Source organism: Gillisia sp. JM1, assembly GCF_000424645.1.
Taxonomy (GTDB): Bacteria; Bacteroidota; Bacteroidia; order Flavobacteriales; family Flavobacteriaceae; genus Gillisia.
This window is the reverse complement of record NZ_KE384218.1, coordinates 424,279-481,949: the sequence shown is the minus strand read 5'-3', so window position 1 is coordinate 481,949 and position 57,671 is coordinate 424,279. Positions and strand designations below refer to the sequence as shown.

Annotated in this window: 48 protein-coding genes and 4 pseudogenes (1 of these 52 running past the window's edge); 9 read left to right on the top strand and 43 right to left on the bottom strand. The window is 35.0% G+C overall.

The window, feature by feature from the left end; translation table 11 throughout:
* Positions 1–94, top strand: partial view of a BfmA/BtgA family mobilization protein gene (locus tag H033_RS0105440; protein WP_026837383.1) — the 3' portion only. The gene continues 269 nt to the left of window position 1, outside the view; only the last 94 of its 363 coding nucleotides appear in the window; the start codon falls outside the window, past its left edge; the stop codon is at positions 92–94.
* Positions 95–277: 183 nt separating this feature from the next.
* On the opposite strand, the gene H033_RS0105435 is transcribed toward H033_RS0105440, so the two are convergent.
* Genes H033_RS0105435 through H033_RS0105420 form a run of 4 tightly spaced genes read right to left on the bottom strand, consistent with a single transcriptional unit; the run spans position 278 to position 2,197 of the window.
* Positions 278–652, bottom strand: coding sequence for a hypothetical protein (locus H033_RS0105435; protein ID WP_026837382.1), 375 nt, complete (start codon positions 650–652; stop codon positions 278–280).
* Between the two features lie 3 nt (positions 653–655).
* Positions 656–1,642, bottom strand: coding sequence for a type II toxin-antitoxin system HipA family toxin (locus H033_RS0105430; RefSeq protein ID WP_026837381.1), 987 nt, complete (start codon positions 1,640–1,642; stop codon positions 656–658).
* Positions 1,642–1,968, bottom strand: coding sequence for a HipA N-terminal domain-containing protein (locus tag H033_RS0105425; protein ID WP_026837380.1), 327 nt, complete (start codon positions 1,966–1,968; stop codon positions 1,642–1,644). Before H033_RS0105425 ends, H033_RS0105430 begins: the two co-directional genes overlap by 1 nt.
* A 4-nt stretch (positions 1,969–1,972) precedes the next feature.
* Positions 1,973–2,197 (bottom strand): helix-turn-helix domain-containing protein, encoded by a 225-nt coding sequence (locus tag H033_RS0105420; protein WP_026837379.1) that lies wholly within the window; start codon positions 2,195–2,197, stop codon positions 1,973–1,975.
* A 275-nt stretch (positions 2,198–2,472) separates the two neighbouring features.
* Here H033_RS0105420 and H033_RS0105415 point away from each other — a divergent pair, with 275 nt between their 5' ends.
* From H033_RS0105415 to H033_RS0105400, 4 genes are all read left to right on the top strand, one after another.
* Positions 2,473–2,700: a hypothetical protein gene (locus H033_RS0105415; RefSeq protein WP_026837378.1), complete on the top strand. Its 228-nt coding sequence runs from the start codon at positions 2,473–2,475 to the stop codon at positions 2,698–2,700.
* 2 nt (positions 2,701–2,702) lie between these two features.
* Positions 2,703–3,194 (top strand): YqiA/YcfP family alpha/beta fold hydrolase, encoded by a 492-nt coding sequence (locus tag H033_RS0105410; protein WP_026837377.1) that lies wholly within the window; start codon positions 2,703–2,705, stop codon positions 3,192–3,194.
* 10 nt (positions 3,195–3,204) lie between these two features.
* Entirely contained in the window at positions 3,205–4,098 is an 894-nt protein-coding gene (locus H033_RS19650; protein ID WP_034886121.1) for a helix-turn-helix transcriptional regulator, read from the top strand.
* A gap of 144 nt (positions 4,099–4,242) precedes the next feature.
* Positions 4,243–6,207, top strand: a complete 1,965-nt coding sequence (locus tag H033_RS0105400; protein ID WP_026837376.1) for a DUF2779 domain-containing protein — start codon at positions 4,243–4,245, stop codon at positions 6,205–6,207.
* A 122-nt stretch (positions 6,208–6,329) separates the two neighbouring features.
* Here H033_RS0105400 and H033_RS0105395 read toward each other — a convergent pair whose 3' ends face one another.
* The 14 genes and pseudogenes from H033_RS0105395 to H033_RS0105330 all read right to left on the bottom strand — a co-directional run.
* The gene (locus tag H033_RS0105395; RefSeq protein ID WP_026837375.1) at positions 6,330–7,430 is read right to left on the bottom strand and encodes a DNA/RNA non-specific endonuclease; all 1,101 of its coding nucleotides are present in this window, start codon (positions 7,428–7,430) and stop codon (positions 6,330–6,332) included.
* Positions 7,417–8,874 carry a hypothetical protein gene (locus H033_RS0105390; RefSeq protein WP_026837374.1) on the bottom strand — a complete coding sequence of 486 codons (1,458 nt, stop codon included), beginning with the start codon at positions 8,872–8,874 and terminating at the stop codon, positions 7,417–7,419. The genes H033_RS0105395 and H033_RS0105390 overlap by 14 nt, the downstream gene beginning before the upstream one ends.
* Positions 8,875–8,987: 113 nt before the next feature.
* Positions 8,988–9,938, bottom strand: a complete 951-nt coding sequence (locus H033_RS0105385; RefSeq protein WP_026837373.1) for a phospholipase D family protein — start codon at positions 9,936–9,938, stop codon at positions 8,988–8,990.
* A gap of 29 nt (positions 9,939–9,967) precedes the next feature.
* Entirely contained in the window at positions 9,968–12,841 is a 2,874-nt protein-coding gene (locus tag H033_RS0105380) for a type I restriction endonuclease subunit R (protein WP_026837372.1), read from the bottom strand.
* A gap of 201 nt (positions 12,842–13,042) precedes the next feature.
* Complete coding sequence (locus H033_RS0105375; RefSeq protein ID WP_026837371.1) at positions 13,043–13,945, bottom strand: Abi family protein; 903 nt, start codon at positions 13,943–13,945, stop codon at positions 13,043–13,045.
* 345 nt (positions 13,946–14,290) lie between these two features.
* Entirely contained in the window at positions 14,291–14,905 is a 615-nt protein-coding gene (locus H033_RS0105370; protein WP_026837370.1) for a hypothetical protein, read from the bottom strand.
* Positions 14,889–15,566 (bottom strand): hypothetical protein, encoded by a 678-nt coding sequence (locus tag H033_RS0105365; RefSeq protein ID WP_026837369.1) that lies wholly within the window; start codon positions 15,564–15,566, stop codon positions 14,889–14,891. Before H033_RS0105365 ends, H033_RS0105370 begins: the two co-directional genes overlap by 17 nt.
* A gap of 3 nt (positions 15,567–15,569) precedes the next feature.
* Positions 15,570–16,793 carry a restriction endonuclease subunit S gene (locus H033_RS0105360; protein WP_196809423.1) on the bottom strand — a complete coding sequence of 408 codons (1,224 nt, stop codon included), beginning with the start codon at positions 16,791–16,793 and terminating at the stop codon, positions 15,570–15,572.
* 235 nt (positions 16,794–17,028) lie between these two features.
* Complete coding sequence (locus tag H033_RS0105355; protein ID WP_026837367.1) at positions 17,029–18,591, bottom strand: type I restriction-modification system subunit M; 1,563 nt, start codon at positions 18,589–18,591, stop codon at positions 17,029–17,031.
* On the bottom strand, positions 18,591–19,259 hold the full coding sequence (locus tag H033_RS0105350; protein ID WP_026837366.1) for a hypothetical protein: 669 nt from the start codon (positions 19,257–19,259) through the stop codon (positions 18,591–18,593). The genes H033_RS0105355 and H033_RS0105350 overlap by 1 nt, the downstream gene beginning before the upstream one ends.
* A 178-nt stretch (positions 19,260–19,437) precedes the next feature.
* Positions 19,438–19,863 (bottom strand): hypothetical protein, encoded by a 426-nt coding sequence (locus H033_RS0105345; RefSeq protein WP_026837365.1) that lies wholly within the window; start codon positions 19,861–19,863, stop codon positions 19,438–19,440.
* A gap of 8 nt (positions 19,864–19,871) precedes the next feature.
* A complete protein-coding gene (locus H033_RS0105340; RefSeq protein ID WP_155827731.1) occupies positions 19,872–20,174 on the bottom strand; it encodes a hypothetical protein in 303 nt (100 codons plus the stop codon).
* Entirely contained in the window at positions 20,171–20,383 is a 213-nt protein-coding gene (locus tag H033_RS0105335; RefSeq protein WP_026837363.1) for a hypothetical protein, read from the bottom strand. Before H033_RS0105335 ends, H033_RS0105340 begins: the two co-directional genes overlap by 4 nt.
* An 835-nt stretch (positions 20,384–21,218) precedes the next feature.
* Positions 21,219–21,605 (bottom strand): annotated as a pseudogene (locus tag H033_RS0105330) (IS4 family transposase); the annotation flags it as partial.
* Between the two features lie 443 nt (positions 21,606–22,048).
* Here H033_RS0105330 and H033_RS0105325 point away from each other — a divergent pair.
* A complete protein-coding gene (locus H033_RS0105325) occupies positions 22,049–23,083 on the top strand; it encodes a LacI family DNA-binding transcriptional regulator (protein WP_026837361.1) in 1,035 nt (344 codons plus the stop codon).
* Here H033_RS0105325 and H033_RS19645 read toward each other — a convergent pair.
* Positions 23,078–24,690, bottom strand: a pseudogene (locus H033_RS19645) (UxaA family hydrolase). The gene H033_RS0105325 and the pseudogene H033_RS19645 overlap by 6 nt on opposite strands.
* A 416-nt stretch (positions 24,691–25,106) precedes the next feature.
* Positions 25,107–25,619, bottom strand: coding sequence for a hypothetical protein (locus H033_RS22010; protein WP_231367557.1), 513 nt, complete (start codon positions 25,617–25,619; stop codon positions 25,107–25,109).
* A gap of 128 nt (positions 25,620–25,747) precedes the next feature.
* On the opposite strand from H033_RS22010, the gene H033_RS0105290 reads away from it, so the two are divergent.
* Positions 25,748–26,659: an IS982 family transposase gene (locus H033_RS0105290; RefSeq protein WP_026837355.1), complete on the top strand. Its 912-nt coding sequence runs from the start codon at positions 25,748–25,750 to the stop codon at positions 26,657–26,659.
* Positions 26,660–26,922: 263 nt separating this feature from the next.
* Here the strand turns inward: H033_RS0105290 and H033_RS22365 are convergent, their stop codons facing one another.
* From H033_RS22365 to H033_RS0105190, 20 genes and pseudogenes are all read right to left on the bottom strand, one after another.
* The gene (locus H033_RS22365) at positions 26,923–27,225 is read right to left on the bottom strand and encodes a hypothetical protein (RefSeq protein WP_026837354.1); all 303 of its coding nucleotides are present in this window, start codon (positions 27,223–27,225) and stop codon (positions 26,923–26,925) included.
* A gap of 40 nt (positions 27,226–27,265) precedes the next feature.
* Positions 27,266–28,555, bottom strand: coding sequence for a TRAP transporter large permease (locus H033_RS0105280; protein WP_410503517.1), 1,290 nt, complete (start codon positions 28,553–28,555; stop codon positions 27,266–27,268).
* Entirely contained in the window at positions 28,552–29,019 is a 468-nt protein-coding gene (locus tag H033_RS0105275) for a TRAP transporter small permease (RefSeq protein ID WP_034886289.1), read from the bottom strand. The genes H033_RS0105280 and H033_RS0105275 overlap by 4 nt, the downstream gene beginning before the upstream one ends.
* A 93-nt stretch (positions 29,020–29,112) precedes the next feature.
* Positions 29,113–30,060, bottom strand: a complete 948-nt coding sequence (locus H033_RS0105270) for a TRAP transporter substrate-binding protein (protein ID WP_231367556.1) — start codon at positions 30,058–30,060, stop codon at positions 29,113–29,115.
* Between the two features lie 41 nt (positions 30,061–30,101).
* A complete protein-coding gene (locus H033_RS0105265) occupies positions 30,102–30,773 on the bottom strand; it encodes a bifunctional 4-hydroxy-2-oxoglutarate aldolase/2-dehydro-3-deoxy-phosphogluconate aldolase (protein WP_026837350.1) in 672 nt (223 codons plus the stop codon).
* Between the two features lie 62 nt (positions 30,774–30,835).
* Positions 30,836–31,861: a sugar kinase gene (locus tag H033_RS0105260; protein WP_026837349.1), complete on the bottom strand. Its 1,026-nt coding sequence runs from the start codon at positions 31,859–31,861 to the stop codon at positions 30,836–30,838.
* Positions 31,861–33,264 carry a glucuronate isomerase gene (uxaC, locus tag H033_RS0105255; protein WP_026837348.1) on the bottom strand — a complete coding sequence of 468 codons (1,404 nt, stop codon included), beginning with the start codon at positions 33,262–33,264 and terminating at the stop codon, positions 31,861–31,863. Before uxaC ends, H033_RS0105260 begins: the two co-directional genes overlap by 1 nt.
* A 292-nt stretch (positions 33,265–33,556) precedes the next feature.
* Positions 33,557–34,012, bottom strand: coding sequence for a VOC family protein (locus H033_RS0105250; protein ID WP_081661809.1), 456 nt, complete (start codon positions 34,010–34,012; stop codon positions 33,557–33,559).
* Between the two features lie 96 nt (positions 34,013–34,108).
* Complete coding sequence (locus H033_RS0105245; RefSeq protein WP_026837346.1) at positions 34,109–35,311, bottom strand: Gfo/Idh/MocA family protein; 1,203 nt, start codon at positions 35,309–35,311, stop codon at positions 34,109–34,111.
* Positions 35,312–35,402: 91 nt separating this feature from the next.
* Positions 35,403–36,761, bottom strand: a complete 1,359-nt coding sequence (locus H033_RS0105240) for a Gfo/Idh/MocA family protein (protein WP_026837345.1) — start codon at positions 36,759–36,761, stop codon at positions 35,403–35,405.
* 12 nt (positions 36,762–36,773) lie between these two features.
* Positions 36,774–38,156: a DUF1080 domain-containing protein gene (locus H033_RS0105235; protein ID WP_026837344.1), complete on the bottom strand. Its 1,383-nt coding sequence runs from the start codon at positions 38,154–38,156 to the stop codon at positions 36,774–36,776.
* Between the two features lie 343 nt (positions 38,157–38,499).
* A complete protein-coding gene (locus H033_RS0105230) occupies positions 38,500–38,790 on the bottom strand; it encodes a hypothetical protein (RefSeq protein WP_155827728.1) in 291 nt (96 codons plus the stop codon).
* Positions 38,791–38,917: 127 nt separating this feature from the next.
* Positions 38,918–39,694: an NIPSNAP family protein gene (locus H033_RS0105225; protein WP_026837342.1), complete on the bottom strand. Its 777-nt coding sequence runs from the start codon at positions 39,692–39,694 to the stop codon at positions 38,918–38,920.
* A gap of 415 nt (positions 39,695–40,109) precedes the next feature.
* Positions 40,110–41,714, bottom strand: a complete 1,605-nt coding sequence (locus tag H033_RS0105220) for a RagB/SusD family nutrient uptake outer membrane protein (RefSeq protein ID WP_026837341.1) — start codon at positions 41,712–41,714, stop codon at positions 40,110–40,112.
* A gap of 25 nt (positions 41,715–41,739) precedes the next feature.
* A complete protein-coding gene (locus tag H033_RS0105215; RefSeq protein WP_051227802.1) occupies positions 41,740–44,817 on the bottom strand; it encodes a SusC/RagA family TonB-linked outer membrane protein in 3,078 nt (1,025 codons plus the stop codon).
* Between the two features lie 635 nt (positions 44,818–45,452).
* Positions 45,453–46,769 carry a hypothetical protein gene (locus H033_RS20865; RefSeq protein WP_051227800.1) on the bottom strand — a complete coding sequence of 439 codons (1,317 nt, stop codon included), beginning with the start codon at positions 46,767–46,769 and terminating at the stop codon, positions 45,453–45,455.
* A gap of 101 nt (positions 46,770–46,870) precedes the next feature.
* A pseudogene (locus H033_RS22460) lies at positions 46,871–47,014 on the bottom strand (IS1595 family transposase); the annotation flags it as partial.
* Between the two features lie 132 nt (positions 47,015–47,146).
* Complete coding sequence (locus tag H033_RS0105205; RefSeq protein WP_196809422.1) at positions 47,147–47,953, bottom strand: NIPSNAP family protein; 807 nt, start codon at positions 47,951–47,953, stop codon at positions 47,147–47,149.
* Positions 47,954–48,346: 393 nt separating this feature from the next.
* Positions 48,347–49,537, bottom strand: a complete 1,191-nt coding sequence (gene uxuA / locus H033_RS0105195; protein ID WP_196809421.1) for a mannonate dehydratase — start codon at positions 49,535–49,537, stop codon at positions 48,347–48,349.
* 12 nt (positions 49,538–49,549) lie between these two features.
* Positions 49,550–50,377, bottom strand: coding sequence for an SDR family oxidoreductase (locus tag H033_RS0105190; protein WP_026837336.1), 828 nt, complete (start codon positions 50,375–50,377; stop codon positions 49,550–49,552).
* A gap of 1,114 nt (positions 50,378–51,491) precedes the next feature.
* On the opposite strand from H033_RS0105190, the gene H033_RS19625 reads away from it, so the two are divergent.
* Together H033_RS19625 and H033_RS0105180 are read left to right on the top strand one after the other, a co-directional pair.
* Positions 51,492–53,447 (top strand): tetratricopeptide repeat-containing sensor histidine kinase, encoded by a 1,956-nt coding sequence (locus H033_RS19625; RefSeq protein ID WP_051227798.1) that lies wholly within the window; start codon positions 51,492–51,494, stop codon positions 53,445–53,447.
* 7 nt (positions 53,448–53,454) lie between these two features.
* Positions 53,455–54,120 carry a response regulator transcription factor gene (locus tag H033_RS0105180; RefSeq protein ID WP_026837335.1) on the top strand — a complete coding sequence of 222 codons (666 nt, stop codon included), beginning with the start codon at positions 53,455–53,457 and terminating at the stop codon, positions 54,118–54,120.
* A 216-nt stretch (positions 54,121–54,336) separates the two neighbouring features.
* Here H033_RS0105180 and H033_RS19620 read toward each other — a convergent pair.
* From H033_RS19620 to H033_RS19615, 3 genes and pseudogenes are all read right to left on the bottom strand, one after another.
* Positions 54,337–54,603, bottom strand: a pseudogene (locus tag H033_RS19620) (tyrosine-type recombinase/integrase); the annotation flags it as partial.
* A gap of 280 nt (positions 54,604–54,883) precedes the next feature.
* On the bottom strand, positions 54,884–55,999 hold the full coding sequence (locus H033_RS0105170) for a DUF2914 domain-containing protein (RefSeq protein ID WP_026837334.1): 1,116 nt from the start codon (positions 55,997–55,999) through the stop codon (positions 54,884–54,886).
* A 551-nt stretch (positions 56,000–56,550) separates the two neighbouring features.
* Positions 56,551–57,444: a site-specific integrase gene (locus tag H033_RS19615; RefSeq protein ID WP_262489311.1), complete on the bottom strand. Its 894-nt coding sequence runs from the start codon at positions 57,442–57,444 to the stop codon at positions 56,551–56,553.
* Positions 57,445–57,671 lie beyond the last annotated feature (227 nt).

Genomic DNA, 57,671 nt, shown 5'->3' with positions numbered 1-57,671 from the left:
TCTTATAAATGGCGCAAATTCCAGAAACAAACCTCTGTATCGTGAGAAAAAAGCCTATGAAGAGGATGATACCCATCCCGATTTTTATAAATAAATCAAACAATTTCTTCTGTAGTTTAATTTTGAGTAGAAAAAAAAGAAATTCAGTTTCAAATCATAGCACAATTGCGCCCTCTACTGTTTTTACTTAACGCTTATCTTCCCGAACGCTATAAAAACAGCACAGGAACCACGCGCAGGTTAGTTCTGGTAGATTTGGGGGCATTGTAGTAGAAAATTATGTTTTAGATTCTTGATTAGGAATTTGTGATCTTTGCATAACAATCATTCTTCCTACAACTCTTTTGAAATATGAATATTCATAAAGAATATCGGTTTCATAGTATCTATATAATCTGTTTTGATAAAAATTACTTATGAATCGCCAAGTTTCATATCGGGTCAGTACATTTAATTGGCGGAATTTATCTGAGGAAGGATCAGGATGAAAATCAATAATAGCGTGCTTTTTTCCTAAATATTTATCTAATCGTGTGTTTTTCATAACTTTCCTGTGTTTTTCAGGAAAACTACCTGGTAAAGTAGATGGAACCAGGAACAACTGGATGCCACTGTATTTGAAATGGAATACATTCATCTTCTGAATATTCATAGCTCATGGTCTCATTAGTTTTTTTAAGCGTGTTTGATAGGCCTGAGTATAATTCTCTTTTGACTTTGCATTAAGAAATGAAGCTTTAATCAGTGCTAAAATTTGGTCTTGCTTAGAGGTTAACTCATAAAACACCTTTTCCACTTGCTTTCTTGCAATATCGGCTTGTTTTCCTAAATTAAAAAACTGCGCTGTAATTTTACCTTGCGCCAATTGCGCTGGCAATAAACCATCTATTAACGCAAAATCGTTATCGTCTATATGTAATCTACTGTTTAGCAAATCGTATGCAGGACTTAACCTGAAATCACCATAGGGTGTTTCTAATAAGGAGAAATTTTTAAAATGTGCATCTCCATTGGAAAACAAATAATTAAAAAGCACCAACTTAAATAATTTTATAGATTCTATGGTATACGCTGGCGTGTATTTTTTGAGTAGCTGAAACACCTCTAAATAGTTGCCCAGATATTTAAAGTCCTCTCCATGGGTTTGTGGGGTTCGGCCTGCTAAAGTTGCAAAATCTTCTTGCGCCCTTTTACCGCCGTCATCTTTGACATCGAAGCGTTTGGTGATGTATGCAGGCGCAGCATTTTTAAAGAAAATTAGAGCATTTTCTGCGGTTTCAATATCGAATACCTGCCGGGCAATTTGCATAGTGAGATGCTCATTCGCCGGCATCTGGTCGGCATTTTTACCAACATTAGGTATTGGTTTTAAAATGTATTGCCCTTGTTCTCCTTCTTGTATGAGCCGCAGTTTATTTTTTTCCATTAAAACCGAAAATTTTTCCTGTACCCCAGAAATTGAGATGCGCTTTCTGTTTTCCGTAAACAAGGCATCTGCGATGTCGTTGCTTGCTGGCGAATCGTAGGGTAAAATGGCACTTACTTTTTTACCATTAAACACATGTTTTAATGCGGAATTACTATAATCTGAATAGCCTTCTTTAAGCGTTCCCGGACAATATGTTATTTTAGACAAATCCATTAAGTCTCTATTTTCTTCACTTGAACCGCCCCAATAGTGTCATATTTTGCTGTTGTCAGCAGAATACCAAAATGGTCGTTGGTATCTATTCGATTCTCAAAACAAACGGTTTGTTTATTGGAACCTTCTGGCAGCATATTATAAAAAAAAGGAAACAGATGTTTGGCGTTAAATTCCTGCTGTGTTTTAGGCAGGGTTAAACTAATGGCCGGTTTAGTAGTATCATTAAACCAAAACTTGTGATACTTAAACACAAAGCTGCCATCGTCTAACTGTGTTAATAGTCCCGCAGGTTCTTTTTTATATAGTATTTCTGCTTGTCTCAATTAGTTAGTGTGTTTCTGTTACTGTGATATCCTTAACCTGAAATATAAGCTCCAAACCTAAAGCATCCCCCAGTTTATTTAAGGTTTCTAAGGTTGGATTGCCTTTCCCGCTTTCAAATTGTTTTAGGGTTCGCAAGCCGACCCCAGAGAGTTCTGCCAGCACTTCTTGAGTTACCTGAAGCATTTCTCTGCGGTTTTTTATGGTTTCTATAAGTGAATCAGAGTGCATTATATTGCTCTTTTTAGGTAAATATAAAAAACTTTATTGAATAAACCTCTTATAAGTGCTTTTTAATGCACTATTTGGATGGTTTTACTGTTTATTGAAGTTTTAATACCCAAAAAGTGCTTTACGCTGCACTATTCATATTAATAATCTGTAGTAGGTTATGCGACATCGAAGCTGTACCCTAGTATTGAAAAGAAAAGAATTTAAATTAATTCTAATGCCGACATATTTTGTCGCTTTAATTAACTTTATTTGTTTTATAGAATTAGATACCGATGAGTAGATCGAGAAGAAAACTACCAATTTTAGGAAACTGCCTGGCATCTTCTGAAAAGGAAGAAAAGCTAAAAGCAAATAGAAAACTAAGACGCCTGGTCAGGGAAAAGTTATCAAAATCTTTAATCGAACTGCCTCAACTAAAAGAGATTTCCAACAATTGGAATTGGGTTAAAGACGGGAAATCCTATCGAAGCGATCTTACTAATAAACAACTAAGCAAATAACTATGAACATACTTTATTTACACGGTCTTAAAAGCAAACTCAATGATCAAAAACGGGAAGTACTTGAAAAATATGGCCATGTTTACGCCCCCGACATTGATTACAGTATTAAACATATTCAACCGGAATTAATATTAGACAAGCTTAAAGATATTGAGATCAATGTGATTATTGGAAGTAGCATGGGAGCTCTAAATTCTTATATTATTTCAGACAGTATTGGCAGACCATCATTATTGTTTAATCCACCATTAGCTAAATATGATGGGATCTCATCAATTAAACCTCACTACACCAAGATAAATTCTTATAAGCAAATTGTTCTTGGTGGTATAGATGATATTGTAGATCCTAAGGAGACTTTAGCATTTTTAGGGAACTACATTGATAAAGAAGAAATAGACCTTCATATAGATCCTCGATTAGGGCATCGAATACCTTTAGACCTATTCGAAACTCAAACTGAAATCTTCTTTTCTAAACTTTGTTATTAAAACTAATACTATGTCTGTCCGCCAAACCATCAAACGTCATTACAAAATTATTTCTCTTCTAAGGTTAAGACCTATGGGATATGATGAAGTTCAAGATGAAATGAATATGGATCCTGACTCCAGAGGAGAAAGTTTAATGACTTCTCAAAGAACTTTCCAAAGAGATATCCTTGATATAGCATCTATTTATGGAATTGAAATTGAATCTGATCGAAGTAATAAAAAATACTTTATAAAGGATGATATGGAAGAAACACATTCCCAAAGACTGCGTGAAAATTTTGAGATCTTAAATGCAATTCGACTTTCTAAAAGCTTGGGAAATAGCTTAGTATTTGAAGAGCGAAGGTCTCTAGGTACTCAGAACATGGCAGGGCTGCTTCATGCTATTCAGAATAGTTCAAAAGTGAAATTTGAGTATCATAAATTTTATGATGATACAGACAGCAATAGAGATGTCAAACCCATTGCTTTAAAGGAAGCAAGAAACAGGTGGTATCTTATCGCAAAGGACGGAGATAATATAATTAAGAATTTTGCCCTGGACAGAATTGTGTCGCTGTTAATAACTGAATTAAAATTCAAACCAATACAGTACAACGTTCATCAAGAGTTTAAGGATAGTTTCGGGATAATAAATGGAACAGATGAAAAACCGATTGATGTCGTTTTTTCATTCACGGCTAGAGAAGGGAGATATATAGAATCCCTTCCGCTACATCGAAGCCAGAAGCTCATTTCCAAAACTGAAAAAGAATATCAGTTTAGTTATTTCATAAGACCTACCTATGATTTTAAAATGGAAATCCTTTCCTATGGAGATCAGGTTAAAGTTCTGGAACCAAATAGTCTTAAGGAAACTATTTTAGATACTTTAAAATCTGCTATTAAACCATATTCATAGTGTACCTGAATAAAAGTTCTAAAGTGTTTAGTATTGTGGTCCTACCTTATTAGATTTTCCCAATAAAAAGGATGTTTAGCAGTAAACTTAATTACCTATATTAGTCCACTCCGAAGCCCTATCTTCAAATCAATAATCTCATCTATGAAAGATCTGAAAAGAAGATATCTTACCAAATCCCGCTTCAAACTTGCTTTAGATTGCCCAACAAAACTCTACTATACCAGGAAAAAGGAATATGAAAACAGCAGTGAAAGCGATTCCTTTCTGGAAGGTTTGGCGCAAGGAGGTTTTCAAGTGGAAGAATTGGCAAGGATGGATCACCCAAATGGAATTGCTATTCTTGGTGAAGATTATAATTATCAGTTACTGGCAGATAAAACCAAAGAATTATTGAAGGAGGAGAATGTAACCATCTTCGAACCTGCTTTTCTAATAGACGGTCTGTTCATTCGTGTGGATATCTTAGAGAAAAAAGGAAATAAGATCAGGTTAATAGAGATCAAAGCCAAATCGATCAATAGCAACTCCCATGATTCCTTTATAAATAATAAAGGCAATTTGAGTGGTGGCTGGGATATCTACTTATATGATATTGCTTTTCAAAAATATGTAATGCAATTATGCTATCCCGAATGGCAAATTTCATCCTATCTTAAATTAGTAGATAAGCATTCAATTACTACCGTGGATGGTTTACATCAATGTTTTAAAGTGGTTGCCGATTCTCAATTACGTACTGGTATAGAAAAACAGGAAGGTCTAAGCAAAGATGATATTGGAGAATCTATTCTATGCTTAATAAATGTGAGCCCAGAAGTAGATCTCATTCTAAATAATAACCCAATAGATACCGATAGCTCTTTTGAAGAAACAGTTGCTCATTTCAAAAAGCATTATCAGGAGGATATAAAGATATTTACTGAAATAGGTGCTCATTGTAAAGGCTGTGAATTCCAAATCAAAGATGCATCTGAAGGTTTAAAAAGTGGATTTCACGAATGTTGGAGGGAACAACTTCAACTTCCAGATCATAAAATAGATCGCCCTAAAGTATATAATGTTTGGTACAATCCTGTAAAAAATGCCATAGAGGAAGGCCGCTTTTTTATGGATGAATTAACAGAGAATGACCTCAACATTCGCCCCGAAGCCGGCAAGATAAACCGTTCGGAACGCCAATGGCTTCAGATAAGTAAACATCAAGAAGACGATGCTACACCCTATTTTGATATAGAAAACTTAAGGATGGAACTGGATTCTTGGAAATTCCCATTGAATTTTATCGATTTTGAAACCACTGCGGTTGCCATTCCTTTTATGGCTGGCATGCACCCCTATGAACAGATAGCCTTTCAATTTAGTCATCATATAGTCTATGAAGATGGCAGCGTGGAACATCATAATGAATATTTAAATACAGAAATTGGAATAATCCCCAACCTCGATTTTATTCGTGCCTTAAGAGATTCTCTTTCTGAAAATAAAGGCAGTATTTTTAGATACCACAATCATGAGAACACCATTGTGAATGTTATCTATAATCAGTTACTGAAATCTGAGGAGCTAGATAAACAGGAACTTCTGGATTTTATAGAAACCATAAGTCATAATACAGAAAAGAATGCCAAGTCATGGCGCGGAGAACGAGATATGATAGATCTTCAGAAAACCGTGGTGAATTACTATTATGACCCTTCTACAGGAGGTTCCAATTCCATCAAAGCCATCTTACCAGCTGTTTTAACTTCTAGCGAGTATCTGCAAGAAAAATATCAGCAACCACTTTCTAATCTAGGTGTAACGAGCAATAACTTTGATAATTCTCATGTATTTCTAAAAATGGAAAATGGAACTCCTATTAGTCCATACAAAGCCTTACCTCCGATTTTTGAAGGTTGGGATAATGAACAACTGGAACAAGTTGCCGACAGCCTTTCGGAAATTAAAGATGGAGGAGCCGCATTGTTTGCCTATGGAAAACTTCAGTTTCCTGAGGTTATGCAAGAGGAGCGGGAAGCTATAAGAAATGGATTATTGCGCTATTGCGAACTGGACACCTTGGCAATGGTGATGATCTATGAATTTTTTAGAGAAGTGTGTAAATAAAAAACTGATAGTCCTTTTATCATCAGTTTGAACAAGTGCCCTGAGCTGCTGCATCTATATGTCTTATTTTCAGTGTTTTAACTATTTTTAAAAACCATATTAATATCACAAACTTATTTAAATTAGTTTATGTGTTTTATCTGACAATTATAAAATTTTAAACCATTTACATCAACGCTTTTTACATAACTAAATCCAGGATGCTTGCTCTTTGTTGTTATCAACTTATTTACATCACCTCTAAATTCAAATCTCTGAATTATTTCCTTAGGACGATATGATTTACCTGAATATGTGGATGTAACTTCATAATTTTTAATAAAACCTTTATTTTTGTTCAATAACCCCTCGATTGAGCTATAACTTCCATTATTTAATTTTCCAGATTGAGCGAAAAAATTAACTTTTCCAGAATTTCCACCTAATGAATGTGCAATTTTGTGCCCCCTAACATCTCCAGAAACTAATCCAAGTAAATCATTTTTAGAATTTCTATTAACAACGCCCTTAATTTGTGGTCTATTAATTATATTTTTGGGAAAAGAACTAATTCTCGCCGAAACGGTTCGACTATAATAGTCAGTTTTATAAATTGTATTACCTATTTTGTATGAAGTATTTGGTCTTGGACTATTTAAAATTGGATTTACATAAAATCTTTCTTTACCTCCATATTTTTTTGTAATTATTTCATGAGCTTCTATTACAGTATGTTTCCCTGTTTTAAATATTTTACCTAAAAAAATATTTTCTTTACTAAAAACTGTAATTGACCTTTCATTTTGAATAAGTTTGAATACGTTTTTAGAAGCAAAATCCGATAACTCTTTATCTATTGGTGCTTTAAAGCTCTTTTTTATTAATTTTTCATTTGATTCATTAATAAGCTTTAATGGAATTAGTCCACTTGTAACTTTAATCGATTTTTCTGAAAGTTTTGAAAAAATACTAGAAGATGACCTTTTAGCAATTTTTTCAACATATTCTTTTGAACCATTCTTTAACGTGTATTCCGCTAAATTTATAACTCCTTTTTTTCCACTGTATTCAATAGTTTCGGAAAGCATTTCTTTACCTCCTTTTTTTGCACTGTATTCAATGGATTCTGAAAGTATCTCTTTTTCTCCCTCTTTAAGAAAAGGCTTTAATAAACCTGATTGACATTTCATTTCATTTGAAAACAACAATAATATGGTAAGTAATATTATGTTAAAGCTTTTCATCTATTTCCTTTTTGATTTTCATATTAAATTTTTTCTGTTTACCATAAAATATAGAATCGTATTTGTGAAAAATAGATTGTAAGGATTGCTCATACATATTTCTATATTTTTTTTCAGCATTTCCTTCATTTGAAATGCTTATTGATGCGGAACCTACCATGCTGGCACCTCTAGTAAAAAACAGTGAAAAACCTCCAGTAAAAATACCAGCAGCAACATCAATTGTTATATTTCCAGCTTCGGTAAGAGTGTTCTTGGAAGCCAAACTTTGGGATATTTCTTTTCCTTTCTGGAAATTAACCCTTTCTTTTTTCGTAATGGAATAATCTTCTACAATTTCTTCATTTTGGCATTGATTCACAAATAAAGTTGAAACTTCATTTCTAGTTCCTAACCTATCCGAATTAAGATAATCATTAAAATTACCCCCATATTCATTAATAATATCATCAATTTTGGAATTATCAATAAATTTATTCCAATCTTCAACGTAGTCTTCCTCAACCCGATTCCCACTTGTCAAAAAATCTGCAACAGTGGCATAAGTTCTATATAAATCACTTCCAAAATCAAAATATTCTTCACAAAATTTTTCATACCCAGGGTAGAAGTATTCATCAACTTCGTTTTTTAAACTTACTTTATAATTTAAATAAACCTTATTTTCATCATTAATACGGGACTGTAATGCCATATTTATATCAGATAATATTATTCTTCTTTTCTCACTCTTTATTACTTCTATTTCGTTCACAATGCAAGAAAATTTAATTAAAGGTATTATTTGTTTAAGTTCAAAATAATCATAATCCTGAATTGTAGGTAAAACATAAGACTCTAGAAAATAATTAATAACGATTTCATTTCCAGGATTATCTTTGTAATAATTATTTAATTCAACAAAAGAAAAATTAACTATAGTATTTAATATTTTTTCCTCCCTAATTGCTAATTCAAATTCTAATATCTTTTTTGAATCATCATAAATCTTTGTGCATGATTCTAAATCTAATAATTCATTATAGGTGTAATTTTCCAAATTTGGAAGAATAAACTCTGAAATAAAGTAATTAAACACTTCTTCTAAATGTGGATTTTTAACAATGAATTTTCTCAAATTTGATATATCGGTTCTTTTGAGTTTTTGAAATATTTCAGAGGTTAAATACAGTTTTCTTTTTTCAATTTTCTCATTTAAAATAACAAGATTATTTTTTAACCTCAATTGTTCTAATTGAATAAAATCTGCGTTTCTAATTCTCCCCCCCCAATATTTAACAACTAACTTATCGATATAAAGTTTACGATTAGGGTTATTATTATAAATTTTATTTATTTCTGTAATATTAAAATTTAGCGAACTTTCCTTTACAAGATCATCTATGCTAGAGGTACAACTGATAAAAAACCAGAAAGAAACAATTAATGTAATTTTGTATTTCATTAATTGTTTCTTTCTGGTTTTAAAATCTCTAATTCTTTCATAATCTATTTTTTAATTTAACTTAATCCTTTAGAAAAGTGATATTTTTAGCGTTTTTTTGCATAGGTCTCCTATTAATTGGACATTGCCTTTTTCCAATTCTTTCTAAGGATTGGCCTAGCAAGTGTTGTGTCTCCATTGGAAGGCTCACCTGAATAATGACAATAGGCCTCACCATATTCTACGTCTTGAAATTGGTTCCATTTCTTAAAGGCATTTAGTGACATAGGTCTTTCTGGATTGAATTCTATTTCCTCACCAGTTCTTATACAGTAGCCTACATTCGATTTATTTTCAGGTTGTGTTTTGAAAGTAAATTTCTTTTTTGGAGCTGGATTTACTGTTTCCTTTTTATCGTCTCTCCAAACCCGCTCTGGCCTTACGTTATGAGCCTGGTCTAAATCTATTTCATCCGCAAAATCGTCTAATCTTTTATCTGAATTAAGATTCGATTTCCCTGAACCGTAAAACTTTTCAGTAGAATCAAATAAAACTTCCGATTTCACATATTCATTCCCAAAACTCATTAACCCTTTCTTACTTCTATAAGCAGGTCTCTTAACATAGACAACTTCATTATTATGAGCCAATTCCATACATTCGTGCCATGCCTCAACGTCTGCGGAAGTGGTGAATTTACTGAGGATCTTTTGTTCAGAAAACACTCCGAACTCGATATTATTTTTAAAGGAATAGTCATATAGGTTTATGGAAGTAATTACTCCTTTCTTTTCATTTCCGTAATATTTAGCATGAAGATGTGGGACATAAACAATACTAACATTAGGAAACTTTTTAAAGAAATCGAAATCTTCATTACTTAGACTCCTATTTACTTTCTTTTCATTTTTTCCAAACACTAGGATGATTCGAAGCTTGTGATTATCCATATGCTTTTTGAAAAGATCTTTGAAGTAATCATCTAATTTTATATATGGTGAAACAATTAGCAGAGTTTTCTCCGCATCCCATATAATATCATAGACAACATTTTCTAGGTCTTCCCCAGTCAAAAATTTACTCATTTAATCAAAAATTTATTTATAATAATAATTTAAGTTCCAAATCCACGTTCAAATACCTCAACAAAATCTTTCATTTTACTCATGATACGCTCTCCAATTTCCCTCGCTTTTAGTACACTTGGTCTATTGTCTAAGCATTTAAAGATCTCGTCACGTAATGGCTCATGTTCGTTATACACATAAGCATCTATTAATGATTTAAATTGATCCTTGTCTAAGTGCTCTTCTTCGCACAGTTCAGCCAGCGCTAACACCCTTTGATCGCTCCAATATTTATCAAATTCATCAGAAATACTGTCTACATCACTTATTTTAGGCAGATGCTCATCTATAAATTTCTCTATTAGCTCTCGCTTACTTCGCAGCTCTATATCACCCGCAAGCATATCCATGATCTTCTTTTTCTGAAGATCTGCCTCTCTTCCTTTTACTTGCTTTAATCCAACTAACAGTTTTAGTATGTATGCAACATTTACCTCATCTCTATGTATCAGTTCTAATTCAAAATCTACATCATCCAGAATAGAGGTTTTTTGTTTTTGATGATCTCCTCTTGCCTTTTCATATAAGTCTAAATACTTGCTCTTATAATCTTCAAAGGTTTGCTCATCCATGGGAATATCATCCCAGCTAAAATCTGTAAAAGAGGTCAACACATTCTTTGCTCTAATTAAGGCTCTAAAGGCCTGTACAAATGCTAACTCTTCATCTTCACTCGGTAGTTCATCTACGCTTTTAACTGTAGGGGCAATTTTTAATAGGTCTATAAAGGCTTCAGAGAATTTTTCGGCGATAAATTCATAATCTGGAAGCAATATATCTTCTTTAGGATTTTTATTAGAGAAGAGTGCTATGGCATCATCTGTAGCTTTTTTTAAATTCCGAAAGGAAACGATCTCTCCATGCGATTTTTTCTCATCTAAGATCCTGTTGGTTCTTGAAAAAGCTTGAATTAAACCATGATGCTTTAGATTCTTATCTACATAAAGGGTATTTACTTTTTTAGCATCGAATCCCGTTAAAAGCATATTTACAACAAGAATGATATCTAATCTATCCTCCTCCTTAAACCCAACCTTCTCACGTTCCTTTAATCGCTTACTTATATCTTTAAAATAATTTTCAAACTGCTGTGAATCTTTAGTAGAAAATGCGGTGTTGTATATCGTATTATAATCTACTATAAATTCGTCCAGTTTTTCTCTTGTATGGCTGGTTTTATAAAGAACTTGTGGCTCTGCTGCAAGAGCAGTAGTTGCCGGAAGTAATCCTTGAGCTTCTTCATCTTCCTCGTTAGCTCCATAGGTAAAAATGGTAGCTATCCTCAAATCATGCTCTCCAGCTTCTTTCTTGCGTTTAAAATGCTCGTAATAAGAAATTAGATTAGCGATACTACTAACAGCAAAAATGGAAGAGTATTCCCGATTTTTGGTCTTAGTATTGTGATATTTAATGATATAATCGGTAATCTTTTCTAATCGATTGGGGTCATTTAAAACCTCGCTAGTATCTATATCTTCAACATCTATGTCTATAAATGTGTTGCTCTTATTTTTATATCTACCAACATACTCTATACTAAATCTAAGCACGTTTTGATCTCTAATTGCATCGGTGATCACATACTTGTGCAAGCAGTTACCAAATAGATCTTTGGTAGTTCTTTTCCCGAGATCATTTTTATTAGCATTATCTGCAAAAATTGGAGTTCCGGTAAATCCGAAAAGTTGCGAATTTTGGAAAAACTTAGTGATGCTTTTATGAGTTTCTCCAAATTGAGATCTATGACACTCATCAAAAATAAAGACGATCCTTTTATCCTGTAGATGTTCTATTTGAGATTGATACCTTCCCGGTTTAATAGCATTATTCAGTTTCTGAATAGTGGTAAGAATTAACTTAGTATCGTCTGCAAATTGTTTTACAAGAGAACTGGTGCTATCGGTTACATCTACACTATCCTTTTTAAAGCTATTAAATTCTTTCATGGTCTGGTAATCCAGATCTTTCCTGTCTACCACAAAAACCACTTTATGTACCCCTGGCAGATCCATAATAATCTGACTTGCTTTAAAAGATGTGAGGGTTTTACCTGAACCTGTAGTATGCCAGATATATCCATTTTCCTTCGAGTTTTCAACCTGATCTATTATCGCTTCTGAAGCGTAATATTGATACGGCCTCATCGCCATAAGGATCTTATGTGTTTCATTATGCACAATATACTTCGCTATCATTTTCCCTAGATGTGCTCTGTCTAAAAAAGCAGTAGTGAAATCTGAAAGTTTCTTGATGTTCTTATTATTTGTATCTGCCCAGAAAAAGGTCTGTTTAAAGGTAAGCGCGGATAAAGGATTGTTTGAAAAGTATTTAGTATCTACTCCATTGCTAATAACAAAAAGCTGTACGAAATTAAACAAACCATAGTTGTTCCAGTAAGAATGTCGCTTATAACGATTGATCTGTTTAAAAGCTTCCTTTAATTCCAGACCTCTGCGTTTTAACTCAATTTGAACTAGCGGTAAACCATTGACAAGCAAGGTAACATCATACCTATTCTTATAAGTTCCTTCCTGAGTGATCTGATTGGTGACCTGAAATAAATTTCTGGAAGTATCTTCTGAATTATAGAACCTTACATAAAATGGCTCACCAGAATCCAAAGTTAGCTGAAAGCGACCTCGCAAGCTTTTGGCCTTTTCAAAAACGTTACCCTTAGCAAGATGATTTAGGATGTTATCAAATTCAGTAGTAGAAAATAGCGTTTTATTAAACACCTCGAGTTGGCTTTTTAAATTTGCCAACACGCTGGCCTCGCTATTTAAAGTAACTCTAGTATAGTTTAAGCTCTCTAATTGCTTAACAAGTTGATTTTCTAATGCAGCTTCAGATTGGTAACCCATTTATTGGTTATAAGTTAACGTATAGATCATATCGCATTAAATAGGGTTAAAAAACGATATTGGTTTTGGCAATTTAGTTAATATTTATGACGAAAAATACCCGACAAATTAAATGTTATAGATGTTTCTTATTTAACACGGGTGTTTTATCCGAATTAATATGAAAATCAGGCGATTATCTTATTTTGATTTTAATGAAATCTATTTCCACAACGGCTCATTAAACCAATTCTCCTTCATTCCTAAAGCATTTGGATCTACATTCTCATGATTATCAAATAATTCCTGTAGTCTTTGGGTGAATTTGTTTGAAGGCTGTATAATGTTCAATAAATATTTCATTAAACATAAATGAATATATAATCGTTGAAACTCATGATGTTTTGGAACGTTCTCAATCCACGGAAATGGTGGCTTAGAAAGCAATTTTGGCGCTCCTGGTAAATTACGATTCCATAATCTAGAATGGTGAGCACAATAATTTCTTATTTGTGCTATTGATTGTAACCAACTTGGCAAGAAGGTGTGGTTTACCGCTCCATACTCTTGGGCAATAACATCTTTAGAATTTACGGTGTGTTTAAGGTTGCCATATAATTTTGATAAGGCTCCAAAACTAGTTTGTTCTAAAGATTTCCACGCGGGAGGAAAACGCAGATCGTCTTTATGTTTTTTAAAATGATTTTTTATAGTAATGTCTTTGCTCCTTGCTAATTCATCATCTAAATTGGATAGGGTTTTCACTAAGGCTTTGCTATCAATAAAAAGATTGAAATTTTGAAACCACCACGGATCGATCTCATGGGATAGATGATAAATAATTTTTGTACGTAAGCTTATCTCAATTTTTTCGATAACATCAAATAGCAATAAACGCAATTCCCTATCGAACATATAAAGAGAAATAACATCTTTAAAACGGCTATGGGGTTTAAAAATATGATCTTGTTTATCTTCTTGCATAGAATGCCAATACTCCCCTAACCTGTAATAACTAATATGCGACAAATAATGCGCAGCATTATCTTCGGGATAAATTTCAAGACCTCGATTCTTCAATTTTTCAATCTGGTCTTCTATGGTAAGAGCTGTTTTATCGAACATTTTTGAATATATAAAAATCTTGAATTAGCATAAAACAGTGCAACTTTCAAGATAGTTATTAATTTAACAAAAGGTATAAAAGCAAAAGACACACCCTGGGACGCTGTTCTAATGGGTAGCGTGGTGTGTACTGTTACTGCAAAAATACAACAATTGCTGTAAATATGATTGGCATTTTCTTTGAAATTAATTTTAACCTGTAAACATTCACTCCTTTTTAGTTTAGACTTTCAACAGGTTTAGTTGATTTATCTTCAAAAATTTTAGGAGGTAATTTAACTAATATTTATAAAATAATGTATTACTTGTTTTCAAGATAGCTAGTGAAAGGATTAGTTATCAGAATCACTTAATTTTACGTTCCTGATATTTAAAATCAATATTAAATTTCTTACAATATTCTTCAAAATCGCGAAGTTGCTCAATAGCCGAATCCTGATCTCCAAATTTGCTTAATGCGTACCCCTTATAGACCATCATATTTCCGACTTCTCCTTTTCGTCCTTCCGCTCCTAATATAAAACTTGGCGAACTCCAATTTGTTCCGAATGGATCCCATAAGTTTTCTCCTACCACGAAGATCAACCTACTTTTTGATTTCTCAGGAGTTTCAAATGCACTAATCTTAGTTTTCGCGATATCAACTTCTTTCTTAATTTCATAATAACCAGTATCTGTAACTAAAAAAACAGCGAAATATTGAGTATTCGTTTTTACTTTCTTTTTTGAGAAATGAAATTCATAATAATACATATTCAACCAATCCCAGGACCATTGCTCAAGTTTTCCTCTTCCATTATTAGGCGAAGGATTACTAAACTTCGGATAGCCTCCTTCATATTCTCTGTTGAAAGAACCTCCTATAAAACCCATAAGATCAAGCATTCTTCTTTGGTAATCATATAAAAGTCTATATGCCTTACGCACTTCTATTAAACGATCTTCAAGGTCTTTCTGCATATTTGAAATATTGTTTTAGTGGATTTATTTTTAATTGTTTACTTTTAAGTAAATCATCTAGCCATAACTTTTCATAAAATTGGTGTAATGCAAAACCTTTAATGCAATCATCTAAAATTCTAGTGTAAGCATTCAAGGTAGAAACATTTATCTCCTTCAACTTGTTATTGGTAAGTGCAATATGATGCAACATTATAGACCAGTCAGTCTTACATATAATTACCTTATTTTCATTGGAAGTGAAATTTTCTACATCTTCTTTGGAATGTAATCCACCTAATTGAATAAAGTATAAATTCTTATCATCAGGACCATATTCATTAAAGTAAGAAGTTATCTCTTTTTCCATTTGATGAGTTAACTGTTGAAATTTGTCATTGCGCTTTGCTTCAATAATAATATCGAATTCCTTAAATCTTAGAAATACATCAGGTTCGATATATCTTATATTGGTGGTTCCGTTAGAATTCCATTTATCCCAAAATGAAATAGAGATCAATTCTCCACTGCAATAAGGTAGTTTATCATGATAAAGCGAATCTTTTAAGATATTCCAGAAAATATCTGAAGGTAAATATTTAAGAGTATCAAAAATAACAGCCGTAAGACTGTCTTCACAACTCTTTAATTTCCCTTTATTATGGTGAAAGTATGAAATCATATTTTACACAAACATTTGTTGTAACAAGCCTTTTTTAAAGCTTTGCGTTTGGGCGATCTGCTGAGAAACAGCTTCTATTTTGGTATCGATTCCAGAGAGAAAATTGGCGATTTTTTGTTGTTCAGGAATTGAAGGAAGTGATATTTTAAACTTTCTAATATTAGTCATTGACAGAGCAGGTTGAGAACTGGATGAAATATATTTACCAACTTCTCTTTCTTTGAAAACAGGGTTAATAAAATATTGTATAGAAAATTTTGCGAGACATTCATCCTCATTAAACCTAATCCTAGAAACATTTGGAGCGAGGTAAAACCTATCATTTTCTTCGATTATTGCAACCTCTCCAATTGTACCAACATAGGTATAAATCAAATCACCTATAAATAATTTACTTCGATTCAATTTAGAAAAATCACTATCATCAATATATTTTACTTGGTTTAAATCAAGTGTGTTGTTTTTAATATTAAGACCTCGTAAGGCGATAATTTCACCCTTATCGCGATAAACGATATGCTTAGTAAATTCAAACCCGGCTAGCTTTGTTACGTCAGCAATCTCCCCCAAACGTTTCTCCTCCCAATCTGGGTAGGGATTTCCGTTTTTGTCTTTGAAGCGGAGCTGGCCCGAGAAGAGTTGTTGCATTACGCCTTTTTTGTATTGCCCCAACAATTCCTTCTTTTTGGTAAGCTGCTGTATTTTTTCATCTACCGCAGTTAAAAAGGAAGCTATTTTTTTTTGTTCGGGCAGGGCTGGGAATGGTATTAATAGTTTTCTAATATCGCCAAGCTGCAAATCCATTATTGTTGACTGATTGACTCTAGATATAGCACTTCTATAAAAATCCCTAGTCTTAAAATATTGAATTAAATAAACTGGAGAATTTACTTTTTCATCGTTTAACCTAATTACAGCAATATTTTGAGTTATTGCGATTGGGATATCCAACATAAACCTAGCAGACAATCCTATTGTTCCAGTTTTTGTTAAAAAAACATCTCCTTGTTTTGGTTTTGCTTTATCAGATAACTTATTGAATTCCTCTTGACTTATTTTAGGACCTTTATCAATATTCACAACTCCAGTTGTAATTTCTCTAGCTGAAATCAAAGGAATTCCTTCTTCAACAAATTCTGGTCTTACTGTTAAACCATAAGAAATATGATTGGATTCGCTACCAAGAGGTTTAATAGACCAGTCTCCTTCAAACTCATTAAATCGCATTGCGGGAATGAGTTTTTTTTCGGTTTTGATATGTGTAGTTGCGGTACTCATAAGGTGAACAAATGATTAAGGCATTTGTTTAAGCTCATTTTGGTTTTTACAAAATAGCAAGTAGTGATAGCCTGACTCCCGAAGTATCGGGAGACGTGTCCAAAATTTAATTTATATGTTTTGATTTTATTCATATTTATTAATTCCTTTAATGAGATCCTGAAACAAGTTCAGGATGACATAGTTAAAAGGGTGTGTCTATGCCTAGTTGGTTACAATAATCGGCTATGGTGGCATCGGTGTTGGCCATGTCTGCATCTATGGCTTTGAGGGCTGTAGCAACGGCTGTTAAGTCTACAGGATCTTCTTCTTCAAAGGTGTCTACATAACGTGGTATGTTTAAGTTGAAGTCGTTTTCTTTAACCTCATCTAAAGTAGCTACATAACTATATTTATCTTGCTTAGTTCTTTCATTATAAGTTTCTACAATTTTCTTGATATCCTTTTTCCGCAGGTAGTTTTGCGTTTTAATCTTTTCGAAATGCGCGCTGCTATCTATAAATAAAATATCCTTTTTATGTTCCCTGTTCTTTTTAAGCACAAGGATACAAGTTGGAATACTTGTTCCGTAGAAAATATTAGCAGGTAAGCCAATAACGGCATCCAGATAATTCTTGTCCTTTATTAAATACTTTCTAATATGCCCCTCAGCAGCGCCACGAAATAGCACTCCGTGTGGCAACACACAAGCCATCGTTCCCGTGTCACTTAATTGGTGCACCATATGCTGCACAAAAGCAAAATCTGCCTTGGTCTTTGGAGCTAGTTTCCCATATGCAGAAAAACGATCGTCGCTCATAAACAATGGGCTTGCACTCCAGTTAGCAGAAAAAGGTGGATTGGCTACAATAGCCTCAAATCGTTCGTCTATATGTTTAGGAGAAGGATTTACAAGGGTGTCTTCATTATAAATATCAAAACGTTTGTAATGCACGTCATGCATGATCATGTTCATGCGGCATAAGTTATAGGTAGTAGGATTGCTCTCCTGCCCGTAAAATGCGGCTACATTAGTTTCCTTTGCTACTCGAAGTAAAAGCGAACCAGAACCACAAGTTGGATCATATACGCTTTTTATCTGGTCTTTTCCAATGGTTACTAATTGCGCCAAGACTTTACTTACTTGTTGTGGCGTATAGAATTCTCCTGCTTTTTTCCCGGCACCAGAGGCAAATTTTCCAATAAGGTATTCATAAGCATCTCCCAAAACATCGCTCTCTGTATTTTCCAGATCGAAATCTATCTCTTCCAGATGGGTAAGCACTTTTACAATGAGTTCGTTTTTAGCTTCTTCGGTCTTTCCCAGTTTACTGCTGGTAAGATCCAGATCTTCGAAAAGGTTTCCAAAATCCTCTTCGCTCTCGCTTCCCATGGTGCTCTGCTCAATATTAGTTAATACCTTTGCAAGATCCCCTAAAATAAATTTGCTCTTGCCATTCCCATTTCCGCGCTTGGCAAGCTCTCCAAACATTTCTTCAGGCCTAAGAAAGTAACCCAGTTTATCCAAAGATTCGCCTTTAATGGCCTCCAGCAATAAAACTTCATCTTTATGTCCTTTCAGCTCGTGGTACGTAAGCGAATCTGGCTTAAGTATAGTATCTGCATATAATTCCATTTTTCGGCTTAGGTATTTATAGAAGATAAACCCTAGTATATAATCCCTGAAATCATCTGCATCCATCTTCCCTCTCAGGGTGTTTGCTATATTCCAGAGTTGTTGTTCCAATTTTTGTTTTGCTTCTGTCATTAAACTGTTTCTATTTTAAGATCACTTTCAACTTCTATTATCTTCTTCAAAAAATCTCTTCTAAGAAAATAAAAATTATAATTCACTCTGTGATTAAATTCATCTTCTTCTCCAATATCTAAAGAAATGAAATTTTCACTCTTACACTTATCATAAGAACCTAAAAGATTTGGAATATTCTTTTTCCAACATTCTGTCTTACTAATGTATCTATTTAGATCTGGAGCCAAATCATGCTTTTCATCAAACCATCTATCCTCAAACTTCTTTTTATCTTCCTTATCCCAATGTGCAACAATTAATATAAACAGATCGCTATTTCTAATTTCAAAATCACTCTTGATTATGTGATCATATTTATTGAACTTCGAAAAGTCATTAGAATATTGAAATTTCAATTCTACCGTGTAGCGTTCTTCAATATCATCTTGGTTAATAAAAGTAAGATCTACTCTTTTATTGGGATATTCAATATGTTTTAATTCTGCAAAAGCTCTATGCTGAAATGCTCCAGCAAAATAATCTGCATTGATCAATTCCAACAGACAATTTCTTATCTGAATTTCCTGTTTTAAGTTTGGGTAGTTCCTATTGATCCTCTCTAATTTAAGTTCGAAATTTTCAGAACTTAAAGTGTCAGTAATTTTCTTATAAATTTTCTCTCTCATTAAGTAGGTTTAATCAAATTAGTGATTGAGAGCTTAAAGATCTCAAGCTTAAATAGTTTAGGGCATTGAGTGATTTCATTTCCTTTTTGATAGGGCAAAATAGAAGATAACTCCGTAAATCTAAAGCTTTTCTTAAAGCTTTGAAAAGTTTTTCCGTAATGTAAACACTAAAATTTTATTAGTAAGGATCATTATCGAACAAAACTCTCAGAAATATTAAAAACAGGTTCTTATTTGAAACTCCTTTTCTTATTGCAATATCACATATTTTCTGGATAGATAAATCTATCTCCTTTTTAAATCCAAAAGTTTCAAAATCTTTTTCCAGTTTAACTACTACAGGAATATAATGATCTATGAGGCTGATCGCTTGGTTGATTTCAGTGATAATGAAATCATTTGAGTCCAAAATTATAAAGAGAAGATACTTCTCGTTAGCCAGCGTTAGGCAGTGATCCATATGATTCTCTAATTTAAAAGTTGATGGATCTACACCTTTTAAAACAGAACTTATCAAAGCATTTTTTATAATACTTATCCCCAACAATTTCTCAAGACCCTCAATTTGAGAGAGCCCTTTAAAAAATTCGATCTCATATTTCATTAGGCTACTTATTTGATCATGATCTCGGGCTTAAGAGACAATTTTCTGTAGTGCACATAGTGCTGAAAGTCAAACTTTATAAAATTGCCTGGTTCTATCTCCGGAACAATTCCTCTTAAAGTTACTGAAGAAGTATCTCTGGGGTTAGCTCTTATCCAGCCATCATAAGCCTCTTCTTTGGCTATTGCATCAGTATTTTGCAAAGTTATTCGAGAAATAAGATCATCATTATCCACCGCATAAAGCCCAATGATCAATAGATTGCGTTTTCCTCTCTCTCCACGGAACTGAAAGTGATTCAGATCTTTCATTGAATTTTCCATTTCACCTCCCCCAGTTCTGTGCTTTTATTGGTTTTCATCTCCAGAGTTGCTGGAAAAACATTCGGGATGCCAACGCTTAGGCATAGCTCATAGCCTCCAAAGACCCCTTCAGACAAATGAACTCGGTTTGAGTATTTGATCTCTTCCTGCATGTGTTGATATTGCTCCTCGGTAAGGCTTATTTCAAGTTTCCTCATATTGCTTTTAATTTCAATACAAGTTTAAGTTAAGGATCAGACAAAGCATGTCGGTTTAAAAGCCATACTAGAATGAAACATTCACTTTTAATATTTTCAAAACGTAATCATAAAAAATTGCTCCTACTAGCTAGAAACATTGCCCTTCCTCCGAGGAAAACTCAAACTCTACCCAAACAGGAATATGATCTGAGATGCGGCACACTGCTTTCATATTCGGAAAACTTTTATAGATCAATTTCACCCCGAAATTCAATGACTTGAGTTTCCCTGAATTGACGAAAATAATCTCTTATCCGAAAACAGAAGAATCATTTAATAGACTGAAAATAATATCTGAAGCCTGATTTCTACTAAAACCTGTTTCTATTACAATTCCCCTCTCCGTGTGCAAATAAACCTACTTCTGAAATAACGATTTTTTTAAAAAACATTACAGGAATTAGCACAGAACAAGATTCTTTCGAAAATAACTAAATAATTTTCTCCAAGAGTTTGAAACTAATACCTGTTATCTTTAATTAGTATATTACTTTCGCACCCATGGGTTTTAAAAAAAAAACAGGGAAATGCAATGCTTGCATTACACTAAAAAAATGTACAGAACAAAAATATTTTTCACTCTTTTAATTAGTCTATTTGCGCTTTGCTCAACCGCGCAGGAAAGGACAATACTTGAAGGCCGGGTTGTAACTATTGACAGCCTTCTTGAAAACGTTTACCTAAAAAATATCACCACCGGCAGATCTACGGTGACCAACAATTATGGAGAGTTCCTGCTACTTGCCAAAGCCGGGGATACCCTGCTTTTTTCGCACGTAGCAATGTATGACCTTATCAAATTCGTGGATTCCAATGATGTAAAGAAAAGTTCATCTTTCAATAAATACTGCTTTACGAACTGAGCCAAAAAAGCTCTCCAGTTGATTTTTTGATTAGCTAGAATCCGATAGTACGAATCTTTTCCACATTTACTCAATTCCGTGCCCTTATTGGCTGTAAGTCCATAAATGGAATTGACTCCAAGAAGTGGTAAAATTAAAAGCGTAGAGATCAAGCTCTCGAATGAAAAACCTGCCTTCTTGCACCAACTGAACCGGCTTTTTATTTTATCAAAACCTAAAATATTCAGATGTGACTGTAAATATTCTGAACTCACCCAAACCTTAGTAAACTTTCCTTTTAATTCTTGGGTTTTTGCAATATCTTCGTGTTGTAGCATGTTTTGTACTTTATGTGTGGTAACCTAAAGACACCTTAAAACCAAAGGTTTACCTTGGTTTTAAGGTGTCTTTATTATCGCTCAAAGCCTGTAAACAGTGGGGGCGAAACTTGAGTTTTTTATATACCCAGCTATATGTAATATATCCCCTCCTACAAAAAAGTAAGTTCAATTACTTGTTCCGATTCATTAATCAATAAATACCTTTATAGTTACCATGGATTAAAATTGTGACTATATTATTCAATTTTATGCAATCGATTTAATATGCAATTAAAAAGATAAAAAAATAGTAATAAAACCTTAATTTTGCACTCGTGTATTGGAGCTATAGTTATTCTCCCTCATTTTTTAATTTAAAAAATAACAATAAAATAATAAAAACAAGGAATTGTATTTGATAAAAACACATCGATTACAGTATACCTATTTAAAATACAACCATGCTCCAAAAACAGAAAGTAACTATTTACGATATTTCAAAAAAAATACATGTTAGTGCAGCAACTGTTTCCAGAGCTTTGAACAATAATCCTAAAATCAGTTTAAAGACCAGAGAATTGGTGATAAAGACTGCGAAGGAGATGAATTACAAACAAAACCACCTGGCAAAAGCCTTGAAGAGTGGTAAAAGTAACAATGTAGGGATAATTGTTCCTTTTATTAACCATAGCTTTTTCTCATCTGTAATTCGTGGTATTGAGGAAGAGCTCACTCCTCATGGATTTCATGTTATTATTTGTCAAACCCATGAAAATATAGATAATGAAATGGATCAAATAGACGCTTTGCTCAATATACAGGTAGACGGGATTTTTATGTCTGTTTCAAAAACCACAAAAAACACCAATCATATAAAAAAAATTTTAGAAGAAGGAACTCCAATTGTGTTTTTTGATAGAAAAAAAGATATCAAAGGGGTAAGCTCTGTGACTATTGATGACTTTAAAGGAGGTTATATTGCTACAGAACATCTTATCTTACAAGGATGCAAAAAGATTGCACACTTAGCGGGAGACTTTAACCTAGGAATTTATCGAAATCGGTATGAAGGTTATCTCGAAGCTTTGAAAGCACATGATATTGATTTTAACTCAAGTTATATCATTGAAACAAATAGCAAAGTTGAAAATGGCGCATCTGCAGTATCAAAATTATGGGAACTCGATGAAAAACCAGATGCTATATTTTCGGCAGGTGATTACACGGCTTTAGGAGCCATACAAGAACTTAAACGTAGAAAAATACGAATTCCACAGGACGTATGTGTTGTTGGATTCAGTAATGAACCTTTCACAAAATATATGGAATTGCCAATAACTTCAGTAGATCAAACTCCCGTAACTATGGGAAAAATTGCAGCCCAGGTTTTTTTGGAACAAATAAAAGGGAGCCAGACAATTACCATTGAAAAAAAGGTAGTGTTAGCTCCTGAACTTTATATTAGAAATTCTTCTGCCAGGAATTTAAGCTTATAATGAAACTCCTCTTTTCCAGTGGATAAAATCATTTTGATTTAATTGGTCGGCTTTGGATTTCACATTCCCGCTGGCCACCTGAATTATAAATTCCAAAATTTCCTCTCCCATTTCCTCAATAGTCTTTTGCCCCCTTATAACCGGACCGCTATCAATGTCTATAATATCAGGCATGGTTTGGGCTAGGATCGTGTTGGAAAACACCTTTATTACGGGTGAAACAGGATTTCCGGTAGGGGCTCCTAATCCAGTGGTAAATACTACCACGTTAGCTCCAGAACCTACCATCGCAGTAGTGCTTTCAACGTCATTTCCCGGCATGCATAATAGGTTTAATCCCGATTTAGTGACATATTCGCCATAATCTAACACACATCTATGGGAGAAGTTCCTCCTTTTTTAGCCGCTCCAGTCGATTTCATAGCATCTGTAATCAACCCGTTTTTTATGTTACCAGGAGAAGGATTCATATCAAAACCAGAACCGGAAGCAATTGCCGCTTTTTCATAAGCCTTGGTAAGTTCCATAAACCTGTTGGCCGTTTTGACGTCTATACAACGGTTTACAAGTTTCTGTTCAATTCCGTATAATTCAGGGAATTCTGAAAGTATGGGTGATCCTTTTAATGCCGAAAGCAAATCGGAGGCATATCCCAGGGAAGGATTTGCCGAAATCCCGAAAAACCCATCGGAACCACCGCGTTCCAATCCCAGTTTTAATTTGGAGAGCGGGACTGGAGTTCGCTTAGCTTCGTTCGCTTTTTTGATTCCTTCGTAGGATTCTTTATTAATTGATGCCATCATTTCATCTACCATTCCCATTTTTTGTTGTTCATAAATAAGGACAGATTTTTGAATATCCGGATTAATCGCTTATAAAGCATTTTTAAATAGCTCTATTTGAAGATTCTGGCAACCTAAGCTCAGCACGGTGGTACCTGTGACATTAGGATTATTCACATATCCGGCCAATAAACGAGCTAGTGATTCCGAGTCCTGACGGATTCCACCACAGCCACCTTGATGCGTTATAAATTTTACTTTTATATTTTCGAAAATATCCTTATTCTCAGTTTCAGCAACTAAGTGTTCCTCCGGGCTTTTATTATTGATTAAGTTCCGCAATAATTGACGCTGAGAATTGGATTTCTGGAAGTTGAGTTTTTTTCAAAAACCTCCTTAAGGAGCTCTATATTTCTGTATTCACAGAAGACCAATGGAAAAAGAGCAATATATTTACAGTTCCTACCTGTCCGTTCTGCCTATGATAGCGCAAAAAGGTACAGTCTTTCCACTTGGAAATATCCGGTGCATTCCAGGCGGTAGTTCCGTCTTTTGAAAAGTTGGATTGCTTTGATGATTAATATTATCAACAGTTAAAACATCACCCCGATTAATGGGAGTAGTAGCTTTTGCAACCAAAACTCCGTAAATATAAATTTTATCATCAAGAGCAAAATCCACCATTGTGATTTTATGTTTTGCCTGGGTATCAGACAAAACAAGAACTTCCTCTCCTTCAAAACTTATTGATTCCCCCTTTCTTAAATCCACCAATGCAATCGCTATATTATCATCCGAGTGCAATTTTATCAATTTACCTCTCATAATCGTCAATATTCATTGTTTTTTGGTTAAAATTCTTCAACCCTAACCACAAAATCTTTAAAGCCTTTTTCTATTCCATTGCTCTCAATATGCTCCAGTGCTAAGGCAATTTGTTCCCGTAATTCTGCAAATTGGGTTAAATCTGTATCCCAAAAATCGGTATTTTGAAGTACTTGTTGGGCTATCTCATTCTAACTGTGCAATTCCCATATTTCCTTTAATTTTTCCAGAACAGCTTTATCATCCTGGACTGGTAGGCTTTCTCCATTCCATTCTACTTTGTGAAACCGGATTAAACAGGCAAATGCAAAGGTGAGATGTAAAGGAAATTTGTCGTATTTCTTTTGGTAAGTCAAAAGGCTGGGCAATACCCTAACTTTAAACTTCGAAATAGAATTCAGTGCGATACTGGCTAACTAATTTTTGATAAACGGATTTCTAAAACGGTCGAAAACTTCTTCTGGATAATATTTTAATTCTTCTTCTGATAAATCCAGGGTCGCGTTTATTTCCTCAAACACCGCTTTTTCCACAAAAGCTCCAGTAAAGCAATTATCTATGGTTTCTTTTACGGTTTCATTTCCATAAAGCAGGGAGAAAGGAACCATCGTGGTATGTGCACCGTTCAGTATACGAACTTTCCTGGTTCGATAAGGTTCAATATCGTCAACAATCAACACATAATCCCCAATTTTATCAAAAGGAATCTTATTTTTCAGCCTGTCATCATCTTCAATAACCCAAAGGAAAAACACTTCGGCAGTTACAATAAGCCTGTCTTCGTATTCAAACTGACTTTGGTATTCTTTTATTTCGCCCATTGGATATCCCGGAACTATAAGGTTTACCAAGGTATTGTGAAAACTGTTAGAATTTTCTACCCACTTTACAAAGTTCACCTCCAAATTCAAAAGTTCGGCATATCGCAAAATGATACTTTTAAACCTGAGTTCGATGTAAGAATATCAGTAATTACTATGGTTTTAAAGCAATAGAAAAGCGGAAATTTAGTATATTTAAGTATCTGAAATTTAAATATTTAACTAAATTTTCCGCTATGATTTCTAATGATAAAGTTACTGATATTTTCTTTGACTTTGATGAGTTTTGTAATGTTTTTGAACCTGCTTTTACACAAAGACTCCTTGAAGACGGTAAAAAACACAGAAAAAGAGCCTTCAAGATGTCAATGAGCGAAATTATTACAATCACGGTCTTCTTTCAACTTAGTGGGCACAGGACTTTTAAACACTTCTACCTTTTTTACGTTCAAAAGCATATGAAAGCCGAGTTTCCAAATATTGTTTCCTATAATCGTTTTACTGAATTGATGCAAGCCAATATGCTACCACTTGTATTATTTATGAAAACTCGTTGCCTGGGAGAGTGCACGGGGATCTCCTTTATCGATTCCACTCCTGTTAGGGTCTGCAAGAACAAGCGCATAAGTTCCAACAAGGTCTTTGAGGGAATAGCCACTACAGGGAAGTCTACAATGGGCTGGTTCCACGGTTTTAAACTCCATATTATTGTGAACGATAAGGGGGAAATTTTGAATTTCGTAATTACCCAGGGCAATGTGGACGATAGGGAACCTCTTAAAGAAGGGAACATATTGAACAAGATTTTTGGAAGCCTATATGCAGATAAAGGATATATATCAAAGGATCTTGCAGCGATGCTATTTGATGATGGGTTGCACTTGGTCACGGGGATACGCAATAATATGAAAAACGTACTGATGACAATGAGGGACAAGATATTACTAAGGAAACGATCAATAATTGAGACGATTAATGATCAGCTCAAAAATATTTGTCACGCCGAGCATTCGAGACACAGAAGCTTTGGAAATTTTATAACCAATCTGGTGGCCAGTCTAATTGCCTACTCTTTTCAAGAGAAAAAACCAGCAATTAAGTTTGAAGGACAGCCTAAGGCAAGTGGTCAACTCGCATTATTCTGCTAATCGCTTAGGTCGAACTCAGGTTTTAAGTATGTCGCCATTATGGTCGATAAGCTCACAGGGAATAATACAAAGGCCTCTATCTGCCGACCCTTTAAAATGCCTAAAGCGTTCATATAACAATGCCGTAACCTTGGAGGAAAAACTGTTATGCGGATAGCCGTCAATCGTATCATTTTCATTGAAGGAAATCCCGACTTCAGTGATGTTTGAGATTAAAAATTAAAGCTCCTCTTCTTTGGCCAATTCTAAATAGGCATTATAATCTAAATAAGGATTAATTCCTTTTTGAATGCTGCATATAAGTCGTTTCTCCTGAATTTTCTTTTTTTTACACCTTTCATAAATAAGGTATACAAACCGTCCTGTTCGTTCAACATTTCCACCATCCCATCTGAAATAGGCTGTACAACAGCTACACCTGCATTAAAATTGGTTTCAGTGTTGAGTTTATCAATAATATAATCGACAAAAGCCCTTAAGAAATTCCCTTCACCAAACTGAATTACTTTAATAGGTAATTCCTGAGTTAATCCTGTATTTATTCTGTATAATTTTTTATGATTCAATTAATTTTTATTTTATACTTACAGTAAATTTTTAAGTTGATTATTCAAATAAACCTGGTAACCATAAACTTATTTCTGGAATGAAGGTCACGAGTAGTAATACTATGGCCATGGCCAAATATAAAGGAAGTAGAGGTTTCATGACTTTTTGAATAGTCGAATTGGCTACGCTAACCCCAATAAACAAGACTGAGCCGACTGGAGGCGTACATAGCCCAACACATAAATTCATTATCATCATAATACCAAAATGAACCGGATCAACCCCTAATGACACTACAACGGGTAAAAAAATAGGTGTAAAAATGAGCACTGCCGGAGTTATATCCATAAAGATTCCTACAAAAAGCAATATTAAATTAATTGTCAGAAGTATTATGAAGATATTATCACTCAAGCCCAACAAGCCATCACTTACCGCCTGCGGTATATTTTCATAGGACATAACCCATGACATACTCATAGAGGTTGCAATAAGCAGCATCACCACGGCGGTGGTTCCCACCGAACCCAGAAAGACACTGTGCAAATCGCTCACTTTAAGCTCCCTGTTTGTAAAGGACAATATCAGGCAATATAACACCGCAATTCCAGAGGCTTCCGTGGCGGTGAAGATACCCGATACAATTCCTCCTATGACCACAACCAGCAGCAACAAACTGGGTAGTGCATGAAGAAAGGTGATCCCGATATGCTTTAGACTGCTTCTTTCTCCCGCAGGATATTTCTTCTTTTTGATCCAAAATGCAGCTACCAGCATAAGGGCCAGCCCCATCAGGATCCCCGGGATGTATCCTGCCAAAAACAAAGCGGCAATAGAGACCCCTCCGCTGGCAAGGGAATACACGATCAGTACATTAGAGGGCGGAATGATAAGCCCTGTGGTGGAGGCGGTGATATTGACCGCTGCCCCAAACTCGTTGGAATAGCCTTCCTTTTTCATAGCTGGCCCTAAAATACCTCCCATAGCCGATGTTGCAGCTACAGCAGATCCTGAGATGGCTCCGAATAACATGGCTGCAATCACATTCACATAGATCAACCCGCCGGGTAGAGCCCCCATAAGAGCTTTCGCAAAATCAATAAGCCGTTGGGCAATCCCTCCCTGATTCATGATTTGTCCCGCAAGAATAAATAAGGGAATTGCCAGCAGAGAAAAACTATCCAAACCGGTTGCCATTCTTTGGGCAACGGTTGTAAAAGCAGCAAGGGAATCTATAGATGCAAGAATGGTAAGTATAGAGGAAATCCCTATAGACCATGCTACAGGAACTCCAATTGCCAGAAGGATTACAAAAGAAAGGACTAATATTAAAACCTCAGACATCATACCAAGTAATTTTTTGAATGTATTATTTCGTTCAACTTGTAAAATATAACCAGTAGTCCGCTTACAGGAACAATACTGTACACATAAGACAAGGGTAAATTAAGGGCTGCAGAAGACTGGCCCAGTTCATAGTTTACATACACCAGGTTTCCCCCACCCACTACAAGCACCGTTGCACAGAATAGTATAATCAGGGTGTTTATTCCTATACGTAACCTCACGCGGTTAACAGGATCTAATTTCGGAGGTAGGATATCTATGGCCAGATGCGTTTGCTGGCCTGCTGCATAAGCAGCTCCAAGGATCCCTATCCATATAAATAAATACCGTGCCAGTTCTTCTGTAAAGGAACTGGGGGAATTCAGTACATATCGAGAAAACACCTGCCAAAGCACAGCTATAACCATCAAGACCAAAAGGAATACTAAAAAACTTCCTAAAATTTTATCTAATTTCTTCTTCATAATTTCCTGTATATATCTATTGTTTTTTAGCGGATATATAGAACAACCATACAAACATTCCTGTGCGTGAGAAAATTTTTTCTAATGGATATTTCATTTTACAGTTTGAATAGCATCAATTATTTTTTTTACTTCCGGATCTTCTGAAAATTCTTCATACATAGGCTGCACCTGTTCGCGAAAAAGCTCTTTATCCGGTATTATTACTTCCACCCCGGCCTCCTTCATCCCCTCCAGGGCTTCAAGTTCAGCCTGTGACCAAAGTTCCTTTTGATATTCAGAAGATTCCATGGCTCCTTCTTTTAACCATTGTTGCTCCTCTACAGAAAGCTTATCCCATACCAAGGTGCTTATAAGCAACTCATCGGGAATTGCTGTATGTTCATCCATTGTATAATATTTACAAACCTCATAATGCCGGTTGAGGTAAAAACTTGGTAAATTATTCTCCGCTCCATCCACAATGCCCTGTTGCAGGGCCGTATATAATTCTCCCCACGCAATAGGAGTCGGGGAGCCACCCAGCTGTTTTACCATGTTAATGGCGGTATTACTCTCCATCACTCGCAGTTTCAGGCCCGTTAGATCCTCCGGGGTATGGATAGGGGTTTGGCTATAGAAACTTCTGGTTCCAGAGTCGTAAAACGTTAATCCCTTTAAACGTCTCCCAATACTTTGGTTTAAAAACATTTCTCCTATTTCGCTTTCCAGCACTTTAAACCGATGTTCCCTATCCCTAAACAAGTACGGTAATCCTAAGATTTTAAAGCTTGGAATAAAATTTTCCATAATCGCCGTGGAAACTTTGGTCATTCCCAAACTTCCAATTTGCAGCAATTCCAACATTTCCCTCTCAGAACCCAACTGCTGATTTGGATAAATATCAATTAATAAAGTACCTCCCGATTTCTCCTTTAGCCTGTCAGCCATAAAAACTATTGCTTTATGTACGGAATGGGAAGTGCTTAATCCATGGCCTAACTTGATAACCGTTACATCCTTCTCTTTTCCACATGACATTAACAGAAATACCAGTGCCATGAACAGGGATTTTAGCAGCAAAATGTTAAATTTTATAGTTTTCATGCCCGTAAATCTTTCACTATTTGAATTGCATTATTCAAAACCTTGGTTACCTGGTCATAATCGTATGATCCATCGGCTTTTTTAATGAAAATTTTAGAGCCTATTCCTACACAATGCACCCCGGCTTCAAACCATTCTGTTAGGTTTTCATGGGTTGGGCTAACTCCGCCGGTGGGCATAATGCTGGTCCAGGGAAAAGGTCCTTTTATCGCTTTTACAAAAGAAGGACCTCCCACTTCTGAACCCGGGAAGATCTTTACCACTTCAGCCCCAAGTTCTTCCGCATACGAAATTTCAGTAACCGACCCACAACCTGGCATCCACGCTACTTTTCTTCGGTTACAGGTTTTTGCCATTTCAGGATTTACTATTGGGGACACTATAAAATTAGCTCCCAACTGCAGGTACAACGATGTAGTTCCTGCATCTAAAACCGATCCTACCCCAAGGATCATCCCCTCAAGATCCTTATTTACATATTTGTTGAGCTCCTCAAAAACTTCATGGGCATAGTCACCTCTGTTTGTGAACTCAAAGACTCGCGCTCCACCATCATAGCAGGCTTTGATAACTTTTTTACAAACATCAAGATCTTTGTGATAGAAAACAGGTACAATTCCTGTATCCTCCATGGCCTGTGACGCTTCTATTCTTGTGTACTTTGCCATTATATTTTTTTTAATTAAACCTTTCATTTTTTAACGCCCTATACAGCTTAAGGTTTTTAAAATTACCTTTTTATTCTTCCGCCAGTACTGCCATCAACAATTTCCTGTACTTCTTCTATGCTTACCAGATTTGTATCCCCTAAAATTGTGTGTTTCAAAGCACAAGCCGCATTCGCAAAATCAAGTGTATGTTGATCTTCAAAATGTACAAGACCATAAAGAATTCCGGCTGCGTAAGCATCCCCTGTTCCAATCCTGTCTACAACATCTGTAATTTCCAGTTCTGCGGTAGTAAGGTACCTTTCACATGTCCAGGCTCTTCCGTAAACTTTTTGCCACGAAGCACTAATGCCGGTTCGCACTTTATCAAAAACCTTTTCTATGCTCGGAAATTCCTGCTGTAACTTTTTACTCGCGGCTATAAAATCTTCTTTTTCAAAACCATAATTAGCTCCCAAAATCTCATTGATCTCATTCACCCCTCCAATAAAGATATTTGAAAGACCAGTCAATTCTGCAAGAATTTCTTTTCCGTTTTTTCCGTATTTCCAAAGATTACTTCTGTAAGCAGGATCGACCGAAACAGTAATTCCTTTTTCCCGGGCAAGCTTTAATCCTTCTCTAAGAGTTAAGTATGCACTTTCAGAAATAGACGGGGAAATTCCTGTCCAATGAAAATAATCACATTCGTGGAAAACCTCGTTCCAATTCACGTCTTCAGGAGTAATTTTAGCGAAGGATCCGTGCAACCGGTTATAGGCAATTACACTAGCCCGCATTCCAGAACCAGGTTCCAGAAAATATATTCCCAAAGGATGATCTACTTTTTTTACTGCAGAAACATCTATTCCCACATGCCGCATACTTGCAATAGCTGCATCACCAACGTGGTCATTGGAGACATTAGTAACATGTTGCACTTTTAAACCGAAAGATGCAAGAGAAGCAGCAACATTCATCTCGGTTCCTCCAAAGAAAAAATTCAATGAATTTGACTGCTGCATCTTTCGGTTTTCTGAAGGCGATAAACGCATTAGAACTTCCCCGAAAGTGACAATTTTGCCGGTGTTACTTAATTTTTTTTGCATTAGAAATTAAAATATTCATTGGCGTTGTTATAACTGATATCGGAAATAACCTTCCCAACCAAATCAATATCATTCGGCAAAACCCCGGATTCCATTTCCTCTCCAAACAAATTACACAAAATTCTTCTGAAATATTCGTGCCTTGGAAAAGACAAAAAACTCCTTGAATCTGTCAACATTCCTATAAAACAACTTATCAAACCTATATTTGAAAGAGAATTTAATTGCGCAATAATTCCATCCTTCTGATCTAAGTACCACCAACCGGACCCATACTGTATTTTACCCATTACACTTCCATCGTTAAAATTTCCAATCATACTTGCGAAAATTTCATTATTTGCAGGATTTAAATTATAAAGAATCGTCTTGGTCAGTTTATTCTTACTATCCAAAGCATTCAAAAATTTCGACAGGGGTTCAGCCTGATTAGAATCGCCTATAGAGTCCCAACCAGTGTCAGGTCCTAAGATATTATGCATCCGGGAATTGTTGTTGCGTAAAGCTCCCAGATGAAATTGTTGAACCCAGGAAAACTCATGATAGGTTTCACCTAAAAACAACAGGATTGAGGCTTTGAATTTTTCAATTTCAAGGGAAGTAAGTGTTTCCCCGTCTCGTTTTTTAACGAATATTTCACTTACTTCAGAATCGGTAAAAACTTCAAAGGAAATTTTACTCAATCCATGATCACATAATTTGCAGCCATTCGCGTCAAAATATTCGATCCGTTTGCGCAGCGCATCTTTTAAATCCTGATAGGTTTGTATAGGAAAATCTGCTGCTTTTTCCAATTGATCCAAATAATCGTTATAGATTTCATTTTCAATTAAAATAGCTTTGTCCGGCCTGAAAGCTGTACTTACTTTAATTTGAAATCCGCTTTTTGCCAAGGCCTGATGATGTTCCAGACTGTCAATGGGATCTTCCGTTGTGCATAAGGCTTTGACATTCATTTTCTTTAGCAATCCACGACAGGAATTTTCCGGTTGTTTTAATTGCTCATTTACACTCTCATATATTCGCTCAGCAGATTCTTCATTAAGTAGTTCGTCAATACCAAAATATCTCTTTAACTCTAAATGTGTCCAATGGTATAAGGGATTTCTGAGGGTATTTGGAACTGTTCTAGCCCAAGCTATAAATTTCTCCTTATCGGATGCGTCTCCTGTAATATATTTTTCATTGACACCCAATGTTCTCATTGCACGCCATTTATAGTGATCTCCTGCAATCCATAATTGGAAAATATTATCATATACCTTGTCTTCTGCTATTTCCTTAGGGGATAAATGACAGTGATAATCTATTATAGGTTGATGCGCGGCATAATTGAAATATAGCTCCCGAGCATATTTGTTTTGAAGTAAAAAATTGTCTCGTATAAAAGATTCGTTTTTCATTTTTTTTTATTCAAGGATTAATACATACTTGGGTTTTTTCATTTATCGATTGTCTTGGAATTCTTAGAATTCCACATCTTTTATATACATAACTTCCCCAATCGAGATTTCAAATAGAATTTTAAAATTTTTTTTTCTTTATCAATTACCTATTTTTTTGCTGAACAGTAACCTCTATAAAACTTTATTTTTGACCTTTTATTTAGTTCAGAGTAATCGGCTATTCTTTTTTACTGACTTTGAAAATTAATGCTTTAGAAATTTAACCTTCCAGAAATAGTCATTAAGGCTATTATAACTCATTATCATTTATTTCTATCCAGTAACCATCGGGATCCCTTATATAAATTTGTTGTACCCCATCGGGCCGGATTCGGGTTGCACTTTTTTCACCTGGCCAGTTTTCCCAGTGAATATTTTTTGCATTCAGGAAAGTGATGTATTCTTCCAGATTTTGGGTATTAATAGCTATGTGTACTCCTTTTTTCTTTTGAATATCATTACCGCTTTCACTTAAATGAACCTGCACTTTATCGTTGAACTGAAACCAGCGAATGTGAGAAGGAAGTCCCCCGTTGGATATTTCTGTTATACCTAAAATATCCATATAGAATTCGGCTGCAACCTCAAGATCTTGCACAAGGAGTGCATTATGATCCATTTTAAAATTGAAATTAGTTTGCGCAAAAGAAAAGCAGGTGATTAAAAGAGCACATATTGATAACCATACATATTTCAAACTTTTCATTTTATTTGATTAAAAAATTAGCATTCACACTTCAATTGTTATTTTTGACCATATTTATTTCTGGAAAAATAAACCCCCTTCAATTAGAAATTAACCCTACAAGGCTTTTAAATCATCAAATTCATGGTTCCATTTTACAATTTGATTGTTGTACATAGCATCTAGCCCCATTTGGACACAAATAGCCGTTTTGGCCCCGGTAATAATATTGGATTTAGGTGTTGTATTAGTCAAAATATTATCCCTGAAATCTAATAATGCCTGCTTGCTTGGATCAATATGTTCAACGTCTATAGGATATCCTTTATTTTTGTCCCATTGTATTGTTGCCCCAGAGACACCGTCTACATTCCCTATTTCCTTTTCATAATTTCCCTCAGGATAGAACCAGGCATTCACATAGTCTAAAATGATAGTACCTTTATCCCCCATCACTTTTATTTGATAGTCATCTTTAGAGTTGCTGGTTAAACAAGTAAATTTGGCCTTTACACCATTGGAATAACTATAGATCAAATGAATATTGTCAAAGGTCTCACGTCCATCCTTCCAATAATCAATACCACCCACTCCCATAACTTTTTCGGGAGTGGAATCCATAATCCAATTCGCAAAATCTATTTGATGTGAACAAAGTTCAGCTACAAGGCCACCCGAATATTCCCTATACATTCTCCAGTTTATTGCTCTTTCCAATTCAGGTCTAGGCACTGGTCTTCTCCAATCTCCCATTCGATTCCATTGGCAGTCAAATGCAGTGATTTTTCCTATTTTCCCATTCTTTATCAAATCGAACACATATGTATATAACCTCGAGCTATGGTACTGGTGACCAGTTTGAAAAATTTTTGTTGAAGCTTTTGACTGGACTAATAAATCCCGAATTCCTTGATAGCCTTTAGCCATTGTTTTTTCTCCATAAACATGCTTTCCAGCATTCAGAGCATCCTTTGCAATTTGGGAATGTGTGTTAAAAGGAGTCGCGATTAGTACCGCATCAATATCTTTATTATCCAAGAGTTCACGATAATCAGAATACCCTTTGACTTTCCCTGTGGCGGCTGAAAGACCTTCTTCCAACCGAAAAGGAAGGATATCACAACAGGCAGCTACATTTAGGTTACTAATTTTATTAATGATAGGTGTTAATCCTCCTCCTCTGGATCCTGTACCAATGACTCCTATGTTAACAACATCATTGGAGCCATTAAAAGGATTTAAATTTCCCAGAACCGATGAAGAAGTTGCTACTGCTAATGATGCTAAACTTCCTTTTATAACAAATTCCCTTCTTTTCATATATTTACAATTTTGTTTTAGCGGACATCTGTAACATCCCTATAAGCATTGTCCTGTGTGAGAAATTTTATTCTGATGGATGTTTCATTTATTATAATTTAGGTTCCCATCCCGGAGCATAATGACGGCTCCAAAGTTTCATAGCATCACGGTCAAACATACTCCCAGTTTTATCGTCAATGGCGAATCCTTTTCCAATTCGGTATGCAATATTAGAATAGTGCACCATAGCCATGCTAATACTTGCATCGTCGATAGGCGCATTCAGTTTTGCTTTACCACGTATGGCGTCGAAGAAGTTTATCATATGAGTGGTTGACATATCGCCTCCACCACCCAAAGCTGTTCCTCCTTCGCTAGATTCGGACTTACTGGATTTAATTATTTTTCCGCTTCTGTCATAAAGTATATATTTTCCACGATCAACAAAAACGGAGCCTTCACTACCATAAATAATAGCGCCTCGGCCATCACCTCCGTACGTATCATAACCATTCCGGCTTTTACCATCCCATTTTATAATTTTGTCATCTGAAAAACGAAAAGTTGCCTCCATAGTGTCGTACATCTCCCAACCATCATTGGCAAAATGCCGTTTACCAGCTTCAACCTCAACATGAAGAGGAAAATCAACATTCAAGGCCCATCGTGCCACGTCCAGTTCATGAGTTCCATTATTACCAGCTTCCGCAGTTCCGTATTCCCAGCCGTACCAGTGCCAATTATAATCCCAAGTTTCTTCAGTGTAGTCACGTCTCGGGGATGGCCCTTGCCACAGCTCCCAATCCAACCCCTGTGGAACAGGAGCTCTTTTTTGAATTGGCACCTCACCCCTGGCATTGTTATAAAAGGCTACTGCTTTATATGGTTTACCAATAATCCCGTTATGGATTTCCTTTATAATCTCTATAGTATGATCCGAAGAGCGCTGCTGGTTTCCCATTTGCACTACTTTGTTATATTTTTTGGCAGCCTGAACAAGCAGTTCATTTTCATTCATGTTGTGACTGCATGGTTTTTCAACATACACATTTTTTCCAGCCTTCAAAGCCATTATAGAACCAGGAGTATGCCAATGATCTGGCGTGGCATTAATCAAGGCATCTACCTTTGGATCTTCAATTACTTTTCGGATATCATTTTCCAATTTCGGTTTGTAATCGATATGTTTCGAAAAATTTTGCAATGCCTGTGTGCGCTGGCTTTCCATAACATCGCACAAATACAGCAAATTAACATTGGCTTCTTTTCTGGATATGGGCTCATAGTAGGCACCCAACCGGCGACCAAGTCCTGCAATGGCCACGTTTATCCTGTCGTTGGCACCCATAATACGGCGATAACTACTTGCTGACATCCCCATTGCCGAACTGCCCATTACAGAACTGCTCACTGCAACTGCAGCGCTTCCCATAATTGTTTTTGTGATAAAATTTCTTCTTGTGGTCATTTTAAATTGAGTTTAAAGTGATTTAATTTTAATATTTTTAAAAGCAACGCGATCTCCATGGTCTTGCAAAAGGATGTGCCCTTTTTCTGCTTCCCCAAAGTTCGGCCACACGGCATATTTACTCTCGGAAACCAGTTTTCGAAATTCGGGGCTTTTCCGTTCATATTCTAAAACTTTCACTCCATTTAGCCAATGTTCTACATGGTTGTTTTTTGAAATGATGCGACCGGAATTCCATTCCCCAATAGGATTAATTGGTTTATTAAGATCTGACTGAATTAAATCATACAATGAGCTAACAGTCCTACTCCCTTCTTGGCTACCTAATTTAGCATCAGGATGGTTTTGATCATCCAGGATCTGGTATTCCAAACCTATTGAAGAACCGGGACCTTTATTGATATCAGTATCAACATAATATTTCACTCCACTATTTGCTCTTTCTGTTAATCTAAAATCAAATTTCAGATCAAAATCTCCGTACACATCCTCAGTCACAATGTCTCCCCCCGCAGCAGATTCAGCTCCTCCCGAAGAAAGCACTATAAGTTTTCCATTTTCAATAATCCAGCCTTCCTCCGGAAAAGCATCCAGCCTAGCACCACGCCAGCCCTCAGTGCTCTCACCATCCCAAAGCAGTTCCCAACCAGCTTCTTTCTCAGCATCAGTCAAATTATTCTTTGTATTTACGGGTTCCACCGGAGTTTCTCTGCTATATTTTTCCATATCTTCTGTCAGGATCTTTATGTTTTTCCACATAATTTCGTTGCCTTCAGCAGCGTCTTCATTTATGCTATGGACCTGAAGAGCGATAAATCCGCTATCGGTTTTGTCATCTATTAGATGTGCAGCCGGCACACCATTTATCCAGGTTTTAATGGTATCGCCTATGGCCTCTATTCGATAATTGTTCCAATCATTTTGTTTAAAAGCTTCCTGAGCCTTCTTGTTATCGGTCAGCGGAAATAACCACCCGCTCCTTTGTTCATCGTAAATCCCGGCGCTCCATGCCCTTTCAGAGGGATCAATTTCAATTTGATATCCATGAACCACTCCACTCTTATAATTCGGAACGCTGTTGCTTCTAATCTGGATGCCCGAATTCATTGATGGATCTACCTTATAATCCAACTCGAGGATAAAGTCGTCATATATCTTATCGGTAGTCAAAAAAGTATTTGGCGTGTCGTGAACTGTGGTTCCCACAATGGCTCCATCTTTTACTTCATACGGCGCATTGCCTCCTTTAATGGAAGACCACCCATTTAGGGTTTTACCGTCAAACAAACTAACCCATGGGGCCTTGTCTTTTTGTGGTTCAGAGCAGCTTATAAAAAAGATCAGGGCTACTACAATTAATGGAAATTTAAAATTAAAGGGAAATTTTGATTTCATAATATTTGTTTTTTTATTTTCGAAAACACTAAACAATCTGGTACAATTTCTAATTCAATCATATATTAAACTTTAGGATTTCGGGAATCAAATCTTATTCATTAGAAAGTATATTATATCATTTTGTAATATATAGTTAAATTTTAATAGTTGTTTTATTTAAAACAATCCTTTCTAATCCGCATTCTCCCAATGCAACCGATTGCCCAAACTTACACAATAAATTTTAATTCACAATATTCTATATGCTAAATATTTTTTTTAATTACCCTTAATCGGCCTGTTCTTATTAATAAAACAATAACTACAAAGACTTTCACAAATCAATTATAATAATAAAAAACTACAGTGGCATAGTTTTACCTTTTCCATAATCTTTAAACGCTGCTCCTTCAGGGATGCTTTTAAATACTTCAAGATAAAGCACCAATTCATTTGCCCAGGTTAAATTCTTATCGTCCCGTCCCAGGGTTAAACGGCTCCCAGGCTTAGCAAGATCAAAATCGGGACCGATTTCCCAGAATGCAATTTTAGATACTGCTTTTGCAAGCAATTTAGCCGTCATTCTATCTTCTTCTTCAGTGAACATATAATACAGATGTAATAAATATATTGTTGTTTTAATATTTGACATGGCATTCATTAAAAACGGTTAATATCGCATCAGACCCATAGATTATTATTTTATTTAAATCACAAAACAAATGAATAAAAGGCTTTTATATTTATCCAGGATTTAAGTAAATACAAATACTGATTAATTAAAGATCAGAGTAATCCGTGGGATACAAGAAAACCTTATTATTTTCAGACACGTTATTTTGATATTCCGGCAAGAACTTTATTTTATTATATTCAGGTGTGAAAGCTGCCCAATGCATATCACGGTCAGCTTTATTTGCAAATGCAGTCATATACATCAAATTTGGCATTTTGCTGCCCGAAAGAACCTGACCATAAAAAACAGCATTAAAATTCAATTTCTTGAAAATCTCTATTTCTAATTCATTAAACATTCTTATTTTGTTGGCGGAATAACTTTCAGAGGGACTTTCATAGCTGCGCAATTCATAAAATCGTTCATTTTTAGGTGTGGTCAGATTAGGAACTGCAGGTTCAGGCATGCCACCAAATGCCTCTAATAAAATTGATTCGATGCGAGTATAAGGTGCATCATTATAAACCGCATTTGAATAATCCTTACCGGTTAAAAGATACTTTTTGTCATTTTCTATTTTCCTGTTTATATTTTGAAAATGATCTAATTTTTGAAAAGGAATAAAAACATAAATTAACCTATCTGCTGAATCCTGGGATATTTCCTTGAACACTCCTATATTTTTAATCCCTGCCCGATGCAATGCAGGCAAATAAGCATCTCTTAAAAATTTATCTACCCGGTCTTCCTGGGTTTTATTTTTTAAATGATAGATTTTAATTTGATAGTAATATCTATTAGAATCCTTACCACATACAGTCTCTGATATAAATAAGCAAACTAGCAGGGAAACTGTAAATAAAATATTTTTTAACCTCATAAATTTATTTATTAAATATTCAATAACGTTTTTACTTTTTGCAATTAAATGGGTCCCCAGACCTCTATTTTTTGACTTTTAATGAGAATTTTTATTTTTTCTTTAAGGGGAGCTACAACATTCTTATTATCGCTAAAAATATTTTTTTGGACAACTCATCAGGTTGCCTGTAAGAATAAACTCCAATACACAAGACTATAAAAAATTTGCCTGAAATATGTTCTTCTAAATTTGCATTACTAATTTGAAAATATGATTTTCATAGCTTTGACTTTAATATCCAAAACTATTTCAAGGTGTGACATACAGGTCGCACTTTGAAACAGTTTTAATCCTTTACTGCTCATTTCTTTTTTTTCTCAAAAATAAAATTTTCCATTTTTATAGATAAAAAGGGATAACACACTAACACCATTTAATAACCCGGGTTTTGTGGAAACTCAGTTGAACTTCTATCAATCTGGGTTAGAGGAATAGGTCGTAACATATGAAATCCCTGTATGTTAGGTGCACCTGCAGGATTGTGTAATTTGACGCGTTCCACTAATTTACCGGTTCGAACTAAATCAAACCATCTCTTACCTTCCTGGGCCAATTCTTTTGCTCTTTCTTCCAAAATTACATCAATGTTTACGGAAGATATAGAAGGAAGGGCCGAAACATTATCCACTCCATAAGCTCTCATTCGAATTTCATTTAGATATTGAAGTGACTTAGTTTGGTCTGGAGCGGATTTTAGCGCATTTGCTTCTGAAGCAATAAGATAAACTTCTGCCAATCTCCAAGCAATGAAATCCCTATCCCCCGAAGTTTCATTGGCAGACCCTCTATTTGGCTGCACCCACTTTTTAGAGGAAGGAAATATTTTTTCTGTATAATCATCTTGGTTAAAAATATTAACCCCAAATGGATGACTGTCTTTTTCTAATTGTGAAATTGGAACTCTTGGTAACCATATTGCTGTATCCCCAGGATTAACCCCCGGAGGTGCAGAATTAGAATTATTAGAGAACCATACTGAGGTAAAAGTTGCATCATATCTTTCATCTTCCAAATCGTAAAGATTTAATAGGTAATTAGTTGGTTTAAATCTTTTCCAAGGCCTACCATTTTCATCATCTCTTAACATTCCGGGTAATTTGTCATATTCCATTAGAAAAAACAAATGAGCAGGATTCCCTCCATTGTCATATTGTAAATTGTCAGCAAACTGAGCAGACCAAATAACTTCGGAATTATCTTCATTATTCAATTTCCATAAATCTTTCACTGGTTTTACCAGATTATAAGGACCATTGTTGATTATATCCTCTGCATATTGAGCAGCCTTATCATAATTTTTCATGGTGAGATAAATATCCGCCAATGCAGTTTTTGCTATCCAAGAGTTTACCCTACCAAAATCATCCTGAGATGATGGTAAATTTTGTTCAGCAAATTCCATGTCCTCGATAATTTTTGGATAAAGCTGATCTAGAGACATTCTTATGGCCTCATTCTCAGCGCCAGTAGTTTCTTGATCCGTATAATGAACAGGACCCCATACTCGTACTAACCAATAGTAGTAATAACCTCTTAAAAACCTAGCTTGCCCTAAAACATTGGCCAATTTATCCGGGTCATCCGTTATTACATTGGGGGCTCTTTCAATCACTGCATTCGCAGTGTTTATACCTTTATAGAAATCCCCCCAAGGTTCTTCCACAACTATAGTACTAGCATTTAAATCAGTGTTATAATTGTTAAAATACTTAAAATTTCCGTCGGAAGCATTTGTATATGTATCTGTACCCATTGCAATTAATGTCCAACCGGTTTCACGATTTCCGCTAGAGCCAATGAAAGTAGTAAATGCTGAATATGCCCCATTCAAGGCAAAATCTATACCCTCCTCTGTATTAAAAATACTAGTGGTTAAATCACCTGTAAGCTCTTCTTCTAAAACATCACTACAAGAAAATAAAATTGATAAAATGAGTAGTAGGCTAATTTTTCTCATATGTACGCTTAATTTTTTCATATCTAATTACTTAAAAGTTATTATATTAAAAAGAAACATTGATGCCAAATAAAAATGTCCTTGGGCTTGGGGTATAGTTGGCACCACCCGCAATTTCTGGGTCTATGCCATCCAAACTTTCCGAAGTAAAAAGGAATGGATTTTGAGCCGTGGCATATAACCTAAAGCTCTCAAGCCTTAAAGGCTCTATGATCTTTCTTTCAAAATCATAACCAAATGTAATATTACGAACTCTTACTAATGAAGCATTTATATAGTTCAATACACTACTATCCAAAGGACGTTCTTGATTAGCGTTTGGTCTTGGAAACTCGTTACTTGGATTTTCCGGAGTCCAATAGTTAACATCAAGATTATTATACCTTCCAAATAAAGAATTAGCCGACTGCAAAGCTGTTGATGTGGTAATATGCCCCTGGCGAGCATAAAGTCCTACAGTAAAATCAAAACCTTTATAATCCATCCTGCTGGTAAAACCTCCAGTCCATTCCGGATCCAACTGTCCAATTATTCTTCTATCATCATCATTGATAATTCCATCGTTATTCAAATCTACCAATTTAATATCACCTGGCTTTCTTCCAAAATTAGCGGCCTCAGCAGCCTCATCCAACTGCCAGATACCGTCAAAAACACGATCATAAAATACGCTTAAAGGCTTTCCAATAAACCATTGGTTTCCAATGTCATCTTTTTTTCCATCCGTCAATTCCACAATTTCATTATTGTTTACTGAAAAATTAAAATCTGTTGTCCACCTAAAATTGTCAGATTCTATATTTACTGTACTCAGAACAATTTCCAAGCCTGAGGTTTTCGTTTCTCCAACATTTTGTAGAATAGATTCAAATCCTGAGCTAGTTGGCAAGAATCTATTTAATAAAAGATCGGTTGTATTGCCCGTATAGTAATCAATAGAACCCGAAACTCTGTTATGAGCAAAAGCAAAATCAATTCCAACATCAAAAGTTGTTGTTGTTTCCCACTTAAGGTCCGCATTTGCAATTTCATTTGGCACAAATCCAAATGCTGGATTTCCACCAAACGATCCTTCAATCCGACTAACACCTCCTAAAGTACTGAAGGGACTAATAGGGTTACGACCAACCTTTCCATATCCCAACCTTAATTTTAGGTCAGAAATTACATCCTGATCAATTAGAAAATCCTCCTCTATAATCCTCCATGCAAAAGATGCAGATGGGAAAAAACCCCACTTATTGCCTTTTGATAGTTTGGAAGACCCATCATATCTACCAGTAAGGGTTAATAAATACTTATTTTTGAGAGCATAATTAAACCTACCCATGTAGGAAGTCCAACCTTCTGTTTCCAAAAAACTATCTCTAAAATCAACTATCTCTCCATCGCTAAGGTTGTTAAAAGTTTGCGATTCTGATGGTAGCCCCCTAACACCGAGCGTCAATAACTCTCTATTTATGTCTTGAAAACTATAAAGAAAGATTGCATCCAATGTATTATCTTTGTTAATAATCTTTTTATAATTTAAAATATTTTCTATCGTATAGGAAGTGTTAATTAAAATATCTTTACTTGCTGTCGCAAGAACACCTAGTCTACTACTACTCTGGCTTCCCCGAAAACTATTCCTTCTATTCGTTTCAAACTGCGGCTGAAAATTTAATGTATATTTAAGATTATCGAAAATTTGATAGGAAGCAAAAATGTTCGCTAAATATCTATAGTTACTTGTCTTATCAATGAAATTATCCGAATCGAAGTCATTTAGAGGGTTCCAAATAAGACCATCAGCTAATGGATCAGTGGTAGGTTCTCCATTTTCTTTAAATGGAATTGTCAATGGGCTGTTTATCAGAATAAGTCCGATTGGGTTAAAATCCCCTCTTTCAGAAAAGCTCGCTTGTTGAGAAATTCCGATTTTTAACTTCTTTGTCAAATCAAAATCAAGGTTTGCTTTAAAGGTGTATCTCTCAAAATCAGCGGGCTTATAAACACCTTCTTGTTTAAAATAACTAAAAGATAGATAATATTTTAATTTTTCAGATCCTCCAGAAACCCCAAGTTGATGATTCATTTGCTCACCATTTTGAAAAGCCAAATCCTGAAAATCCGTATTTACACCAGCCTGAAAAGCCTGTAATTGCAATGGCTCTAGAGCATTCTCAATAGATGAAATAGGATTTGTGCCAACTGGCACCCCTTCATTTTGATCTTTAGCAGCTCTAATAGCTTCTTGCCTAAAAGCCACCCATTGATTTGAATTCATTAAATCGTAATTTTCAATTGGTTCTGCAAAACCATAATAAGTATCAAAGGTAAATCTTGGCTTACCAGTTGTACCCCTCTTAGTGGTAATTAATATTACACCGTTCGCTCCCCTAGCCCCATATATAGCAGCTGAAGACGCATCTTTTAACACCTCAATAGAAGCAATATCAGCAGGATTAACATCCGTAAGATTCCCTTCTAAAGGAATTCCGTCTAGAACTATGAGAGGCTCATTAGAGAAGTTAAGCGAACTCCTACCCCTCACCAGAATACTCGGCGAACTCCCCGGAGAATTGCTTCCAATACCTATATCAACACCAGCAACTTTTCCTGCAAGGGAATTCAATGGGTTACTTTCTTTTGTGACATTTAAATCAGCTCCGGAAATAGATGATATAGCACCTGTTACATCACTTTTTTTCTGTGTACCATATCCAACTACCACGACTTCATCCAAAGAATTAGCATCTTCCTCCATTTGAACATTCATTGAGGTAGTCCCACCAACAATTCTAGAAAGGGATTTCATTCCCACATAATTAAATTCCAATACGGATTCTGTGGAACTCACCTCAATGGTGAAATTCCCATCAAAATCTGTTAAAACCCCATTGTTTGTCCCCTTCTCCTGAATAGTGACACTTGGAAGGGCAATTCCATTTACATCTGTAACAGTACCTGACACCAAAATTTGGGCATTTGGAAATACCTTGCTGGAGATAGGAAGAGCAAAACCACTTGTTACTAACAACCCCGAAAAGATCAAAAGGATTAAAAGAATTTGTTTGCCTTTAAAAACGGGAGATCTATTTAAAAATCTATCGAAAACGTTTTTGTTTTTTAATTTCTTCATATTTCAAAATTTAGATATTGGTAGTTAAAGCGTTATTTTATTTTCTAGAAATAAAAAAGTCTGACTGATTACTTGTAATTGTTAAGAAAAAATTAAACTAGTTATAAAGCAAATGCAATATGCAACTATGGTTATATCAAATTCATTTACCAAATACTAATTTTTCAATACAATCTGCACCTAAAAAATTCACAAACTTATTTATGCAACCGATTACCCAAACGTACATAATAAATATTGTAAAAACAAAATTATTTGTTAAATAAATTTGTTTTACAGACAATAATTTTTGCAACGGACAATAATGCGCAACCGATTGCCCGAACTTACATAATAAATATTTTAAAAACAAAATTATTTGTTAAATAAATCTTATAATTACAGACCTACAGCTGCACAGCCTCAATAGCTTAATAAATTATCGTTATAATTTGAGATATCGATAAATCTCTTCAATAATCAGCTGGATTAAAGTCAGAGATACCCTTATAAAGCCTACAAGGCTATTGCTAAATACGATCTTGATTTAACTTGGACTTAATACGGATACACTAAAAAAAATATCGTAGGGGAAATCAATTCGTATTGGAAAAGAAGAAAATTTTTAAAATGAACACAAATGGCAAAGTGAGAATTTATAAACGAGTGTTCACCACATTATTATAAATAGAACCAAAACTGTAACCAAGCCCAATAGAGAGTGAAACTCCGTAGGTGGTGGCTAATTGCCTTTGTTGCAGAAGCACATCTTCTAGTGAGGTATCTCCTTTAGGTAAAGATAATTGATCCCGCACATAATCATACCGGGAATAAAAATCAACAGATAAACCTTGGAATACCCGTAATGAAAGCCTGCCGTTTAAGCTAAGTCGGTTTTTGTTTAAATCATGCAAATAATGTGAACCTTCCACGCCTGCCCGCACAGTTCCCCACGGCTCCAGAACACGCACGCCTATTTGAAGGGAGTGATTATATAATGATTCCTCTACTTTATCATATATGGTTTCTTCCAGATAATTCCGCTGTACAAACCCGATACTGTATGCAACCGTATATTCTGTTCTCAGTGCCTCTTTATAAGGCAGCAAGCTGTATTCTATGGCAGGAGCTACTCTATAACCGAATTCGATATTTTCATAAGTATTGGAAATAATATTTGTGAAAATTCCGGTCGACCAGTGATCACTAATGCTACGAACAACCCTGCCATTAAATCCATTCCTGTGTAAAACACTCCGAATATTCTCTTCATCTTTCACATAATCCCGTTGATTGTAATTGAAATAAGGACGGAGGCGAATGCGCCAGGTTTCGGTAACGTAATCCGCAGAAAATCCATAACGGATATCCAGGGAACTTGTACTGGTTTCTTCAGTAAAACTCAATCCCCCATACACTTCGAAGATCCAGTTATTCCAAGGATCTTCATCAGGCTTACGCGTTTCCGGTATACCGGTAATATCAACAGTAATATTTTCGGCAAGAGAAGTTTGAGCAATATACGGGATCAGTCCCAGTTTCAACATTGCAGTAATCCCTTTCCTTTCTTCATCCTGAGTATTGGTTTGAACAGATGTATAGGAAAGGTTATTATCAACTCCTTCAAATTCTTCCTTTCCAATAAATGATAGCGTATACAAACGCCCCCCGCTGCCAGTGTTTTGTCTCGTTACAAACAGATGTAATTTGGCCAGTTGGGGATCCCGGGCAAAATTGACGAAATTTAACTCCTGACGTACATAAGCATTATCACAGGGACAATCGAGGAAAACAGAGATCAGGTCTTCATTTTTCTCAGTATTTTCCTCAATACGTTCTTCCTTAATAATTGTTATACCATTTTCCTGAGAAAACAGAGAAGATATATTAAAAAAATAAATTAAAACTACCAGGCAAAAGAACAGATTATTACAAAAGAATTTTTCAATAAAGATTCGGGTGTTATATTCCATTTTACAGTGAATAATTATAAATTTTTTTTTGGATAAAGAGATATAAACTTTGATTACTCGTTAATTCGCCAGTAAGGATAAACACTCACTACTATTAACTTCTAGAAAATTGGCTTAAAATATCTTCTATTGAGTTTGCAAACAAATTCATTAAGATATTTTTGCAGATATCCACAACTGATTTCATAATAGACTCCTAAAAAGTTTATTTTTGAATTACTAATTGCAATATCTTCCCATTTCAGCTATATGAGCTTCTACCTACTTTTCAATATTAAAGTAGTTTGTTCTCTTATAGAAAAATAATACAATAGCTTTTGGTTCGAAGGAATCCTTGCTTGAGAATTCTATCTCTACAGACATATGGTACTGACTAATTAAAAATCAGAGTAATCTGTGGGATACAAGAATACCTGACTATTTTTGGATACATTATTCTGATATTCCGGAAGGAACTTTATTTTATTATATTCGGGAGTGAAATTTTTCCAATGCATATCTCGGTCAGCTTTACTTGCAAACGCTGTCATATAAATCAAATTTGGCATCTTGCTGCCCGAAAGAACTTCACCATAAAACACAGCATTAAAATCCAATTTCTTAAAAATCTCTATTTCAAATTCATTAAACATTTTTATTTTATTTGAGGAATAACTTTCAGAGCTACTTTCATAACTTCGCAATTCATAAAATCTCTCTCTCAGTGGGGTCGTAAGATTAGGAACAGCAGGTTCAGGCATACCGCTAAATGCTTCTAATAAGATTGATTCAATACGAGTATAAGGTGCATCATTATAAACTGTATTTAAATAATTTGTTCCAGTTAAAAGATACTTTTTGTCATTTTCCAACCTTCTGTTTATATTTTGAAAATGATCCAATTTTTTAAAGGGAATAAAAACATAAATTAACCTATCTGTTGTATCACGGGATATTTCCTTGAACACTCCTACATTTTTAATCCCTGCCCGATGCAATGCAGGCAAATAAGCATCTTTTAAAAATTTATCTACTCGATCTTCCTGGACTTTATTTTTTAAATGATAGATTTTAATTTGATAGTAATAACTATTAGAATTTTTACTGTAAGCAAACTCTGGTATAAATAAACAAACCAAGAGGGAAACTGAAAATAATATATTTTTTAACATCATAATTTTAATTATAAAATATTCATTATACACTCTTTTTAGAGGTTTGACCTTAAATTGATTCTATCCCTTGAGGTTCTCACCTTTTATTAAGGATTTTTATTCTTTGCTCTAAATACCAGTTAAGTTAGCATCTCCAGTTGTCCGAAAATTAAAATTCGAGTACTGAAATTGCCATTTTTAAATCAACCAGTAATGCTTTTCGTATCCGCATTTTTTTCAAACATCTCTCCTTTCATCTGAATATCCCTGAAATACTCTTTACAACTTTGTTCCTTAGAAAATTTACTAATAAATTCCAATATCTGCATAGCTTTGAATTTTAATATCCCAAAACTATTACAAGAGCAAGACAAAATATGCCATACTTGGAAACAAGCGATTAATCAGTTTAATTTTTATATTGAAAAATAATAGATCAATAATTTAAGAGATAGATTTTCTAATGCCCATTTCTAACCCCCTCAATTCAGCTAAGCCTCTTAAACGGCCAATAGCAGAATAGCCAGGATTAGTTTTCTTCTTCAAATCGTCAAGCATTTTATGACCATGATCTGGCCGCATAGGCATTCTAAAGTCTTTGCGCCCTAAGACTTTTCTTCTTGTTTGTTCAACAATTAATGCTTTCATTACAGCAAACATATCAACATCTCCTTCAAGATGATTGGCTTCATAAAAATTACCTTTTTCATCCCGTTTTGTACTTCGAAGATGAATAAAATGAATCCGGTCTCCTAAACGTTCTACCATCCCCGGCAAGTCATTGTCATCACGCACGCCAAAGGAACCTGTGCAAAAAGTGAGTCCATTATGAGGGCTATCAATTGCTTGGTAAAGTTCTATGATATCCTTTTCTGTACTAACCACTCGGGGTAATCCAAGAATTGGGTATGGTGGGTCATCGGGATGAATACACATCATTATTCCGGCTTTTTCGGCTGTTGGAATAATATGTTTCAAGAAATCGAACAAATTATGTCGTAATTTTTGGGAATCTATGTCATTATAGGTTGCCAAAATATTATTGAACTCCTCCAAAGTATAACCTTCTTCAGCTCCTGGTAGACCGGCGATAATATTATTGATTAAGACTTTCTTTTCATCATCGGTCATTCTCTTTTCCAAAGCTTTTGCTTCTGCAATTTGTTTATGAGAATAACTTTCTTCCGCCCCAGGCCTTTTAAGAAGAAGTAATTCAAAAACAGCAAATGCGGTAGCATCAAAACGCAATGCTTTAGAACCATCTTCTACTTCATATTCAAGATTAGTACGCGTCCAATCCAATACAGGCATAAAATTATAACAAACCGTATCAATTCCACATTTTCCGAGATTGAGGAGGGTTTGTTTGTAATTTTCAATATACTCCATATATGATCCCGATTGCGTTTTGATATTCTCATGAATCGGTACACTTTCAACTACAGACCAAGTTAGCCCCGCAGCTTCGATAAGCTTTTTGCGTAGTTCGATTTCGGATACAAGCCATACCTCTCCATTTGCCTTGTGATGCAATGCTGTTACAATACCGGTAGCTCCGGCCTGTTTAATATCAGATAGTGAAACAGTATCTTTAGGTCCATACCATCTCCATGTTTTTTCTAAATTCAATCTCATTTTTTATAATTTTTAAACTCCACTGTATGCACTAAATCCTCCATCTATAGGAATTATGACTCCTGTTACAAAGCCCGAACCTTCCCCACATAACCACAATGTGGTTCCAACTAAATCTTCAGGGTCGCCAAATCTTCCCATAGGTGTCTGTTCAATTATGGTTTTACCTCTGGAGGTTAAATCTCCATTTTTATCTGTTAATAGGGTTCTGTTCTGTTCTGTAAGGAAAAAACCGGGAGCCAATGCATTAACACGAATACCTACCTTGGCAAAGTGAACTGCCAACCATTGTGTGAAATTAGAAACTGCGGCCTTAGCTCCACTATATGCGGGAATTTTGGTTAAAGGCGTAAAGGCATTCATAGAAGATATATTAATAATACTACATCCCTTTTTTCCAATCATATCTTTTGCAAAAACCTGAGTTGGCAGTAACGTTCCGATAAAATTAAGATTGAAGACAAACTTAACACCTTCCGTGTCCAAGTCGAAAAAGGTTTTAAAATCACCTTCATTTTTTTTTAAGTCCTCTTCTAAGAAGTGTGTGTTAGACGTTGTTCCTAAAGGATGATTTCCTCCCGCACCATTTATTAATATATCGCAGGAACCAAATTGTTTATTCACTTTTTGCCTTGCTGCATTCAAGGAATCTTTTTCCAGAACGTTGGCGGCAAGGCTTATGGCAATTCCCCCGGCAACTTGAATTTCCTTAGCTAGATGGTCTACTGCATCTTTATTCAAATCTAGCAATGCTATTTTATGGCCTTCTTTTGCCAAGGCTTTTGCCAGAGCACTACATATAACTCCTCCTGCACCGGTTATAACAATTATTTTGCTCATATATATTTGTTTGTTGTAAGTGTTTTTTTAGTTGCCTTCCGTCAAATATAACAACTTTTATTCAATTAGTGCAATCGATAACACTGTTTTTTTAAACAAGTTAGAAATATGTAAATGATTTTTATTTGGATATTGTATACCAAAAGTTGCTCTCAAATTTTGGGGAAAATAAATCGAATAGTTTTTTTATTAAACCATTTAATTTTTGAAGAAAAATTAAATGCCAGCTACATCCCTGATTAAACTATAAACACACCACCCCTCGGCACTCTGAATGAGTAACTCAAATGAGACTCAAAATGATTTTGTGCCCACAATACCAATTCTAGTAAAACATATCTCATAGAAATTAGGCAGCAAAAAACAGATTCATAGCTCCAGCCTATTTATTAGACACCACCCCTCAGCACATCCCCCTCCATTCCGTTGCTCTCCATTCCGGGGAAATCGCTTCGTAAAAAAAGGTCTTGGACACAGGTAAAAAAGTGAATCCCTTCGTTGCGCTAATCCGCAATCCCGAAAAAAACGGGAGCGTAACCGCTCCACTTCAGAAAGTTCTTTTGTGCTTGAGTCCGCTTGATTTGTATTCGTTTCATGCATAGTACTTTTTAAATTCGATTGAAACTTCATCCGCTAAAAGCAGATCAAAAAATGGTAACGGCGATGGCTCTATAGGAAGTAAGCAAAGCATTTTTCAGTTCATTCTATATCTCGTTTTTTCCTCTTGAAAATCAAAAATGGAAAACGCTCCGGATATAAAAAGTAAATCTAGAAAAAGTTTCTGAAAAATATTAGAATACAGATTGTTGTTCCTTGGTGCTTTTTGCGATTTTCGTTCAACCCAATCGATAATTTATACCCCAATTCAGATCATTGAACATCAAATTTAATTTACTAAAAAATATAGCTCCTAAACTGCCTGTTTTCTTTTTATCCCTTTAAAAATATGCATAAAAATTTCAGACATTTTATTATTTGATTTTTTGCAAAGTAGGTTTAATTCCTCTCACCCGGAAAAGAGAAACCCAAATTAAGCACCCGATGCCTCCAATATTTTACGGCTGAATTTTTATCGCACTTGTTTGCCATCGCTTTTTTTAATTATTTTCGTTTTATGAAATTCCCCCATCTTCTTATATGCCCATATTTCTTATTGGCAACTTTACTCTTTTCCTGTAATTCAAATCAGAAAGAAAATTCTCTCAATGAAAATACAGAATCAACATCTTTACAGTCACCCAGAAAAGATTCTGTTACATTCTACTTTGATCAAGCAAAATCTGTAAAGGGAGCTCAAGAAAAGATAGTGTTTTTAAATAAAGCTCTTGCAGCAGTTCCCAACGAAAATGATACTATATTAACCAATCTATTGGACTTCAAGATCTATTATCACAATCAGATTAAAGAATATGACAGTTCTCTCTATTTTTCTGATAAGCTTCTCAAAACAGCAAAATTTCAGAAAGATACCAGTTATGAGGCCATGGCTTATTACAGAAAAGCTACTATCCATAAATATTTAAAAGTTGAGGAAAAAGTATTTGAAAATCATTATCGAGCGCTTCAGCTTTATTTAAAAATAAATGATAGCGCTAAAGCTGGAAAAAATTTATCAGACATGTCATTATCTCAAGGCGGGGTTATGGATTATTCAGGATCCCAAGAATCTGCCACTGAATCATTAAAATATCTTAATAAATATAAAGATTCTATAGGGATTAGTAGTGCTTATAACAATATTGCAATTGCCTACCGTCAACAAGGATTTCATGATGATGCAATCAAAGAATATCAGAATGCCCTACGATATTCCACTAATCTTGCGGATAGTTTAAGTCATTTGAATAATATGGCTCTCGTACTTGGAGATCAAAAGAAGTTTGAAGAATCGATACGCATACTTCAACAGGTAGTTTTAAAATCTTCCACTGTTAATGAAAGCTCCAAAGCACGTTTTTTGAATAATCTAGCTTATACCCAATGGTTAAGCGATAGCACTATTGATATTGCAAAAGATCTACAAGAAGCAAAGGAGATAAGGCTAAAAATTGATGACAAACCGGGTCTGTTATCAAGCTATAATGATCTTTCAGTCTATTTTCTAACAAATGATAAAAATCAAGCTAAAATATTTGCTAAAGAACATTTAAACGTCGCGACAGAATTGAATAGTGAATCAGCACAGCTAAGAGCTTTAAAAAGATTGGTCCGACTTTCTTCAGGAGAGGAACTAAGAAAATATTCCGATGAGTACTTTTTAATTAACGAGAATCTAAATGAATCCAATCTTAAAGCAAAAAACACCTTTGCCAAGATCAAATACGATGAGGAGCAAAAGGAAAAGGAAATAAACAATCTAGAAGCAGAAACAGTTCGCCAACAATTAGAAACTAAACAACTGGAGGATCAAATGCTCATTATGTTTTTAGGAAGTCTCTTAATTTTAAGTATTGGTGGTTTTATTCTTTATTATTTCAAACACAAACATAAAAAAGAGAAACTACAGGAAGTTTATATTACAGAAACGCGCATTTCTAAAAAGATCCATGATGAACTGGCCAATGATATTTACAACATGATGGGCAGCTTGGAGCCTATTGCTTCGCCTGATGTATTGGACAATCTGGCAAGTATATATTCCCGTACCAGAGATATTTCCAGAGCAAACAGCGATATAGATACCGGGGAAAATTATAGTGCACATTTATTAAGCATACTTTCTAATGCTGCTCCTGCAAATGCAAAACTTATAATTAAGGGTGAAAATTCTATAAACTGGAAAAACCTTTCTGAAGAAAAGAAAATCGTTATCTACCGCGTGCTTCAAGAATTCATGGTTAATATGAAAAAACATAGCACCGCTAGTTTTGTTGCCATCATTTTTTCCAAAACCGAGAAATTTTTAAATATTGATTATTCCGATAATGGACAGGGAAGCGAACTTTCGACTATAAAATCTGGAAACGGACTTAAGAATGTGGAAAACCGTATTATTTCAGTAAACGGAAAGCTTAATTTTGAAACTGAAAAGGGAAAAGGATTGAAAACAAACATCCAAATCCCAATATAAGTCTAGCATGTTTAAAAAAGTTTTAGTTGCAGAAGATATGGATAGCATTAACCACGCAGTGGCTGATGTTTTAAAAGAACTGGGGATTCTAGAAGTAATTCATGCCCAATACTGTGATAAAGCCTGGCTATTAGCAAAAAAAGCTCTTCAAGATGGCGAAGCTTTTGACCTTCTAATTTGTGACCTCAGCTTCAAGCTAGATCATCGGGAAGAAAAATTAAAATCGGGACAAGAATTAATAGCTGCTCTTAAACAAGAAGATGTATCCCTTAAAGTAATCGTAAACTCTATTGAAGATCACCCACAAACGGTCAAAAACCTTTGGGAAACAGGTAATATCGATGGGTATGTTTGTAAAGACCGAAATGGTCTGAAGGAACTTAAGGAAGCGATAATCCGAGTAGATAGTGGGGAGAATTATAATTCACCCGCTATTGAAAACGCATTAAAACAAAGCAATCTGCTGATATTAAATGATTTCGAGATCAATATTGTGAAATATCTCGCCAATGGCTTAACCCAAGATGAAATTCAAGAGAAATTAAAAAATAACAATATAAAACCCAGCAGTAAAAGTGCGATCGAGAAGCGTTTAAAAGAACTGAGGGAAGAATTTAATGCCAATACAAATCCCCATCTTATCGGGATCATGAAAGATCTAAAACTGATCTAGAATCAGTTTTTAAAGAATCTAAATTAAAAGATTAAATAACAGTTCTTATCTAAAATTAATGGAGTAGGGTCTATTAATTATTTGAGTCTGTTATTTTGTATTTATAAGATCGGCCAAATCAACCCATATTTACTGTTGTCTTCTTTATTTTTTATCTGGTTCTTTTATCGAGCCATATTTATTTGATTTGAGATAAATACAATAGCACAGCAAATTCTATTTTTGCTGTCTCATCTTTTGTTCTAAAGCTTCCATATCCTTAGCTACTTTCTCATCCAGCACCTTGGCGTAGATCTGAGTTGTCTTTAAGGATTTATGTCCAAGCATCTTCCCGACAGATTCAATAGGCACGCCTTTAGAAAGAGTTACGGTAGTCGCAAAGGTATGTCGGGCTAAATGGGTCGTTAAATTCTTTTTGATGCCACACACGTCGAGTATCTCTTTTAAATAGGCATTAGATTTTTGGTTGGTGAGAACTGGTAAAGTACTCCAAAAAGTATCATGTCATAGACATAGTTCCGGAACTTATAGCGCATAACAAAATAATATTTGGAGCAGAAAATTTAGAATTTCATGCATTAGATGTCGCTGAAGATAATCTACCTTTGGGAGATTATGTTATTCTGAGGCAGGTCTTGCAACATTTATTGAAAGAGGAATAAAAGATATGGTAGAAAGATTATGCTACCGGAAGTCAATGCAGGCTTATGAAGCGCATTATTAATTATTTTTAGAGCATTAAATATGATTGAGAAAACAGTTTTTAAAATGTTTTCTTTACCATTCCTTTTTTATAAGGTTCAGAAGTGTTTTTAATCACAAAATCCACAACACCAAGTACCAGTTCCTCTTCTGTAATTACATCAACTTTCCATTGGCCTTCCTCAAGGTTGTTTTTATAAGTATATCCGCGGAAACCACGATCACGCCCACCGGCAACTTCAAAGCCAAGGTCATCAGTTACTTCCCATTTCCCGGTTTCGGGATTGTACCGTTTCCACCTATGAAAAATGGCCTTTTTCAAATCTGTAGGAGCAAAAACAGAAGTGAACACATAAACTCTTTGATCTGCTTGACGATGAAATTTGATGTTATGTTTACGCCAAAATACATACCATTGATCCTTCTCGTAAGTAACGATGTATTCGTTATTTATTTTCCGCACATCATGAGCCACCAACCCGGTATCCAGAGCTAGCGGCACTGGTGGAATAAGATTGAAATAATAAAAAACATTAATTGTTATATAAATACAAAAGATAATACTCATCAGTTTTTTTAGACTTATCTCAGCTCTTGTGCCTGGGCTTGACCTGTAAATAAACCTGATGAGTGCCAACGTACACCCCAAACTTACAAGTCCGGAAATGATAAAAATAAAGGTATTCATTTGCCTGATGAGCGTGGGAATCATAAAGGCGAAAAAGGTAAAACTTATAAAAAAATAAACACTAAACTGAAGGTATTTATTGGAGATTTTCTTTTTAAGAAACTCGTTTGCAAATAAGAGCAGAACCAGCAGTATGAAAAAAATCATGGTTTTTGACATGGACACACTTCTGAAAAAATAGATGACAAAAGCACTTGAAAGTGCGCCAAAGAAAAACTGTATAGCTAGCGGAAAATATTCCGAGTAACGTCTGATAAAAGTACCTTCCCACTTGTCATCATTCACTGTATTATATAAATAAAGCGTTATGGATAATAAGGTCATATGCGAGCAAAGGACCACCGTATCATAAACACGATCTATTCGCCCTAAGGTCAACGTATCAAAAATAAAACCACCCATAAAAAAAAGAATGGGAGCGTACTTTTGATTGCGAATAACATACCTTCCAAAAGCACTGTTTCTATATCTTACTAAAGTTCTTTTCATAATGTATTAGTCCCGCCAAATTTAGCGTAAAAACTTCATCCGGATATTTGCTTTGACTTTAATGCCAGAGAGCTTATGAAAAAAAGCGGAATTTGAATATTATCGAATTTCAGCGGAAGAGAATTAATTGTTTATTGTTCATGATTTCTTGTCATTCTGTGATTTAAAAAAAAGCCATAGATACACCGATTATTTTTTAGCTAATAGCTGTTGGATTTAGCATTTGCAGTTGGGGTTTAACCCAAGATGAAATCGAGCAAAAATTAAAAAAAAATAATATTAAACCCAGCAGTAAAAGTGCAATTGAAAAGTGCTTAAAAGAACTGAGGGAAGAATTTAATGCCAATACAAATCCAAATCTTATTGGGATTATGAAAGATTTAAGGTTGATTTAAAGAGCAATGTCAGTTTTTAAATAAATTAATGGAGTAGGGTCTATTAATAATTTAAGGCTGGCATTTTAAACTTTTAAAATAAATACATTTTTAAAAGGGAAAATTATATTACAAAAAAATCTGCTAAATCTTATGCATAATCATCAGCAAAATGATTTACATATTAAGCCGCATCTTTTCTTCTAAAGCTTCCATATCCCTCCCTACCTTCTCATCCAACACTTTTGCATAGATCTGGGTTGTCTTTAAAGATTTATGACCTAACATCTTCCCAACCGATTCAATAGGCACTCCTTTAGAAAGCGTTACAGTGGTCGCAAAAGTATGTCGGGCTAAATGGGTGGTTAAATTCTTCTTGATACCGCACACGTCGGCTATCTCTTTTAAATAAGCATTAGACTTCTGGTTGGTTAGAACAGGCAGTACTCCTTTTCCAGCTTTTACATGCGGATGATCGCTGTATTTTTCAAGTATTGCTTCCGGCACATCAAGTATGGGAATGCTACTCAAAGAATTTGTTTTCTGACGTTTGGTTTTTATCCATTTTTTTCCATTCATTCCGATCACTATATCATTCTCTGATAGCTTTTTTACATCGGCGAATGCCAAGCCGGTGTAACAACAGAATAAAAAAATGTCCCTTACTAGGTCCAGACGGGGAATATCAAATTCTATTTCCGCCATTTTCTGAAGTTCCATATCAGTCAAATATTCCCGTTCAGAAGACTTCCAGGCTCCTTTCCAGTGAAAAAATGGATCTCGATCTATCCACTGATTGGCATAAGCAATACGGATGATCTTTTTGAAATTCACGATATACTTTAGAGCTGTGTTATGTGCGCAGTCTTTTTGGGATTTTAAATAATGATCAAACCCGGTGATAAATTTATGATCTACCTGCTTAACCGGAATATCTTTCTTTTTGTAAGAGTACAGCAGATAATTTTCAATATGGTTTTTACAAGCGTCATAGCGCTGCATGGTGCCTTTTGTATAGCCTTTACCAATTAGCTTTTTCATTTGGTCATTATGTTCCTGAAAAATCTCCATTAACATACGTTCCTCCTCCCCTTTTCCGAAATAAATATCTCGAATAATTTTAGAAGATATTGATTGATTATCTCTTATTAATCGATCATGTATATCATATATTTTGGTTTTGATGGAATCTAGATACGGATCAAGGAAAAAACTTGGGGAGAAATGTATCTTTGCAAGCAAAACACTTAGAACTTGGATAAAGAATTAGCCCGCTATTTATTGCCAGAAGGCATATT

Bases quoted from the DNA above. Each gene is read 5' to 3' on its own strand.
- H033_RS0105355 (WP_026837367.1), bottom strand. From the start codon at position 18,591: ATGACAGAAGCAAAACAAAAATTGGAACAACAACTCTGGAATATAGCA.
- H033_RS0105420 (WP_026837379.1), bottom strand. From the start codon at position 2,197: ATGCACTCTGATTCACTTATAGAAACCATAAAAAACCGCAGAGAAATG.
- H033_RS0105190 (WP_026837336.1), bottom strand. From the start codon at position 50,377: ATGAGCAAAATAATTGTTATAACCGGTGCAGGAGGAGTTATATGTAGT.
- H033_RS0105410 (WP_026837377.1), top strand. From the start codon at position 2,703: ATGAACATACTTTATTTACACGGTCTTAAAAGCAAACTCAATGATCAA.
- H033_RS0105385 (WP_026837373.1), bottom strand. From the start codon at position 9,938: ATGAGTAAATTTTTGACTGGGGAAGACCTAGAAAATGTTGTCTATGAT.
- H033_RS0105245 (WP_026837346.1), bottom strand. From the start codon at position 35,311: ATGAAAAGAAGGGAATTTGTTATAAAAGGAAGTTTAGCATCATTAGCA.
- H033_RS0105250 (WP_081661809.1), bottom strand. From the start codon at position 34,012: ATGAAAAGTTTGAAATATGTATGGTTATCAATATGTGCTCTTTTAATC.
- H033_RS0105275 (WP_034886289.1), bottom strand. From the start codon at position 29,019: ATGAAGAAGAAATTAGATAAAATTTTAGGAAGTTTTTTAGTATTCCTT.
- H033_RS19625 (WP_051227798.1), top strand. From the start codon at position 51,492: ATGAAATTCCCCCATCTTCTTATATGCCCATATTTCTTATTGGCAACT.
- H033_RS20865 (WP_051227800.1), bottom strand. From the start codon at position 46,769: ATGGAATATAACACCCGAATCTTTATTGAAAAATTCTTTTGTAATAAT.
- H033_RS0105180 (WP_026837335.1), top strand. From the start codon at position 53,455: ATGTTTAAAAAAGTTTTAGTTGCAGAAGATATGGATAGCATTAACCAC.
- H033_RS0105360 (WP_196809423.1), bottom strand. From the start codon at position 16,793: ATGCGATTTAATGAGTTTGAAGGAGACTGGTCTATTAAACCTCTTGGT.
- H033_RS0105345 (WP_026837365.1), bottom strand. From the start codon at position 19,863: ATGAAATATGAGATCGAATTTTTTAAAGGGCTCTCTCAAATTGAGGGT.
- H033_RS0105400 (WP_026837376.1), top strand. From the start codon at position 4,243: ATGAAAGATCTGAAAAGAAGATATCTTACCAAATCCCGCTTCAAACTT.
- H033_RS0105390 (WP_026837374.1), bottom strand. From the start codon at position 8,874: ATGAAATACAAAATTACATTAATTGTTTCTTTCTGGTTTTTTATCAGT.
- H033_RS0105430 (WP_026837381.1), bottom strand. From the start codon at position 1,642: ATGGATTTGTCTAAAATAACATATTGTCCGGGAACGCTTAAAGAAGGC.
- H033_RS0105240 (WP_026837345.1), bottom strand. From the start codon at position 36,761: ATGACCACAAGAAGAAATTTTATCACAAAAACAATTATGGGAAGCGCT.
- H033_RS0105270 (WP_231367556.1), bottom strand. From the start codon at position 30,060: ATGGCACTGGTATTTCTGTTAATGTCATGTGGAAAAGAGAAGGATGTA.
- H033_RS0105220 (WP_026837341.1), bottom strand. From the start codon at position 41,714: ATGAAAAAATTAAGCGTACATATGAGAAAAATTAGCCTACTACTCATT.
- H033_RS0105375 (WP_026837371.1), bottom strand. From the start codon at position 13,945: ATGTTCGATAAAACAGCTCTTACCATAGAAGACCAGATTGAAAAATTG.
- H033_RS19615 (WP_262489311.1), bottom strand. From the start codon at position 57,444: ATGGAGATTTTTCAGGAACATAATGACCAAATGAAAAAGCTAATTGGT.
- H033_RS0105170 (WP_026837334.1), bottom strand. From the start codon at position 55,999: ATGAAAAGAACTTTAGTAAGATATAGAAACAGTGCTTTTGGAAGGTAT.
- H033_RS0105265 (WP_026837350.1), bottom strand. From the start codon at position 30,773: ATGGCAAAGTACACAAGAATAGAAGCGTCACAGGCCATGGAGGATACA.
- uxaC (WP_026837348.1), bottom strand. From the start codon at position 33,264: ATGAAAAACGAATCTTTTATACGAGACAATTTTTTACTTCAAAACAAA.
- H033_RS0105350 (WP_026837366.1), bottom strand. From the start codon at position 19,259: ATGAGAGAGAAAATTTATAAGAAAATTACTGACACTTTAAGTTCTGAA.
- H033_RS0105280 (WP_410503517.1), bottom strand. From the start codon at position 28,555: ATGATGTCTGAGGTTTTAATATTAGTCCTTTCTTTTGTAATCCTTCTG.
- H033_RS0105395 (WP_026837375.1), bottom strand. From the start codon at position 7,430: ATGAAAAGCTTTAACATAATATTACTTACCATATTATTGTTGTTTTCA.
- H033_RS19650 (WP_034886121.1), top strand. From the start codon at position 3,205: ATGTCTGTCCGCCAAACCATCAAACGTCATTACAAAATTATTTCTCTT.
- H033_RS0105365 (WP_026837369.1), bottom strand. From the start codon at position 15,566: ATGATTTCATACTTTCACCATAATAAAGGGAAATTAAAGAGTTGTGAA.
- H033_RS0105340 (WP_155827731.1), bottom strand. From the start codon at position 20,174: ATGAAAGATCTGAATCACTTTCAGTTCCGTGGAGAGAGAGGAAAACGC.
- H033_RS0105325 (WP_026837361.1), top strand. From the start codon at position 22,049: ATGCTCCAAAAACAGAAAGTAACTATTTACGATATTTCAAAAAAAATA.
- H033_RS0105235 (WP_026837344.1), bottom strand. From the start codon at position 38,156: ATGAAATCAAAATTTCCCTTTAATTTTAAATTTCCATTAATTGTAGTA.
- H033_RS0105380 (WP_026837372.1), bottom strand. From the start codon at position 12,841: ATGGGTTACCAATCTGAAGCTGCATTAGAAAATCAACTTGTTAAGCAA.
- H033_RS0105225 (WP_026837342.1), bottom strand. From the start codon at position 39,694: ATGAGGTTAAAAAATATTTTATTTACAGTTTCCCTGCTAGTTTGCTTA.
- H033_RS0105435 (WP_026837382.1), bottom strand. From the start codon at position 652: ATGAATATTCAGAAGATGAATGTATTCCATTTCAAATACAGTGGCATC.
- uxuA (WP_196809421.1), bottom strand. From the start codon at position 49,537: ATGAGATTGAATTTAGAAAAAACATGGAGATGGTATGGACCTAAAGAT.
- H033_RS0105230 (WP_155827728.1), bottom strand. From the start codon at position 38,790: ATGTCAAATATTAAAACAACAATATATTTATTACATCTGTATTATATG.
- H033_RS0105215 (WP_051227802.1), bottom strand. From the start codon at position 44,817: ATGAAGAAATTAAAAAACAAAAACGTTTTCGATAGATTTTTAAATAGA.
- H033_RS0105260 (WP_026837349.1), bottom strand. From the start codon at position 31,861: ATGCAAAAAAAATTAAGTAACACCGGCAAAATTGTCACTTTCGGGGAA.
- H033_RS0105415 (WP_026837378.1), top strand. From the start codon at position 2,473: ATGAGTAGATCGAGAAGAAAACTACCAATTTTAGGAAACTGCCTGGCA.
- H033_RS0105290 (WP_026837355.1), top strand. From the start codon at position 25,748: ATGATTTCTAATGATAAAGTTACTGATATTTTCTTTGACTTTGATGAG.
- H033_RS0105335 (WP_026837363.1), bottom strand. From the start codon at position 20,383: ATGAGGAAACTTGAAATAAGCCTTACCGAGGAGCAATATCAACACATG.
- H033_RS0105370 (WP_026837370.1), bottom strand. From the start codon at position 14,905: ATGCAGAAAGACCTTGAAGATCGTTTAATAGAAGTGCGTAAGGCATAT.